Annotated in this window: 48 protein-coding genes and 1 tRNA gene (1 of these 49 running past the window's edge); 34 read left to right on the forward strand and 15 right to left on the reverse strand. The window is 36.9% G+C overall.

Annotated elements, in window-relative coordinates:
• From ACY651_RS04205 to ACY651_RS04215, 3 genes are all read right to left on the reverse strand, one after another.
• The coding region (locus tag ACY651_RS04205; protein ID WP_462250021.1) for a beta-N-acetylhexosaminidase at nucleotides 1–1,689 on the reverse strand (1,689 nt) is incomplete at its 3' end.
• 105 nt (nucleotides 1,690–1,794) lie between these two features.
• Nucleotides 1,795–2,448: a tetratricopeptide repeat protein gene (locus tag ACY651_RS04210; protein WP_462250023.1), complete on the reverse strand. Its 654-nt coding sequence runs from the start codon at nucleotides 2,446–2,448 to the stop codon at nucleotides 1,795–1,797.
• A gap of 52 nt (nucleotides 2,449–2,500) precedes the next feature.
• Nucleotides 2,501–2,953, reverse strand: coding sequence for a VOC family protein (locus ACY651_RS04215; RefSeq protein WP_462250025.1), 453 nt, complete (start codon nucleotides 2,951–2,953; stop codon nucleotides 2,501–2,503).
• A gap of 159 nt (nucleotides 2,954–3,112) precedes the next feature.
• On the opposite strand from ACY651_RS04215, the gene ACY651_RS04220 reads away from it, so the two are divergent.
• From ACY651_RS04220 to ACY651_RS04240, 5 genes are all read left to right on the forward strand, one after another.
• Nucleotides 3,113–3,184 (forward strand) — tRNA-Arg (locus ACY651_RS04220).
• Nucleotides 3,185–3,453: 269 nt separating this feature from the next.
• Nucleotides 3,454–6,738, forward strand: coding sequence for a sensor histidine kinase (locus ACY651_RS04225; protein ID WP_462250027.1), 3,285 nt, complete (start codon nucleotides 3,454–3,456; stop codon nucleotides 6,736–6,738).
• Between the two features lie 27 nt (nucleotides 6,739–6,765).
• Nucleotides 6,766–7,410, forward strand: coding sequence for a response regulator (locus ACY651_RS04230; protein WP_462250029.1), 645 nt, complete (start codon nucleotides 6,766–6,768; stop codon nucleotides 7,408–7,410).
• Nucleotides 7,411–7,559: 149 nt separating this feature from the next.
• A complete protein-coding gene (locus ACY651_RS04235) occupies nucleotides 7,560–7,928 on the forward strand; it encodes a response regulator (RefSeq protein ID WP_462250031.1) in 369 nt (122 codons plus the stop codon).
• Nucleotides 7,929–7,938: 10 nt separating this feature from the next.
• Nucleotides 7,939–9,342: a PAS domain S-box protein gene (locus ACY651_RS04240; protein ID WP_462250033.1), complete on the forward strand. Its 1,404-nt coding sequence runs from the start codon at nucleotides 7,939–7,941 to the stop codon at nucleotides 9,340–9,342.
• A 193-nt stretch (nucleotides 9,343–9,535) separates the two neighbouring features.
• Here the strand turns inward: ACY651_RS04240 and ACY651_RS04245 are convergent, their stop codons facing one another.
• The 6 genes from ACY651_RS04245 to serC all read right to left on the reverse strand — a co-directional run bounded on the left by ACY651_RS04245 (nucleotide 9,536) and on the right by serC (nucleotide 15,733).
• Complete coding sequence (locus ACY651_RS04245; protein ID WP_462250035.1) at nucleotides 9,536–11,323, reverse strand: AMP-dependent synthetase/ligase; 1,788 nt, start codon at nucleotides 11,321–11,323, stop codon at nucleotides 9,536–9,538.
• A gap of 76 nt (nucleotides 11,324–11,399) precedes the next feature.
• On the reverse strand, nucleotides 11,400–11,678 hold the full coding sequence (locus ACY651_RS04250) for a 2TM domain-containing protein (protein WP_462222131.1): 279 nt from the start codon (nucleotides 11,676–11,678) through the stop codon (nucleotides 11,400–11,402).
• A gap of 43 nt (nucleotides 11,679–11,721) precedes the next feature.
• Nucleotides 11,722–12,735 (reverse strand): tetratricopeptide repeat protein, encoded by a 1,014-nt coding sequence (locus tag ACY651_RS04255; protein ID WP_462250037.1) that lies wholly within the window; start codon nucleotides 12,733–12,735, stop codon nucleotides 11,722–11,724.
• Between the two features lie 48 nt (nucleotides 12,736–12,783).
• A complete protein-coding gene (locus tag ACY651_RS04260) occupies nucleotides 12,784–14,025 on the reverse strand; it encodes a DUF1015 domain-containing protein (RefSeq protein WP_462250039.1) in 1,242 nt (413 codons plus the stop codon).
• 67 nt (nucleotides 14,026–14,092) lie between these two features.
• Complete coding sequence (locus ACY651_RS04265) at nucleotides 14,093–14,629, reverse strand: DUF922 domain-containing protein (protein ID WP_462250041.1); 537 nt, start codon at nucleotides 14,627–14,629, stop codon at nucleotides 14,093–14,095.
• Between the two features lie 9 nt (nucleotides 14,630–14,638).
• Nucleotides 14,639–15,733: a 3-phosphoserine/phosphohydroxythreonine transaminase gene (serC, locus tag ACY651_RS04270; protein ID WP_462250043.1), complete on the reverse strand. Its 1,095-nt coding sequence runs from the start codon at nucleotides 15,731–15,733 to the stop codon at nucleotides 14,639–14,641.
• Nucleotides 15,734–15,916: 183 nt separating this feature from the next.
• Here serC and ACY651_RS04275 point away from each other — a divergent pair, with 183 nt between their 5' ends.
• From ACY651_RS04275 to ACY651_RS04295, 5 genes are read left to right on the forward strand one after another with little or no spacing between them, the layout of a single operon-like run.
• Nucleotides 15,917–17,581: a hypothetical protein gene (locus ACY651_RS04275; protein WP_462250045.1), complete on the forward strand. Its 1,665-nt coding sequence runs from the start codon at nucleotides 15,917–15,919 to the stop codon at nucleotides 17,579–17,581.
• 31 nt (nucleotides 17,582–17,612) lie between these two features.
• Nucleotides 17,613–19,319: a multicopper oxidase family protein gene (locus ACY651_RS04280; protein ID WP_462250047.1), complete on the forward strand. Its 1,707-nt coding sequence runs from the start codon at nucleotides 17,613–17,615 to the stop codon at nucleotides 19,317–19,319.
• Between the two features lie 4 nt (nucleotides 19,320–19,323).
• A complete protein-coding gene (locus tag ACY651_RS04285) occupies nucleotides 19,324–19,830 on the forward strand; it encodes a thioredoxin domain-containing protein (protein ID WP_462250049.1) in 507 nt (168 codons plus the stop codon).
• 7 nt (nucleotides 19,831–19,837) lie between these two features.
• Nucleotides 19,838–21,091, forward strand: a complete 1,254-nt coding sequence (locus ACY651_RS04290) for a hypothetical protein (RefSeq protein ID WP_462250051.1) — start codon at nucleotides 19,838–19,840, stop codon at nucleotides 21,089–21,091.
• 33 nt (nucleotides 21,092–21,124) lie between these two features.
• Nucleotides 21,125–22,330: a DNRLRE domain-containing protein gene (locus ACY651_RS04295; protein WP_462250053.1), complete on the forward strand. Its 1,206-nt coding sequence runs from the start codon at nucleotides 21,125–21,127 to the stop codon at nucleotides 22,328–22,330.
• Nucleotides 22,331–22,342: 12 nt separating this feature from the next.
• Here ACY651_RS04295 and ACY651_RS04300 read toward each other — a convergent pair whose 3' ends face one another.
• Nucleotides 22,343–23,308, reverse strand: a complete 966-nt coding sequence (locus ACY651_RS04300; RefSeq protein WP_462250055.1) for a zinc dependent phospholipase C family protein — start codon at nucleotides 23,306–23,308, stop codon at nucleotides 22,343–22,345.
• Between the two features lie 72 nt (nucleotides 23,309–23,380).
• Nucleotides 23,381–23,995 (reverse strand): DUF502 domain-containing protein, encoded by a 615-nt coding sequence (locus ACY651_RS04305; protein ID WP_462250057.1) that lies wholly within the window; start codon nucleotides 23,993–23,995, stop codon nucleotides 23,381–23,383.
• 159 nt (nucleotides 23,996–24,154) lie between these two features.
• On the opposite strand from ACY651_RS04305, the gene ACY651_RS04310 reads away from it, so the two are divergent.
• The 19 genes from ACY651_RS04310 to ACY651_RS04400 all read left to right on the forward strand — a co-directional run bounded on the left by ACY651_RS04310 (nucleotide 24,155) and on the right by ACY651_RS04400 (nucleotide 46,752).
• Nucleotides 24,155–25,489 (forward strand): sigma-54-dependent transcriptional regulator, encoded by a 1,335-nt coding sequence (locus tag ACY651_RS04310; protein ID WP_462250059.1) that lies wholly within the window; start codon nucleotides 24,155–24,157, stop codon nucleotides 25,487–25,489.
• 269 nt (nucleotides 25,490–25,758) lie between these two features.
• The gene (kdpF, locus tag ACY651_RS04315) at nucleotides 25,759–25,836 is read left to right on the forward strand and encodes a K(+)-transporting ATPase subunit F (protein ID WP_462250119.1); all 78 of its coding nucleotides are present in this window, start codon (nucleotides 25,759–25,761) and stop codon (nucleotides 25,834–25,836) included.
• 3 nt (nucleotides 25,837–25,839) lie between these two features.
• Nucleotides 25,840–27,540 (forward strand): potassium-transporting ATPase subunit KdpA, encoded by a 1,701-nt coding sequence (gene kdpA / locus ACY651_RS04320; protein WP_462250061.1) that lies wholly within the window; start codon nucleotides 25,840–25,842, stop codon nucleotides 27,538–27,540.
• 155 nt (nucleotides 27,541–27,695) lie between these two features.
• A complete protein-coding gene (gene kdpB, locus ACY651_RS04325; protein WP_462250063.1) occupies nucleotides 27,696–29,738 on the forward strand; it encodes a potassium-transporting ATPase subunit KdpB in 2,043 nt (680 codons plus the stop codon).
• 36 nt (nucleotides 29,739–29,774) lie between these two features.
• Nucleotides 29,775–30,335: a K(+)-transporting ATPase subunit C gene (locus ACY651_RS04330; RefSeq protein WP_462250065.1), complete on the forward strand. Its 561-nt coding sequence runs from the start codon at nucleotides 29,775–29,777 to the stop codon at nucleotides 30,333–30,335.
• A 5-nt stretch (nucleotides 30,336–30,340) separates the two neighbouring features.
• Nucleotides 30,341–31,417, forward strand: a complete 1,077-nt coding sequence (locus tag ACY651_RS04335) for a porin (protein ID WP_462250067.1) — start codon at nucleotides 30,341–30,343, stop codon at nucleotides 31,415–31,417.
• Complete coding sequence (locus tag ACY651_RS04340) at nucleotides 31,417–32,541, forward strand: sensor protein KdpD (protein ID WP_462250069.1); 1,125 nt, start codon at nucleotides 31,417–31,419, stop codon at nucleotides 32,539–32,541. The genes ACY651_RS04335 and ACY651_RS04340 overlap by 1 nt, the downstream gene beginning before the upstream one ends.
• Before the next feature lie 61 nt (nucleotides 32,542–32,602).
• On the forward strand, nucleotides 32,603–34,342 hold the full coding sequence (locus tag ACY651_RS04345) for an ATP-binding protein (RefSeq protein WP_462250071.1): 1,740 nt from the start codon (nucleotides 32,603–32,605) through the stop codon (nucleotides 34,340–34,342).
• Between the two features lie 153 nt (nucleotides 34,343–34,495).
• Nucleotides 34,496–35,131 carry a TetR/AcrR family transcriptional regulator gene (locus ACY651_RS04350; RefSeq protein ID WP_462250073.1) on the forward strand — a complete coding sequence of 212 codons (636 nt, stop codon included), beginning with the start codon at nucleotides 34,496–34,498 and terminating at the stop codon, nucleotides 35,129–35,131.
• Nucleotides 35,112–36,512: a TolC family protein gene (locus ACY651_RS04355; RefSeq protein WP_462250075.1), complete on the forward strand. Its 1,401-nt coding sequence runs from the start codon at nucleotides 35,112–35,114 to the stop codon at nucleotides 36,510–36,512. The genes ACY651_RS04350 and ACY651_RS04355 overlap by 20 nt, the downstream gene beginning before the upstream one ends.
• 30 nt (nucleotides 36,513–36,542) lie before the next feature.
• The gene (locus ACY651_RS04360) at nucleotides 36,543–37,742 is read left to right on the forward strand and encodes an efflux RND transporter periplasmic adaptor subunit (protein ID WP_462250077.1); all 1,200 of its coding nucleotides are present in this window, start codon (nucleotides 36,543–36,545) and stop codon (nucleotides 37,740–37,742) included.
• 393 nt (nucleotides 37,743–38,135) lie between these two features.
• Entirely contained in the window at nucleotides 38,136–41,699 is a 3,564-nt protein-coding gene (locus ACY651_RS04365; protein ID WP_462250079.1) for an efflux RND transporter permease subunit, read from the forward strand.
• 169 nt (nucleotides 41,700–41,868) lie between these two features.
• Nucleotides 41,869–42,054, forward strand: a complete 186-nt coding sequence (locus ACY651_RS04370; protein WP_462250081.1) for a CsbD family protein — start codon at nucleotides 41,869–41,871, stop codon at nucleotides 42,052–42,054.
• Nucleotides 42,055–42,198: 144 nt separating this feature from the next.
• Nucleotides 42,199–42,990, forward strand: coding sequence for a TIGR00266 family protein (locus tag ACY651_RS04375; RefSeq protein WP_462250083.1), 792 nt, complete (start codon nucleotides 42,199–42,201; stop codon nucleotides 42,988–42,990).
• Nucleotides 42,991–43,111: 121 nt separating this feature from the next.
• A complete protein-coding gene (locus tag ACY651_RS04380) occupies nucleotides 43,112–43,729 on the forward strand; it encodes a class I SAM-dependent methyltransferase (protein WP_462250085.1) in 618 nt (205 codons plus the stop codon).
• 1 nt (nucleotide 43,730) lies between these two features.
• A complete protein-coding gene (locus tag ACY651_RS04385) occupies nucleotides 43,731–44,066 on the forward strand; it encodes an ArsR/SmtB family transcription factor (RefSeq protein ID WP_462250087.1) in 336 nt (111 codons plus the stop codon).
• A gap of 365 nt (nucleotides 44,067–44,431) precedes the next feature.
• Nucleotides 44,432–45,289, forward strand: a complete 858-nt coding sequence (locus tag ACY651_RS04390) for an arsenite methyltransferase (RefSeq protein ID WP_462250089.1) — start codon at nucleotides 44,432–44,434, stop codon at nucleotides 45,287–45,289.
• Nucleotides 45,290–45,326: 37 nt separating this feature from the next.
• Nucleotides 45,327–45,779: an arsenic resistance N-acetyltransferase ArsN2 gene (arsN2, locus tag ACY651_RS04395; RefSeq protein ID WP_462250091.1), complete on the forward strand. Its 453-nt coding sequence runs from the start codon at nucleotides 45,327–45,329 to the stop codon at nucleotides 45,777–45,779.
• 4 nt (nucleotides 45,780–45,783) lie between these two features.
• A complete protein-coding gene (locus ACY651_RS04400; RefSeq protein WP_462250093.1) occupies nucleotides 45,784–46,752 on the forward strand; it encodes a GNAT family N-acetyltransferase in 969 nt (322 codons plus the stop codon).
• 86 nt (nucleotides 46,753–46,838) lie between these two features.
• Here the strand turns inward: ACY651_RS04400 and ACY651_RS04405 are convergent, their stop codons facing one another.
• Together ACY651_RS04405 and ACY651_RS04410 are read right to left on the reverse strand one after the other, a co-directional pair.
• Nucleotides 46,839–47,630, reverse strand: a complete 792-nt coding sequence (locus ACY651_RS04405; protein WP_462250095.1) for a Bax inhibitor-1/YccA family protein — start codon at nucleotides 47,628–47,630, stop codon at nucleotides 46,839–46,841.
• Between the two features lie 60 nt (nucleotides 47,631–47,690).
• Nucleotides 47,691–48,611, reverse strand: coding sequence for a polysaccharide deacetylase family protein (locus tag ACY651_RS04410; protein ID WP_462250097.1), 921 nt, complete (start codon nucleotides 48,609–48,611; stop codon nucleotides 47,691–47,693).
• 231 nt (nucleotides 48,612–48,842) lie between these two features.
• On the opposite strand from ACY651_RS04410, the gene pheS reads away from it, so the two are divergent.
• The 4 genes from pheS to ACY651_RS04430 all read left to right on the forward strand — a co-directional run bounded on the left by pheS (nucleotide 48,843) and on the right by ACY651_RS04430 (nucleotide 53,051).
• Complete coding sequence (gene pheS / locus ACY651_RS04415) at nucleotides 48,843–49,868, forward strand: phenylalanine--tRNA ligase subunit alpha (RefSeq protein ID WP_462250099.1); 1,026 nt, start codon at nucleotides 48,843–48,845, stop codon at nucleotides 49,866–49,868.
• Nucleotides 49,869–49,913: 45 nt separating this feature from the next.
• Nucleotides 49,914–51,632 (forward strand): hypothetical protein, encoded by a 1,719-nt coding sequence (locus ACY651_RS04420; RefSeq protein WP_462250101.1) that lies wholly within the window; start codon nucleotides 49,914–49,916, stop codon nucleotides 51,630–51,632.
• A 180-nt stretch (nucleotides 51,633–51,812) separates the two neighbouring features.
• Complete coding sequence (locus tag ACY651_RS04425) at nucleotides 51,813–52,307, forward strand: hypothetical protein (RefSeq protein WP_462250103.1); 495 nt, start codon at nucleotides 51,813–51,815, stop codon at nucleotides 52,305–52,307.
• Nucleotides 52,308–52,331: 24 nt separating this feature from the next.
• Nucleotides 52,332–53,051, forward strand: coding sequence for an OmpA family protein (locus ACY651_RS04430; protein WP_462250105.1), 720 nt, complete (start codon nucleotides 52,332–52,334; stop codon nucleotides 53,049–53,051).
• A 139-nt stretch (nucleotides 53,052–53,190) separates the two neighbouring features.
• Here ACY651_RS04430 and ACY651_RS04435 read toward each other — a convergent pair whose 3' ends face one another.
• Nucleotides 53,191–56,010, reverse strand: a complete 2,820-nt coding sequence (locus ACY651_RS04435; RefSeq protein WP_462250107.1) for a WD40/YVTN/BNR-like repeat-containing protein — start codon at nucleotides 56,008–56,010, stop codon at nucleotides 53,191–53,193.
• Nucleotides 56,011–56,033: 23 nt separating this feature from the next.
• Nucleotides 56,034–57,116, reverse strand: a complete 1,083-nt coding sequence (locus ACY651_RS04440; protein WP_462250109.1) for a hypothetical protein — start codon at nucleotides 57,114–57,116, stop codon at nucleotides 56,034–56,036.
• A 142-nt stretch (nucleotides 57,117–57,258) separates the two neighbouring features.
• Here ACY651_RS04440 and ACY651_RS04445 point away from each other — a divergent pair, with 142 nt between their 5' ends.
• A protein-coding gene (locus ACY651_RS04445) for a 3-hydroxyacyl-CoA dehydrogenase family protein (RefSeq protein WP_462250111.1) crosses the window boundary here: on the forward strand, nucleotides 57,259–57,671 show its 5' end (the start). 430 nt of this gene lie beyond the right edge of the window; only the first 413 of its 843 coding nucleotides appear in the window; the start codon lies at nucleotides 57,259–57,261; its stop codon lies beyond the right edge, outside the window.

A 57,671-nucleotide genomic window follows, 5' to 3' on the forward strand; every position in this document is an offset into this window, starting at 1 on the left:
ATCTTTTTTACGTACATCAAAAATGGCATCATACATACTGGGTGCATATTTTATAGCAGCCACATCAAATCTTTCCATTTGATTTTCTACACGGCTAACAAAATTATTCCAGTTCCTGTTTTCTTTTGGGCTCCACAAAACTTCTGCAATAGCAAAAGCCCTTGGCCATGTCATGTATTGCAAATGACGCACATTATATACCTGCTCCGTCCATAAATTGGCCTGGCCGCCTTTAATTAATTTTGCATTGGTGCCTTCGGGTACCGGCTCAAACTGGTAAGCTTTTTTTAATCGTAAGGTTGAATACACAGGAGGTTCAATTACACCATCACCCTGCATATAATCAATGTAAGCAAAATCGGTAGGGCTCATTACAACCTCATGTCCCATTTTAGCAGCTTCAATTCCACCCTTCATACCACGCCAGCTCATAACGGCAGCATTAGGCGCTAAACCTCCTTGTAAAATTTCGTCCCAGCCAATCATTTTTTTTCCTTTTGATGCAATTATTTTTTCAACACGTTTTACAAAATAACTTTGCACTTCATCAAGATTTTTTAAATTTTCTTTTTTCATCAATGCTTTTATCTGGGTACTTTTCTCCCAAAAATTACGGGCTGTTTCATCGCCACCCATGTGTATGTATGCAAAAGGAAACAATTGCGCCACTTCGGTAAAAACTTTATCAATAAAATCAAATACTTTTTCGTTGGCGGGGCAAAGTGTATTATCGAGAGTACCATAAAAATGTTGTCCGCCGCCGGGCCAAATCATAAACTGTTCGCCGGAGTTTACGCTGTATGTTCCGGGTGTGCAGGTTAAATCCGGGTAGGCTGCAATAGCCGCTAAACTATGCCCGGGTATATCAATTTCGGGCAAAATATTTATAAATTTTTCTTTGGCGTATTGCACCAATTCTTTAATGTCTTCATGCGTATAAAATCCACCGTATGTTTTAGGTTCGTTTGGCTCTGGTTTAGAAAATCTGCCGAAGGTTCCTGTTTTATCAACTCTCCAGGCGCCTACTTCGGTTAGTTTGGGCAAAGTTTTTATTTGTATGCGCCAGCCCTGGTCATCAGTTAAATGCAGGTGTAACACATTAAATTTATACTTCGCCATCTGATCAATATAATCCTTCACTTGCGCTACTGTAAAAAAATGTCGTGATACATCCAGCATTAAACCTCTCCATCCAAAACGTGGTGCGTCCTCGATCGTAACAAAAGGAATTGCCCATGCATCTGACAATTTATTATTTTGATTGCTTTCCATTTGTGCCGGTAATAATTGTAATAAAGTTTGCACCCCATAAAAAATACCTGCAGGTGCTGAGGCCGAAATAGTAACACCATTGGCGGCTACCTGTAAACGGTAGCCCTCTGCCGAAATTGATTTATCAGCCGAGAGGTTTAAAAAAAATGAATTCGCTACGGCGGTATTACCTTCTGTTACAGCAACAGCATTACCGGCGGTAGTAAGCTGTTTTGCTAATGAACCCGCTATCTTTTTTAGTTCTTCATTTTTTGTAAAGATGATGGACAAATTATTGGGTAGAATAAAACTTCCATCTCCGGCAATTAATGAAACCGGTTTTGGCACGAGTATATTTTGCAGATTAACAGCAGTGTTTTGTGCAGCTGCAATGGTATTTATAAAGATCAGCAGACTGAACAGCAATTTATTTTTCATACTCAAACTTATTTGTAACACAAGTTAATTATTTGAAACTAACCACAAATAAAAAAGGCTGACAAGTTTTCCTTATCAGCCTTTTTAAAATAGATTTATACGATACTATCCCGGCATGCGTCCAATATATTTTTCAATTTGTTTTATCTGATCAACAATTTGTGGTGTGGTGGGTTTAAAACTTTTTGCTTTTCTAAAAAAATCTTTTGCTGCCCGGAATTCTCTTTTGTTCATCATAATAGAACATAATTGTAAATAAGCGGCGGCATTATTTTCATTATCTGGCAAACCGGCACGTATGGCTTGGCGGATATAACTTTCGCCCTGCTTCATATCGCCTTTTTGAATGCACAGCATAGCCAGTTGTAATTTGTTGGGACCCTCGGTTTGCTTGGTCATGGTACCGCCAAGAGAAAGGCTTTTTTTCATCAGTGTTTCTGCGCCATCATAATCTTGCCCCACCATGGCCAAATTACTTTTAACCGCATAATATTGAGAACGCACCGGCTTTATCAACAACTGCGGAAACCAAATAGTATCCAGCACTTTTTTAGCTTTTTCCATATCGCCATTTTCCATTGGCTCCTGCAACAGGCGCAACGGACCAATAATAAAATGGCCCACTATTAATACCACTCCAATTAAATATAAAATAAATGATGGCCAAAAACCTGCCTGGATATTGGTGAAAATGGCCAGGGCTAAAATTACAATGCCCATCCACAACCGGTACTTAATTATTACATTCAACCACTTCATGTGCTATAAAATTTTGGAGGGCAAAGATAAGGCATGTGTTTAAAAAAGACCATTAGTCTTTAGCATCGTTAATTTCCACCCAATAACCGTCGGGATCCTGCAGCCAGATTTGTTTTACCCCATCCACTCTTGTAGTGATGGCATTTTGCTTGCCCTCCCTGTCTTCAAACAAAATATTTTTGGTTGTCAGCATTTTTGTAAACGCTTCTACCGATGGCACACTAAAGCAACTGTGCTGATTTTTATAATACGTTTTTGCTTCGGCAGCGCCCTGTATTATATGCATTTGAATATGTGGCGCAATTTGCAACCAAATGTGTTTGCCATCTTTAAAAGGCTCTGCAATAGTATCTAACCCAACAATATTTATATAAAAATCGCCTGATTTTTTTAGATCTACCACATAAATAGCAGTATGGTTAAGCCGGGCTTTTATTTGTGCAAAGGAAGAAAATTGCAGTAAACACAACACATACAGTGTACCAATTGCTTTAATTTTTTTCATATTTAAGCTGTTAAAGCATAAATGTAATTAAATTAATGGTTGATTTTATAAAGTGGAAGGTATAAATAATTACTTTTGCCATCCTAATTTTTGGTCCCGTAGTTCAATGGATAGCATATCCCGAACGTTCGGGACTAAACTTTAGAGGGCAAAAAAACTGGTCCCGTAGTTCAATGGATAGAATAGAAGTTTCCTAAACTTTAGATGCAAGTTCGATTCTTGCCGGGACCACAATTTTTGTAGTTTTTTCCAATTTTCATATTTGCCTTTTAAATTATTAGGTAAATTCACTGTCCTACCTACTATGTTTGTCATCAGGGTTGTAATTACAAAGAAGATTTAGAAAACATACAATTTCAACCAAATTCAATCCAGCTTTATCTATTAATCATATTTCATATTATTTTTTTTATTAACTTACACAAGGGAGGCACTGTGTTTTATTTTTACGAACCTGTTTACTACCAACACCACTATTTTTTTTAAGCAAATAATTTTTTATGAAGTTCGGTAATACAGGCAATGAACCTAAAAAATTAAAGAATATACCTGAAGAAACATTGGAACGGATAACCGATGCTTTTGTGGGCCTGGATGAAAACTGGTGTTATACATACATGAATAGAAAAGCCGGCGAAATTTTTGGCCGTAACCCTGCGGATATTATTGGTAAACATATCTGGACCGAATTTCCCGAAGGCATTGACCAGCCTTTTTATAAAGCCTATTACAAGGCAATGGCAGAACAGCAATACATTTACCTGGAAGAATATTATGCACCCTATGATCTTTGGTTCGAAAATCATATTTATCCATCGCCTGATGGTTTATCTATTTTTTTCAGGGATATAACAGAAAAGAAGAAAGCAGCAGAAAGACTAAAAGAAAAAAATAATTTTATTGAAAGTATCATAAATGCATCGCCGGATATTATTTACATCTACGATATTGAGGAAAGAAAAAATATTTATGTAAATGATGGGATACAAATAAATCTTGGATATACTGATGATGATATCAAACAAATGGGTGACAAGGTGATACCCATGTTGATGCACCCTGAAGATTTTGATTACTATCTTGCTAACACTTATCCAAAATATGCAACTGCCATAGATAAAGAGAGCATTATACATGAATACAGGATGAGGGATAAAAAAGGGGATTGGCACTGGCTGAATTGCAAAGAGTCGATTTTTTTGCGAAAGCCCGATGGCACACCCAAACAAATATTTGGTATTACAAACGATATTACCGAACGCAAAAAAGCGGAAGAAGAAATTAAAAAAGAAAAAGAATTATCTGATAAGATCATCAACAGCCTGCCCGGTATATTTTATCTTTCCGATCAAACACCAAGGTTGCTGCGATGGAATAAAGCTTTAGAAAATATTTCAGGATATACCAGCAAAGAGTTAGAAAAAATTGTGCCGGGTGATTTATTTGATCAAGAAGATCATTCAGCATTCCGGCAGGCAATTTTTAAAACTTACAGGGAGGGTTTTGCTGACGTTGAAGTGCGGCTGCTTACAAAATACGGACAAAAAATCCCTTTTTATTTTACCGGTGTGGGTATAGAGTACCAGGAAAAACCAGCCATACTTGGAACAGGTATTGATATCAGCGAACGTAAAAAAGCCGAAGAAGGAATAAAAGAAAAATCCACCCAGCTGCAAACACTCAGCAACAATTTACCTGGTACCATGATGTATCAGGTACTTCGTGAAACAGATGGGGAAATGAACTTCACGTATGTAAGTAAAAGTGTAGCACAATTCGCCGGAAAAACTCCCGAAGAAGTAATTGAAAATCATGCATTATTGCATGGTATTATTCGGGAAGAAGATAGAGGGGTAATTGCTGCGGCAGAAGAAGTTTCTTTCGGGAATATGTCGGTATTTAATGCGGAAGTAAGGTACAATAATTTATTGGGAGAGCAAGGTTGGTTGCATATCCGCTCCATACCCCGTAAGCTGGTTGATGGAAGAGTGATATGGGATGGAATAATGACTGATATTACTGAACGCAAAAAAGCAGAACAGGAAGTAACAAAGATTTATAAAGAAATGGATACAGCCCTTAACCGTATAACCGACAGCGTAATATCAGTTGACAGCGAATGGCGGTACACTTTCCTGAATGATGCAGCACTCACTACACATCCTATGAGCAAAGATGAAACCATGGGTAAATTAATATGGGATGTACATCCCGAACTTGGGGCATCTTTATTTGGGGAAAAATTTAAGGAGGCAATGCAAACACAGGTTGCAGTGGAATTTGAAAGCTACTATGCACCTTACAATATTTGGGTAAATATGAAAGTTTATCCTTCAAAGGATGGGTTGACATTATACTATGAAGATATCAGCGAACGTAAAAAAGCAGAGCAGTCAGTAAAAGATAGCGAAGAAAAATATCGCACACTGGTTGAGCAGGCATCCGATGCCATTTTTATAGCCAATGCTGCAGGCCGTTTTATTACAGTAAACACGAGTGCCTGTAAATTATCGCAATGTTCAGCAGAGGAATTATTGCAGATGTCTATTTACGACTTTGCAATAATTGAAGATATTCAAAGAGAACCTTTTCATTTTGATGAACTGAAACAGGGCAAAACAGTAATTACGGAAAGAGTAATGAAAAGGAAAGATGGTTTAGTATTGAATGTAGAGATTACGGCAAAGCTGCTTTCTGATGGCAGGCTGCTTACTTTTTTAAGGGATATTTCCGAACGCATAAAAACCCAAAACGAAGTCATTAAAGAAAAAAACCTTTCCGATTCTATTATCAACAGTTTGCCGGGCATTTTTTATTTGTATAACGAAGAAGGTAAATTTTTAAGATGGAATAAAAATTTTGAAACAGTTTCGGGTTATAATAATGAAGAAATAAGCAAAATGCACCCATTAGATTTTTTTGATGGTAGCGAAAAGGAATTAGTCAGTCAAAAAATCAACAATGTCTTTATTTCAGGAGCCGATAATGTGCTGGCTGATTTTCTGCTTAAAACAAAACAAAAAATCCCATTTTATTTTACAGGGATAGCTATAGCTTATGAAGATAAACCCTGTCTTATGGGAGTGGGTATTGATTTTTCGGAAAGGGTGAAAGCACAAGAGGAGATTAAACAAACTTCTGAAAAATTGCGGCAGCTTACAACCCATCTTCAAAAGATACGTGAAGAGGAGCGTAAAAGAATTGGCCGTGAAATTCATGATGAATTGGGGCAGCAACTTACTGCCATAAAAATGGATGTTGCATGGGTTAATAAAAAAATGCCGCATGGAAACTCAGATATTAAAACCAAATTAAAAAATGTAATAACACTTTTAGATGGCAGCAACCAATCTATACGAAGAATTTTGAGCGAACTGAGGCCGGATATTTTAGATAACAATGGATTATTAGAAGCATTGGAATGGTTGAACAGGCAGTTTACTCTCAGCACAGGTATTCCTGCCGAGTTTACTACAAATGAAACAGCAATAAAAATAACAGAAGAAATTGCCACTTGTATTTTCAGGGTGTATCAGGAGGCGTTAACTAATATTACCAAGTATGCAAATGCAAAAAAAGTAGTTAGTTTATTCTCCATTGCTGATAATACTATTACAGTTGCTATTGAAGATGACGGAAAAAGTTTTGATGCGGAGGCTGTAAAAACCAAAAAATCGTTCGGTATTTTAGGTATGAGGGAAAGGGTACTTTCGCTCAATGGAAAATTTAATATAGTTGCTGTACCCGGAAAAGGAACAAAAATTATTATCCATATTCCTTTTTGAAGTTTAAAAAATTAAACTTGCATGTATATGAAAATTAAGCGAATTATTTTAGCCGATGACCATAGCTTTATACGTTTGGGGCTTATGCAGATATTGAAAGATGAATATCCGGATGCAGCAATAAAAGAAGTAAGCGATGGCGAATCACTCATTAAAGAAGTTATGTTACAGGATTGGGATCTGGTAATATCAGACCTTGATATGCCAGGCCGCAACGGCGTGGAAGCATTAGAACAAATTAAGTTGATAAAACCTGGTTTGCCAGTTTTAATCCTTAGTATTTATACAAATGAATTATATGCACTGAGGGTGCTTAAGGCCGGTGCTTCTGGCTATCTTAATAAAAATTCTGCCCCCGACGAATTAATAACTGCAATTCAACGTATTACTTTAGGGAAAAAATATATTACACCGGATATTGCAGAAAAATTATTATCCGGGCCGGATACTGGGAAAAACCCACATGAATTACTGAGCAACAGAGAATTTGAAATTTTTAAATTATTGGCTCTGGGAAAAACGGTATCCCAAATTGCAAGAGAGCTTTCATTAGCTGTAACAACCGTCAGTACACATCGTGCCCGTATTATGGAAAAGCTCAACTTATCTACCAATCCCCAGCTTACCCGGTATGCCATTGCCCACCACATTATTTCTGATATAACTTTATAAAATACTTATACAACTTTATCCTTTGCCATCACGTATAGTATAACTACTACAGAGCGTTCTCTGCTACTTCTACTAAAATAAGGTTGCTGCTGCTATTTAATATTATTTGGCATTGCAGGTTCTTTGCAGTAAGAAATAAAACAATAAAAATGGTTGTTCTGGTTGTTGATAGCTCTGTACTGATAATTGAAAGGTTACAGCATATACTTTCAGAAGCAACAAAAGCTACAGCCGTGTATGGTGCTGTTTCTTATAAAGATGCCCTAAGGTTTTTAAAGAAAATTAAGATTGATGTGGTATTGCTGGATAGCAGTTTGCCAGGTAATATGGTGGTGAATTTATTGAATGAGATCAATACAACCGGTATAAAAACAACTGTTATCATGTTAACTTACAGTATTGATTATTATACAGAGAAAAAATACAAATTACTTGGTGCGGCATTCTTTTTTGATAAATACCACGATTTTGAAAAACTACCTTCCGTAATTAATAATATTACTGCGTATAAAAAATGAGAATAAACTGATGGAAAACGAAAAGCACTACAGAGATCTAATTCAAAATTTACCCGAAGCAATATATACCTGTGATGAGACCGGGGTTATTAAATTATATAATAAAGCAGCAGTTAATTTATGGGGCAGGGTGCCTGTTGAAGGTAAGGATTTATGGTGTGGCTCATGGAAAATATTTAATGCAAAGGGGGCCCATTTGCCATTTGATAAATACCCGATGGCTATTGCCGTAAAAGAAAGCAGGACTGTTTACGGAACTGAAATAGTAATACAGCGGCCCGATGGAAGCGTCAGGCATGTTAATCCTTACACCACTCCTTTGTTTAATGCAGAGGGGCAGTTAACCGGGGCGGTTAACATACTAAAGGAGGTTACACAAAAAGAAGATATACAAAAACAGGGCGAAGAAAAATATAAAACATTAATTGAGCAGGCAAGCGATGCTATACTTATTTATTCATTTGATGGAACTATTCATGAGTTTAATAAAAGCTGTTATACTTTATTGGGTTATTCACAGCAAGAATATGCCACACTGAAACTCAATGACATTCTTGTAGGTGATATTATTGTTAACCAGGCAAATTATACAGCAATACTTGCAGGGCATACTAAAACCCTTTACAGATATTTAAAAAGAAAAGACGGGACGCTTATAGAAACAGAAGTAACCGTAAAAATACTTGCAGATGGAAAAGCGATAGCTTTTGCCCGGGATATTACAGAACGCAAAAAAGCAGAGAAAGATTTAGAGCAAATGAAGCAGGAGTTAATGGATCAGAAAATACAGGAACAGAAAAAAATTACCAGGGCAATTATAAAAGCTGAAGAGAAAGAGAGAAGGCATATTGGCGAGGAACTGCATGATAATATTAACCAGATGCTGGCTGGTACAAAATTATACCTTTCTGCAGCTGGTAATAATAATAAAGAATTGAAAGAGCTGGTCCAATACCCAATAAGGTTGATCGAGGATACTATGAAGGAAATCAGGTTATTAACAAGTAAAGTTGTTACCCCAATACAAAATATAGATTTAAAAGAATTAGTTCAGTCACTTCTTGAAGCCCTGGATAAAACGACAGTTATAAAAACTCTTTTTACGTATAATGTAATAAATAATTTTAGAGATGATGATTTAAAATTAAATATTTACCGTATTATACAGGAACAGACAAACAATATTATAAAACATGCTGAAGCAGGCAATATTGAAATTTTAATAGAAGTAGATAACCACATTATTAATATCGCTGTAACAGATGATGGCAATGGATTTGATGTTTGTAAAAAGAGAGAGGGTATTGGAATTTCCAACATAATAAACAGGGTGGAATCTTTTAATGGAAAGGCTGTTCTGAAAAGTTCTAAAGGAAAAGGTTGCGTACTGCAAATTAAAATACCCCTGATTTAACTGAAAAAGCTTGTGCATTTATGACGATATACCGCATAAAAGTAATTTAATCAGAATCGAAATTATAAAAAATATAAACCTTGAAAAATCATCTTTTTCAAATTCAAATCCAGGAAAAACCTTTCAGGCAGTTTAATTAATTCCGGTTGTGATTAATTAGCGGGGCATATGCATTGCTGATTATTACGCCGGGTTAATTATAAATTCGCTCAAACGCATCTTTATATTTTTCCATTATCACCTTTCGTTTCAGTTTTAAAGTAGGGGTCAGTTCACCGCTGTCAATGGTCCATTCGTGGGGCAGCAGTTCAAATTTTTTAACCTGTTCTACATGGTTAAAAAATTTATTAAAGGAGTCGATAAGTTCACGGTACAGGTCCAATACTTTAGGATTATGCACTGCATCTTCAATGGTAGTAAACTTTATACCCTTGTGCTGCATCCATTCTTTTAAATTAGGTACAGAGGGTACAATTAAAGCACCTACAAATTTTTGTTCGGCACCCACAATCATCATCTGCTCTACAAAAGGGCTTTCTTTCATTTTATTTTCTATCGGTTGCGGCGCAACATATTTACCGCCGCTTGTTTTAAACAATTCTTTTTTGCGGTCGGTTATTTTAAGATATTTGCCGTCTTCAAAAACACCAATATCACCCGTATGCAGCCAGCCATCAATTATGGTTTCGGAAGTTAAATCGGGGCGTTTATAATAACCCATCATTACGCTTGGCCCCTTTACGCAAATTTCCCCATCAGCTTCTAATTTTACTTCCTGCCCTTCTATTACTAAACCCACAGTGCCAAATTTTGTTCCGCCTTTTCTGCGGCAGTTTACACTTATTACCGGGCTGTTTTCTGTAGGGCCATAACCTTCGTAAATAGGGATTTGAGCCGCATTAAAAACCCTTAACAACCTTACCTGGCATGCAGCACCACCTGTAATAATACATTCAATATTGCCGCCTAGGGCTTCTCTCCATTTACTAAAAATAATTTTATTGGCCATGGCTAATTGCATATTATACCATGCGCCGCCACTTTTTAAATTATCATATTTACTGCCTAAGTCAACTGCCCAGTCGAACAATTTTCTTTTTACACCGGTTAATGCAGCACCTTTCTCCATAATTTTTTCATACACTTTTTCCAGCAGCCTTGGCACAGTGGTGAATAAATTAGGTTTTACTTCTCTTAAATTTTCAGCAATGGTTTCTAAACTTTCGGCATAATAAATAGATATACCGCTGGTGATGTATATATAAGAAACCATCCGCTCAAAAATATGATTGAGCGGTAAAAAACTTAATGCTTTTGCTCCAGGGTTATCTTCAAAAGGGAAAGTATTTTTTGCATGAATAACATTGGTTACAATATTTTTATGGCTCAGCATTACACCTTTGGGTGTGCCTGTAGTGCCCGAAGTGTAAATGATAGTAGCGCAATGCTCTGGTAAAATACCTGCTTTTACATCTTCTAATTTTACTAAATTTTCGGCAGTTACTACGTCGGTAATTTTTGTCCAGTAATCAACACCGGGCAATTCATCAAAACTGAAAATATTTTTAAGCGTGGGTACACGGTTACGGATATTATTTACTTTATCTAAAATATCCTGGCCACTAATGAAAACATATTTAACGGAAGCATCGTTAAAAATAAACTCCAGCTCGTTAATATTTGTGGTAGGGTAAATTGGGCAAAGAGCAGCGCCAATTTGCTGGCAGGCCATATCAAGCATTAACCACTCGGGCCTGTTTTTTGAAACCAGTGCAATTTTATCCTGGTTTTCTATCGTCATATCGTTGCCGCTTACACCCAATTGCAAAAGCCCGGCGCTTAATTTGTTTACTAAATTTTGTACTTCGCCGGTACTGTAAGTTTTCCATGCGCCATTTTGTTTAGCGGCAAACATGTCATTTTTGGGAAACCTGTTCAACTGATAAGAAATGGAATCAAATATCCTGGAGTTATCGTTCATAAGCAATCGTTTAAACTTAAAATTCCTGAAGAAATTTTATTGAAGTATTGTAATAAAAATATTAAGGCAGTAAATTTTATTTACCCTGATTTTTCAATTTTTCATATTCTCTTTCTGCCATAGTATCGTTATCGGTTTTGTACGCTTTAATAAATTTTAAAACTAAAGCAATACCTAAACCAAACATTACCCAAAGTGGCCAGGGTGTTCCCCTGTTAAATCCATGGCGGCCCTGGGTAAAAAACCACACTGCCCAGCAAATAACAGAAATAACTACAAAACTTATAAGACTGTCCTGAAAACCGGCTCTTTGTTTGGCAAGCTTCCAGAGTTTTTCATCTTTTTGTTCTTCCATAAAAAAATATTTTGAAACAAGATAATGAAAAAAAATATTAAAATCACTGTGGTGTTTTATGATAGAACTGCCCGGCGGGGATTTTAAATATCCTTCCTTTTTGAAAACGGTTGAGTTCGTTGTATTCTGCGGCATTAATAGTGATCCAGTTTTGATAGGCCGGTAAATTTTGTGCTGCGGTAAATATCCACTGGTTGTAAGCTTCAAACATACCTTCCTGCAAAAGCTGGCGTTGCAATTCAAAAAGTTTAAAAGGGAATTTATTGCCAAAATCGTTAAACCAGTCTAATATAAAACGGGTTCTTATCATGGTAAGCGATGCAGTATTAATACCGCTTGATGCCAGGGCACTCTGCTTATTCATAGTTTGTAAAAAGGCCTGCACAAAACTATTTTTTTCGGTATTATTTTTCTCAAGATCAGCATCTGCAAATAATTTTTTATAACTCTCTAATAAAATATTTTTTATTTCGGGAGCAGCAGGGCTTGATGGCTCGATGTTTAAAAATATTTCGCCATACAAAATGCCCCAGGTTTTATCAGTAGTAAAATAATAATGTTTACAGGCGTTATAATAATTTTTTGAAAAGCCGGGGTCGGTTTCAATTCCTTTTTCCCATTGTTTAATGGCACTGTAATCTTTTTGTGCCCACAGTAATTTTCCTAATTCATTATATAAAGCGCCGCTGTTAGGAAATTGCTTTAATCCCCTGCGATAAACTTTTTCACATTCTTTAGGATTATCTAATGCCAGGTAAATATCACCGGCAATTTGAAAACACTGGTCATCAGCGTCGGGCCTCTCTAAAATAGGTTTGTAAATTTCCAGCGCTTTATTATACTCTTTGGCAAAATAATAATTGAGGCCGAGGTCTTTTGCAATTTCAATATTTTTTTCATCCAGCTTTACAGCCCTGTTTAAAACTAAAATGGCATTGGCATAGTCTCCCTGGCGCATAAACTCCCTTGCAGTCTGATGCAGCTGTGCAGCATCCTGTGCAGCTGCTGTTAATGCTGTAAATAAAATAACAACAGAAAGAAAAAGGTTCTTCATCATTTATTAAAGTTATGGCTAAAATAAATACACAAAAAGTTAATGAATAAATCAGGCTTCTGCACCATCAATTAAATGTGTAAGCAACCCATCTCTTAATTTAGGTTCAAACCAGGTGCTTTTGGGCGGCATTACATTACCACTGTCTGCAATATCAAACAATTGCTGAATAGTTACCGGGTGCAAACTGAATGCCACAGCCATTTCGCCGCTGTTTACCCTTTTTTCCAGTTCACTTAACCCACGTATGCCGCCAACAAAATCAATTCGTTTATCGGTACGCTGGTCTTTAATATTTAAAATGGGGTCGAGTATATTATTGCTCAATATGCTGATATCTAAAATACCAATAGGATCTTGGGTGTAAGTATTTTCTTTCGCCGTTAATTTATACCATTGATTATCTAAGTACATACCAAACTCATGCAGTTGTGCAGGTGCCAGTGCTTCATTTATTTTTTCTGCAGAGAAAATTACTTTTATTTTTTGTAAAAATTCTTCTTCTGTTAAACCATTTAAATCTTTTACCACACGGTTATAATCCATAATGTGCAGTTGGTTGGAGGGAAACAAAGTAGTTAAAAAATAATCGGCACCTTCCATTGCGGTATGGCCTAAAGCTTTTCGCACTTTGGCCGCCGAAGCAGCACGGTGATGCCCGTCGGCAATATAACTTACCGGTACTTGGGCTTTAAATAATTCGGTAACACGGGTAATAGTGTTAGCATCATTAATCGTCCAGATGCTGTGTTGTATATTATCATCTGCAATAAAATCATACACGGGGCTGCGGTCATTTTTCCAGTCGCTTATTAATGTATCAATTACATCAACATTTTTATACGCTAAAAAAACATTGCCCGTTTGTGCGCCGGTAGTTTTAATATGATTAATTCTGTCCTGTTCTTTTTCGGGCCGGGTAAATTCGTGTTTTTTTATTAGATCATTTTCATAATCATCTACACTGCTGCCACAAACCAAACCTGTTTGGCTTTTACCATTCATTATAAGTTGATAGATATAATAACAGGGTTTACTTTCTCTGAACAAAATATTGCGGCTTGTAAAGGCATCTAAATTTTGCTTTGCTGTATCATAAACTTTTTGAGCATGAATATCCACATCTTCGGGCAAATCAATTTCGCTTTTGGTGATGTGTAAGAAACTGGCAGGGTTACCCTGAGCTTCTATCTTTGCTTCTTTGCTGTTTAATACATCGTAAGGCCGGCTTGCTACCTGCTTTGCAAATTGTGCTTCGGGCCTCAATGCTTTAAATGGCGCTATTGTTATCATTATTATTAACTGTTAGGGAAGAGTAAAATTAGTGTATTTATTATTGATGGGTTTAAAATGCGGTTTGTTAGTTTTGCTGCAATGTTTTAGCAATGCTGTCATTCCATTTCTCCTGGTTTTGCCGGTTTTTGCTGTGGTCGGTTTCCTCATCATATTTTACCTGCATTGCATGATATTTTTTCATGATGCCGGTAAAAATTGATTGTACCTTTTCGTTTAAACCAGCTTTAAAAAAAACGGCATTGTTAATGGCGTTAATAAATTCTTTTTGGCAAATTAAGCCTATATCAAAATGGCCCTGTTCATGTTTTAATAAACTGGCGGTTTGCGTTCCTTTTTTTACCCACGACTTATTTTCATTAAACATAAGCGTTGCCGAAAATCCTTTAAGTTTTATAGTATCACCAATAAAATCAACTCCTTTAAAACTGTAATTTAATCCCCAGTAAGTATTAGCCTGGTACGGAGAATTTTTATCAGGCTTGCCGCTAAAATCATCCCAGCTAAGTAAACGGTATTTATTGCTGCCATTAATAACTACATCCTGGCAAAATATATTTTTAAAAAAGGCAACAGCAAAAAGCAAACAAATAATTTTTTTCATTAATAAATATTATCCATTTTTTGCTGTAAATTCTTTCATTATCTGCACCAAAACTTCCACACTGCTTAATGGTAATGCATTATATAAAGATGCCCTGAAGCCACCGGATAAACGATGGCCTTTAATACCAACAATGCCATTTTGTTTTGCAAAGCTTAAAAATGAATCTTCTAATGCAGGGTTGTTCATCACAAAACAAACATTCATTTTACTTCTGTCATCGGTCGCAATAGTACCTCTGAATAATGGGTTGTTATCAATTTCGTTGTACAGCATGGCGGCTTTTGCATCGTTAATTTTTTCAATTGCGGCCACGCCACCCTGTGCTTTTAACCAGCGTAAAGTAAGCATGCAAACATACACTGCAAAAACCGGCGGCGTGTTTAACATACTACCTTCTTTAATATGGTTGCGGTAATCCATTATGGTAGGAATAGTACGTTTTACTTTACCTAAAATATTTTTATTTACCACCACCACATTTACACCCGCTGCACCAATATTTTTTTGTGCACCTGCATAAATTAATCCAAAGCTGTTAAAATCCATTGTGCGGCTTAAAATATCGCTGCTCATATCGGCTACTAAAACATTACTGGTGTTGGGTATTTTTTGCCACTGGCTGCCGTAAATGGTATTGTTGGTGGTAATATGAAAATATTTTGCATCGTTGGGTACTGCAAAATCTTTTGGTATGCTGGAATAATTATTTTCTTTGCCGCTGCAAACAATTTCTGCCTTACCAAAAAGTTTGGCTTCTTTAATGGCTTTGCTGCTCCATACGCCGGTATCGGAATATGCTGCGGTTTCTTTATCATCCAGCAAATTCATAGGCACCTGCATAAATTGTGTGCTGGCACCACCATGCAAAAACAATACTTCATGGTCGTTATCTAACTGCATTAATGCTGCAAGCAAAGCCCTTGCCTCATCCATCACTGCCTGAAATGCAGGCGTTCTGTGTCCTAATTCTAAAATGGATAAACCGGTATTATTATAATCTAATATTGCCTGAGAAGCTTCTTCAAAAACTGTTTTTGGTAAAATAGACGGGCCTGCGTTAAAATTATAAATCATAAAAGGAGAAGGCATTTTAAATGCCATTAATAATCAAAAAATTTAAGAGGGGCAAAGGTAACAAAAAGCAAGATTGGTTAATAAACAGTTTCTGATTAACCGTTCGATAATTCAAATCAACCGTTGAATAAGTGAGAAAAAATTACCTGAATGGGGTATTGTATTTAGACCCCTTAAAATGTAATTTTATAAAAAACAAACTGCACCACAATGAAAAAAGCCACCTTACTGCCGCTGTTAATTATTATTTGTTTAACCGGTACAGCACAAAGTGTTGGTATAGGAACTACAGCATTTACGCCAGATCTGAGTGCACAGCTGGAAATACAATCTACTACAAAAGGCGTGCTTATCCCCAGGTTGAACACCACACAAATGACTGGTATTACTTCGCCTGCGCAGGGCCTGCTGGTGTATAATTCTGAAAGGGGTCAGTTGTTTTATTATGAAGCAGGAGCCTGGAAGGCAGTGGCATTAACAGATGATGTTGATAATACCTGGACCAGGAATGGCAGCAGTATTTATAAAAATAATTCTGGTTCTGTAGGTGTTGGTACAACAACCCCCAGTTCGCTTTTCCATGTAAGAAGGGGTAGCGGCGCAGGCGGAGTATTGCCCTTTGGAACCGCTGCCGCTACAATTGAAAACAGTGGCGATGTGGCTTTAAGTTTGCTAAGCCCCAATGCCAATACCAGTTCAATACATTTTGGTTTAAACAGCAACAATTTTGCCGGTGCTATTTCTTTTAACAGTGCTTTTGTACCAAAAGGGTTCGATTTCAGGACAAGGGCTGGCGTAGCTAATATGGTTTTAGATTCGCTTGGCAGGGTGGGCATTGGAGATTTATCGCCTACAAGTAAATTGGATGTAAAGTCCAGCGCTAATTTTAATTTAGCCAATTTTAATGGGGGCAATCAAATGTTTGTAGGTATTTATGAAAACGATTTGTACCGTGGCTATTGGGGTTCATATTCCGGCGCAGCCGAAGATGTTGATTTTAGTACAGGAGCCAGCAACGCTACTGGAAAATTGCATCTTGGCACACAGGCAACTCCACGTTTTAGTATAACAGCAGATGGAACATCACAGGTAGTTGGTTTAAACTTAATGGAATTTGGTGCAGGTGTTGCCGGTAAAGAAGCAAATGCCGGCAAAATTGGTTATAATGCTTTTGGTAAAAGTGCACTAACATTTACAGGTGCCGGAACAACCGCTACAAACCGGGCAGTGTATTTTTATGCAGAGGGGGGTAACACTACCAGTGGGCCAATATATGCAGAAAATCCCAGCACGGGGCAAAGAACTATAGCTATGAGACCTACAGAAAGCGGTGTTGATGGTGCTTCGGTATGGTTGTATAATGCTGCCGGGCAGGTAACTATTGAATTAGATGCCGACTTTGGAGATGGCGATGGCAGAATAATTACAAGAGAGCTGCAAATAAATGGCGGCTCCGATTTAGCAGAACATTTTTCTATAAATAAAAATAACAGCCCGGGTATAAAACCAGGTATGCTGGTTTCTATTGATGAAAAAACCGAAGGCAAATTAAAAATCACCGATGCAGTAAATGATAAAAAAATTGTTGGTATAATTAGTGGTGCCAATGGTATTAAAGCTGGTATGCTGATGAGCCAGCAGGGTACTATTGCAGATGGCGAATACCCGGTAGCATTAGCCGGCAGGGTGTACGTATTAACCAATAAAGAAGGTGGAGAAATTAATGCCGGCGATTTTCTTACTTCATCTTCTGAAAAAGGTGTTGCAAAAAAAGTAACCAATTTTGCAGATACACAAGGGGCTATTATTGGTAAAGCCATGGGCAAAGCCAATGATAAAACGGGCTATGTATTAGTACTGGTTAATTTACAATAACAACAATATTCATTTACTTAAATTAATTACAATGAATATTAAACGCATCATATTATTATTCCCCCTTTTTATATTTTGTTCAGCAATATGTTTTGCACAGTTTACACCCTTGCCCATACCACCTGTATTAAACGGGCCGGTATATAATTTAAACATGCAGCATGGTACATATCAGTTTTTTCCGGGAATAAACAGTGCTACAATGGGATTTAACGGAAACCTTTTAGGCCCTACTTTAATAATGAACGCCGGACAGCAGGTGTCCCTTAACGTTACTAATAGTATTGGCGAAGAAACTACTGTACACTGGCATGGTTTTCATGTGGCAGCAGAAAATGATGGCGGTCCACACACCGTAATTCAGCCCAATACTACATGGACACCATCGTTTACTGTACTGGATAAAGCAAGTTCTTACTGGTATCATCCGCATTTGCACGACTCTACCTCTAAACATGTAACGCTGGGGCTTGCAGGGATGATAATTGTAAAAGATGCCGAAGAAGCAGCATTGAATTTACCCCGAACATATGGTGTAGATGATTTCCCTTTAATTCTGCAAACAAAAGAAATATTGTTGAATGGAAAAGTTCAATATTTCAGGGCGGGTAATCCGGCTGGCAACCGGGACAGCACCATGCTTACTAATGGTGTAAGAAATGCCAGGTTAAATGCGCCAAGGCAATATGTACGGTTCAGGATATTAAATGGATCAGCACAGCGGGTCTTCAGGCTTGGGCTTTCCAATAACGCTTCTTTTTATCAAATTGGCAGCGATGGAGGGTTGCTGGCTAACCGCCAATTAGTAACACGACTGCGTTTAGCACCGGGAGAAAGAGCCGAAATTGCCATAAATTTTTCTCCTTATGTGGTGGGTACAAGTTTGAGTTTGGTTAGTTATGCTAATGAATTACCTACCGGTACATGGGGCGCTACCACTGCATGGATTGATATTGGCGGACCCTCCACACCTAATTATACCCCTAATCCATTAAACGGTGCAATTTTTAGTGTATTAAATTTTAATGTAGTGGCTGCAACTACTACGCCGGTGCCAGTTACAACTATACCCGTAACATTAGCAACTGTTACACCAATACCCGAAGCCTCTGCTACCAATACAAGAAATAAATTTCTATTTGCCGGCCAGGCTGGTGGGGCAAAAATAGGTAGTACAAATGTTCCTGCTTCTGCAACAGCTTTTGCGATGGGTACTATTGATGATGTGATTCCCCTGAACAGTATCGAAATATGGACGTTGCACGGCTCAGTAAATATGTATCATCCTTTTCATATACACGATATACAGTTTTATGTATTAGACAGAAGGGACTCTTTAAATAATTTAATTGCCCTTACACCCAGCGAACTGGGGCGTAAAGATGTAGTATATGTAGGCCCTAAAGAAACGGTGAGGTTTATTACCAAGTTTGATGATTTTTGGGGCGATGTGCCTTATATGTATCACTGCCACATAACTGCACACGAAGATGCCGGTATGATGAAACAGTTTATTGTAACAAGGCGCTTGTATGTAGATAAAAGCCATGTGGGGTTAGAATTTGGAAGTGCCATATTTCCTTATAATACACTTGCCGAAGCGGTAAATGCAGCAACAGACGGCACCACCATTTATATTGTAAGCAATGGCACACACGAAGAAATAAACCCCACATCAATTATCACAACAAAAAAAATAACAATTAAAGTAGTAAATGGTGCAGCAATTATCCAATAACAAAATGAAATTTTCAGTAACTATCATATTCTTAATTGTTTTGGCAAACGGTTTTGCACAAACGAAAAATATAAAAGTATATGTATTTGCTGCAGAAGAATGTCCTGTATCTATTTACATGACAAAGTCACTGGCAACCATATCCGACAGCTATAAAAACAATGCTGATTTTTATCTTGTATTTCCTTTAAAAAGCAGTACCGGTAAAACGGCCAATAATTTTAAAACAAAAAATAAACTCACTAATTTTTTTATTACTGTAGATGCAAAACAAACACTGACGAAAAAATTAGGAGCAAAAATTACACCCGAAGTTGTAGTTGCCAATGAAGCAGATAGTGTATTATACAGGGGAAGAATAAATGATGCTTATTTAGCACCGGGCAAACGAAGGCATATTTACAGTAATAATGATTTAGCGGATGCGCTGGCTTTAATTACCGCTCAAAAACAAGTGCCAGTTCCGTGGAAGCCGGCAGTGGGTTGTTATATTACTTTCAATAAAAAATAATAAAGGGTTGAAATTATTTTTACTTTTTTATACCTTATTTACTGTTGTATGTTGTGCGGCACAAACCGCAGCAAATTACAACACTCATATAAAACCTCTCCTGCAAACCCATTGCATGCCCTGCCACAACGGAAATAATATTGGCACCATGCCCTTAACAGATTATAAAAATGTAAGCGCCTACGCTAAAATGATTGGCTACGTTACTCAAAATAATATAATGCCGCCATGGAAAGCTGAGCAGGGCTATAATCATATAAAAAACACCAGCACTTTAAACACTGCCGAAATAAAACTTATAAAAAATTGGATTGACAGCGGATTGATACAGGGCAAAGCCCCAGCTAAACAAAATGTAAATCCACCGGGTAAAACAGCATCAATAAATAAACCCGATTTAGTCTTTGCAATGCAAAAACCCTTTGCACAAAAAGAAAATTTTACCGAAAGGGCACAGGTGTTTGTTATCCCGGTTAATTTAAATGAAGATGTATTTGCGGAGGCCATTGAGTTTATACCCGGCAATAAAAAAATTGTAAAGAGCTGCAGTATTTCTATTGATACCTCAGGCAAAGCAGCACAGTACGACAGCTATGATTTAAATTACGGATATTACAGTCCGGTAGGTTTAAATTTTATACCATATCAGTACAATTGGTACCAATGGACAGCCGATATGCAGGGTGCAACATTTTACAATAAGCCATACTTAAAAAAAATTCCTGCAAACAGTCATATAGTACTGCATATTTTTTATGCTGCATCTGTTGCAGCTCAAAAAGATTCCTCTTATGTAAAAATAAAATTGTGTAAAAAACAGGATATCAGTAGGTTTATTAACTCCAGGGTATTATTCACGCCAAATACAATTACAAATGGCCCGTTTGTTATTAATGCTGATGAAAAAAGAAATTTTTATGCAACAGTTTCTTTACAAAAACCAATAGAAATACACAGTATAATGCCCATGGGACAAAATGCCTGTACCAGCTGGGAAATTTATGCTATTGACAGTGTAACAGGCAGAAGAACTGATATTTTAAGTATCCCAAGATGGGATGCACACTGGCGTAAAAAATATGATTTTTCAATCCCCATTCAGTTAACAAAAGGCAGCAAAATTTTTGCTGTTGCTTCATACAATAACTCCGAAGGAAATGCAAGCCTTATCATTTTACCGGCAAAGAAAATTATATATGGCGAGAGTGAACGTAACGAAATGTTTATAGTACAATACGATGTTGTTGAACTTGCAGAATAATTAAATAAAAAAGTATCTTATAAAATTAAGCAAATGCAAAAAATATTTTTATTTTTTTTAAGTATAGTATTTTTCGGCAGCGCCATGGCCCAGCCTGTTATAGTTAACATTGCTGCCGCCGCCGATAACAGCATTTATCAAATACCGAATGCCAACAGTAATGCACTGGGGCAAAATATTTTTAGCGGAACTAACGGTGGCGGTAGCCCAAGACGTGGTTTAATTAAGTTTGATATTGCAGCTGCTGTTCCTGCAGGCGCAATTATAACGGCAGCATCGCTTACTTTAAACTGTAATGTTAGCAGGCCACAGGCAGATGATGTAAACCTGCATAAACTTACAAGCAACTGGGGCGAAGGTACCTCTAATGCAGGTGGTGGCAGTGGAGATGGAGCAGGTGTTGCCGCAACAACAAACGATGCCACGTGGATAAATAATTTTTTTCCCGGCAGTAACTGGATAAGCCAGGGAGGCGATTTTGTTGCAGGTTCATCCGGCGCTGTTAGTATTGGTGGTACTGGTTTTTATACATGGAACACTGCAACCATGATTACGGATGTACAAAATTGGTTAAACACACCCGCTACAAATTTTGGATGGATATTAATTTGTAATGAAGCAGTGATTTCAACTGCACGAAAATTTGGATCAAGGGAAAATACAATAGTAGCAAACAGGCCGGTTTTATCAGTTACTTATACTGCCACGCTTCCAATTACATTAACATCTTTTAATGCTGTTGCCGCTGCTAATACGGTAACCCTGCACTGGGTTACCGAGCAGGAAATTAATAACAGCCATTTTGAAATTTTGCAAAGTAACGATGGTATTTTATTTAACAATATTGCAAAAGTGAATGGTAATGGTACAACTGCTGTAAGACAAACCTATAACTTTAGCCATACAGTTTCCAGCAGCGGTAATATTTTTTATAAGCTTGCCCAGGTGGATTTTGATGGTAGAAAAACTTACTCTACTGTAGTAAAAGTTAGTGTCATCGCTTTTACACAATTGTATAAACCTTTAAGTAATATTGTTGCCCAAACAATTATTTTAAAAAATAATTTACCGGCTACCAATACATTGTATAAAATTTACAACCAGTCGGGGCAGTTGCTAATAAGTGGTGGTATAACATCCAATAAAATAAATGTTGCAAAGCTTGCTTCGGGGCTTTATTATTTATGCATTTATCCCGAAAATAAAAATCCGGAACAGTATCAGTTTGTAAAATTATAAATCATTAAAAATCTATTCATCTCTGCCAATGATTTTATCACTGGTTTTCCATTTTATATTAAGTTCTTCAAATTCTTTTACATCCTGCTCAGTAAATTTTTGATTAACTAAACTTTTTAAATCGGGCTGGCCGGCATTTACCCAGGCAGAGTACCAAAAACTTGCAATGCAAAAAATTGATTGGCGCATTCTTCTTTCAATCATACCATCTAATTTTTTATTAAAGGCGATCGTAAATGCGGTGGAGTATTGCCTTACCGTTTTTCCATTTCTTTCTTCAAAAGAATATTTTTTATCATTACTAAATTGCCTGGTTAATTCACGTTCAAAATTTAACACACTGTCGCTGGCTTTGGCACTTTCTAAAATACGTTTCCAAATAAAATCTCCGGCATTTTTTATGTATTCGGCTTTGCCAATAAAAAAATCAAATTCTTTTTCTGCCAGCAATTCCGGTACACGGCCTTCCCAAAAACCATGAATGCCACGCTGGTTGGTAAATTGCCCGTTATGATTGCTGTTGGCGTGTAAGGGTACATGTGCATCGCCAATGTAATGGCCAATTTCTGCACTCGCCTTCATTATCTTACTAAAATTTTTTTCTTTAAAAGCAGCAGTTAACCGTGTCAGCATAGTTTGTATATGCCAGGGCACAATACCAAATTTATTTAGTGAGTCTTCACCAAATTTTGCAACTGCATCATTCCACTTTCTTGGTAAACTGTCATAAGGGTAGTTGCCGTAATGATCGATATCAATATAATGCCTTGGGCCTTCTTCTGGTACAGCATATCTTCTTTTATCGGGATCAACAGCATGTTCACTTATAAAATTAATATTGGGTTTGTAAAACACCATCATCTCCGGAGGTAATAAAAAAACAGCGTAGTAATTTATTTTTTGGTGAGCATAAAAGCCCCAGCAAAAACTTTTTAAATGAATAATTAGTAATAATATAATTAATAAACTCTTTTTCATTCAGCGTCTTTTTTTAGAAAAGCACCTTAAAATATTTTCTCTTAAAAATTTTCCGTTAACTAAAGGAGAGATTTAGAGCGGGTGTTCATTATCCACATCGGTAATGCCACCACTCACTGCAAACTTCATGGTTTGTGCAGCACTGATATTTGTAATGGGCTTCACCCTTGTTTTAGGAATTACATAAACATTACCGGCAACCGAATAGGCCATCGGGATATAAACCGTAACATAATCTTTCAGGCCAAATTCTTCCATATCTTCCCTGGTAATAAATCCAAAACGCCACACATCATTATCATCTACATTGGCTAAAACATTTTTAGTAAATTTTTTTTTGTCACCTGCAAAAGCTTCAAAAAAATCACGGGTGGTAGAATAAATGTATTTTATACCGGGGGTTTTCTCTAATATTTTATCTACAAAACTTACCACCCTGCCGGTAATAAAAAAAGAACTGAAATATCCAATTATTACAAGCGCACCTATTATGATTAAAAAACCAATGCCATAGTTTTGCACTTTTACATTGCCCTGTACATCTTTGTAGGTAAAAATGGGCAGTAAATTATCTATTGAAGTAACCACCCAAAAAATAGCATAAGCCGTAATGGCAATTGGCGCCAGTATTAATAAACCCTGTAAAAAATATTGTAAAAGCTTGCGGTAATTAAAACGCTTTTTCATTTTGTAATAATTTATTTATCAAAGATACTTTAAATAAAAATTGATTAGATAAAGCTGCAGTAAACTATTCTCTAAAATCTTGCAAGGGTTCTCTTTTTAAATACATATTACCCATCTTTAAATTTACTACATTTGAACCCTACTAATTTATGCTGATAAATGAATAAAATTTTAATTGTTGACGACGAAGAAAAACTAAGAACCCTTTTAGCAAGGATAATTAGTTTGGAAGGATTTGAAGTGCTGCAGGCTGCAGATATTAATAGTGCTTTTAAAAAATTAGAGCAGGCAGATATTGATGTTATATTATGTGATGTAAAACTCCCTGATGGCAACGGTGTGGATTTTTCAAAAAAGGTAAAAGAGAAATTCCCTTTTGCAGAAATTATTTTGTTGACGGCGTATGGTAATATTTCCGATGGTGTGCAGGCTATAAAAAATGGCGCTTTCGATTATATTACCAAGGGTGATGATAATAATAAAATAATTCCTTTGCTTTACCGTGCGGTTGAAAAAGTAGCATTGGCAAAACGGGTACACCATTTAGAAAATCAATTATCAAAAAAATATTCTTTTGAAAGTATTATTGGTAAATCTAAAAATATTTTAGCTGCAATAGACATGGCAAAAAAAGTTGCCGTTACCGACGCCTCCGTTTTATTAACCGGAGAAACTGGTACCGGTAAAGAAGTGTTTGCACAGGCCATTCACCAAGCCAGTACCAGAAACAATAAAAATTTTATAGCCATTAATTGTGCTGCCATCAGTAAAGATTTATTAGAAAGTGAATTGTTTGGCCACAAAGCTGGAGCATTTACCGGCGCCATAAAAGATACCAAAGGTTTAATGGAAGAAGCAAATAATGGTACTGTTTTTTTAGACGAGATTGGAGAAATGCCATTGGAATTGCAGGCAAAACTGCTTCGTGTTTTAGAAACCGGAGAATTAATAAAAGTAGGCGAAAATAAATCTGTAAAAATAAATATCAGGTTAATTGCAGCCACTAACAGAGACCTGCAAAAAGAAATTGAAGCAGGAAATTTTCGGGAAGATCTTTTTTACCGCATTGCTGTTTTTCAAATTGCATTACCTGCTTTAAGAGAAAGAGTAATTGATATGGAAGAACTGGCCAATCATTTTATAAAAATTGTATCCTCAAAAACCAATAAAAAAATTAAACCGGTTACAAAAGAATTTTTAGAAGTTTTAAAAAAACACCATTGGAATGGTAATATAAGAGAACTAAAAAATGTAATAGAGCGGAGTGTAATATTAATTGATAAAGATGAGCTAACCATTGAAAACCTGCCAATGGAATTACAAAGAGCAAGTAACGGTACAAAACAACTTTCTGCCTTTGACCTGGCCAGTGCTGAAAAAATTCATATTCAAAAAGTATTGAACTATACTAACGGTAATAAAACTGAAACTGCTAAACTGCTTAATATTGCGTTAACTACATTATACCGTAAGCTGGATGAATATAAATTGTAAGAACAGGCCTTCAGGCGTGTTCTTACTATCAAAACGATAGCCTCACCCTTTCATTTTGAAAGGGTTTTTTATGTCCACTTTTCGGCCATTCTTATAAAATCCTTACTGACAAAGGGTTTGCTATTTTTTACGTTACAGGCATGGCAATTGACAATGGTATGGCATAACTAAATTAAATAACCATGCTTTTAGCAATTTTAATCACTGGCGGCATAATATTATTTGCCCTCTTTTTTCAAGCCATTAAATTCTTCGAAAAAATATAAACCATGATAGTATTATTCATCATTTCGCTGGCCGTGTTTGCATACATGTGCTACGTACTCATTAAACCCGAAAAATTTTAAACCATGAATGCAGAAATTACAGGCCTCGTTTTTATGTATGCGCTGCTGTTGCTAATGGCTATTCCATTGGGCAGGTATATAGGCAAAGTATTTACCAGCGATAAAACCTGGCTGGATAAAATTTTTAATCCGCTGGATAAAGTGTTTTACAAATTAAGCGGCATCGACCCCACAAAGCAAATGACCTGGAAACAGCATTTGCTGGCATTGCTAACCATTAACCTGTTTTGGTTTTTGTTATGCATGTTTGTACTCACCAGCATGAGCTGGCTGCCACTCAATCCCGATGGTAATCCATCCATGAGCGCCGATCTTGCTTTTAATACCACCATCAGTTTTATATCCAACACTAACCTGCAGCATTATTCAGGCGAATCCGGTTTGTCTTATTTAGGACAATTAACCGTGATGTTGTTTCAATTTATAAGTGCCGGTTGTGGTATAGCAATTTGTGCGGTGGTGTTTTTTGCAATGAAAGAAAAGTCAACCGAAAAGCTGGGTAATTTTTATTTTCTTTTTGTAAGAACTTGCACCAGGATATTGTTACCACTTTCGTTAGTAGTAGCCGTTATATTATTGTTCAACGGCACACCTATGACTTTTGAAGGTAAAGACACTATTACTACCATGCAAGGCGATACAGTGCAGGTAAGTCGTGGCCCTGTAGCAGCATTTGTTGCTATAAAACAAATGGGTACAAACGGTGGTGGCTTTTACGGCCCTAACTCTGCACACCCTTTAGAAAATCCTAACTACATCACCAATATTGCAGAAACTATTTCGATTATCTTAATCCCAATGGCAATGATTTTTGCATTGGGTTATGTGTTGAAAAGAAAAAAATTAGGCTGGGTAATTTTTGGCGTGATGACGGTAGGATTTTTTCTCTTACTCATTCCTTCTGTAATAAGCGAAATGAAGGGCAACCCTGCCATTACAAAAATGGGTATTGCACAAAACATGGGCAGCATGGAGGGTAAGGAAGTTCGCTTTGGTTCCGCAGCATCTGCATATTGGGCAGTTACCACTACTTGTACCAGTAATGGTTCGGTAAATGCTATGCATGATAGCATGACCGCACCAACTGGTATGTTTGCTTTATTGGGTATGATGATCAATTCATTTTTTGGCGGTGTGGGTGTAGGCTTTTTAAATTTTTACATCTTCATCATTCTTGCTGTTTTTATCAGTGGATTAATGGTGGGCCGTACACCAGAATTTCTCGGTAAAAAAATTGAAGCTAAAGAAATGAAAATTGCAATGATGATCGCATTACTGCACCCGTTATTGATTTTAGCAGGTACTGCCATTGCAAGTTATATCTATGCACATAACCCCACGGCGTATGCATCATGGCTGGCCAACCCCGGCTATCACGGCTTTAGCGAAATGCTGTATGAGTTTACATCTTCCAGTGCCAACAATGGCAGCGGTTTTGAAGGCCTGGGCGATAACACCCCCTTTTGGAATATTGGTTGCGGTATTGTGATGTTACTGGCAAGGTATTTACCCATCATTGGCCCTGTTGCCATTGCAGGTATTTTGGCCAGTAAAAAATATATTCCCGAAAGTGCAGGTACATTAAAAACCGACACCGGCACCTTTGGACTAATGGTGTTTGCAGTAATAGCAATTGTTGCAGCACTATCATTTTTTCCTGCACTAACACTGGGACCAATAGCCGAATATTTTGGAATGAAATAAATACAATTATGAACCGGGCTTTAAAATAATCATTAAGCTTCAGTGGCGCCTGTGCCGAGAAAGATTCGTGTGCTGCTTCGGCATCGCACTCTTGTACGACATATCATTACTGAACTTTTTATAAGACCAGCAAAAGCCGACAACAAAACAAAAAAATGTCAAACTCAAAAAATACCTCCTTATTTCAAAAGGACTTATTGAAAGAAGCATTAAAGCAATCTTTCATTAAACTCAATCCTAAAACCATGTTTCGCAACCCGGTAATGTTTACCGTGTGGGTGGGTACTGTGGTAATGGCCGGCGTGTGTATATGGATAGCCATCGGCGAACAAAACCAGGGCAGTCTTATTTACAACATTATTGTTACGGCTGTTTTATTACTCACTTTATTGTTTGCCAATTTTGCAGAAGCCATTGCAGAAGCAAGAGGTAAAGCACAGGCAGATAGCTTAAGAAAAACAAGAGAAGAAACACCAGCAAAATTGTTGCAGATCATTGGAGAGATGTATGTGAACGAAGTAAAAATAGTTCCATCTTCTCAATTAGTTAAAGGTGATGTTTTTTTATGCGAAGCAGGAGATACCATACCTATGGATGGCGAAATAATTGAAGGCTTGGCTACCATTGATGAAAGCGCCATCACCGGAGAAAGTGCACCAGTGATAAGAGAAGCAGGTGGTGATAAATCTTCTGTAACCGGTGGTACAAAAGTATTATCCGATAAAATAAAAGTAAAAGTTACCACCGAAGCAGGAGAAAGTTTTTTAGATAAAATGATTGCATTAGTAGAAGGTGCATCAAGACAAAAAACACCTAACGAAATTGCATTAACAATTTTATTAGCAGGTTTTACTTTGGTGTTCATCATTGTAACGGTTACGCTAAAGCCATTTGCTGATTACGCTAATACGCCAATAACCATTGCCGCATTTATTTCTTTATTCGTTTGTTTAATACCTACTACCATCGGCGGTTTATTATCTGCCATTGGCATTGCCGGTATGGACAGGGCTTTACGTGCCAACGTAATTACAAAAAGCGGTAAAGCTGTAGAAACGGCTGGTGATATTGATGTTTTATTGTTAGATAAAACCGGAACTATAACCATTGGTAACAGAAAGGCCACTAATTTTTATGCTGCCAATGGTATTGATGAAAAACATTTCATCAAATCAACAGTACTTAGTTCAATGGCCGACGATACACCAGAAGGGAAATCAATTATTGAATTGGCTGGTATCAATCCATCTACTTACCAAATTAATAACCCAAGGTTTATAAAATTTACTGCAGAAACCAGGAGCTCGGGTATTGAATTTGAAAATACAAGAATTAGAAAAGGCGCTTCTGATGCCATAAGAAACCTAACAGAAAAAACAGGCAATATTTTTCCTGCCGAAACTGCCGAAAGGGTAAAAATAATTTCAAGCAATGGCGGTACACCATTAGTTGTGAGTGAAAACGAAAAAGTATTGGGTGTAATCGAACTGCAGGATATTATTAAGCCCGGCATCAGCGAACGTTTTGAACGCCTGAGAAGAATGGGTATTAAAACCGTAATGGTAACAGGTGATAATCCGCTTACAGCAAAATTCATTGCAGAAAAAGCAGGTGTAGATGATTTTATTGCAGAGGCAAAGCCAGAAGATAAAATGAACTACATAAAAAAAGAACAAGCCAGCGGAAGGTTAGTAGCAATGATGGGTGATGGTACTAATGATGCACCGGCATTAGCGCAGGCTGATGTGGGTGTAGCAATGAACAGTGGTACAGCAGCAGCTAAAGAAGCCGGTAATATGGTTGATTTAGATAACGACCCAACCAAACTAATTGAAGTAGTAGAAATTGGTAAACAGTTGTTAATGACCAGGGGAACACTCACCACTTTTAGTATTGCCAATGATGTGGCTAAATATTTTGCTATTGTTCCGGCCTTGTTTATTACCTCTATACCAGTGTTGCAGGGTTTAAATATTATGCAACTGCACAGTCCCGAAAGTGCCATTCTTTCTGCAGTAATTTTTAATGCTATCATTATTCCGCTGCTGATTCCATTAGCATTGAAAGGTGTGGCATATAAAGCCATCGGTGCCTCTGCTTTGTTAAGGAGAAATTTATTTATCTACGGATTGGGTGGTGTAATAATTCCATTTATCGGTATAAAACTAATTGACCTTTTGGTAAGTATTTGGTTTTAAAACTTACAACAATTAATTAAACATAAAATTTTAAAAATGAAGCAATATATCCTTCCAGCCATCCGCCTCACTTTAGTTTGCCTGGTATTTTTTATGGTGATCTATCCTGCTTTTATATGGGGTATTGCCAGGCTTACGCCCAATAAAGGCCAGGCCGAAACCATAACAGTAAATGGTAAAAAATATTACAGCAATATTGCTCAAAATTTTACTGATGATAAATATTTTTCATCAAGGCCATCAGCGGTTGGTTATAATGCAGCCGGAAGCGGTGGTAGCAACAAAGGCCCCAGCAATCCCGATTACTTAGCCCAAGTACAGGCAAGGATAGATACATTTTTAGTACATAACCCCGGCGTGCAAAAAAGCGAAATCCCTTCTGATTTAGTTACTGCAAGTGGTGCCGGCCTCGACCCAAATATTTCTGTACAAGCGGCTAAAGTGCAGGTAAAACGTATAGCAAAAACAAGGGGTATTGCGGAAGAAAAAGTAAAGCAAATTATTACCGACAATACCGAAAAACCATTGCTGGGCATGTTAGGTACCGAAAAAATAAATGTGCTTAAAATTAATATAGCTTTAGATAATTTAAAATAGAAATGATGAAAAAATTAATAGTATTAACCTTGTTTTTTATGGCAGCCAAGGTGGTAGCTCAAACAGACAGCACATATACACCACTAACTTTTAGCGGGTATATAGAAACCTACTACACATACGATTTTGGACAGCCTTCCAATCATAACCGTCCTGCATTTGTATATTCGCACAACAGGCACAACGAAGTAAATATAAATTTGGCATTTGTAAAAGCTGTGTACCAAAAAGATGTGATAAGGGCTAATGTGGCGCTTATGGCAGGTACATACGCCAATACCAATCTATCAGCAGAACCCGGCGTGTTAAAAAATATTTTTGAAGCAAATGCAGGTATAAAAATTTCAAAACAAAAAGAACTTTGGGTAGATGCAGGAATTTTTGCAGCTCATATTGGTTTTGAAAGTGCCATTGGCAAAGATTGCTGGAACCTAACAAGAAGCATACTGGCCGATAACTCACCCTACTTTGAAACTGGGGCAAAAATTTCTTATGCCAGCAATAATGGTCAATGGTTTGTAAGTGGGTTATTGCTGAATGGCTGGCAACGCATACAAAGAACAGATGGTAACAATACGCCAGCATTCGGGCACCAGCTCACTTTTAAGCCCACTTCTAAAATTATTTTAAACAGCAGTTCGTTTGTTGGCAACGATAAGCCCGACAGTGTAAGGCAGATGCGGTATTTTCATAACTTTTATGGCATATTCCAGTTAAGCCAAAAATTGGCGGTAACAGCAGGTTTTGATATAGGCGCAGAACAGAAAGCAAAGCGCAGCAGCAATTACAATACATGGTATGCACCCGTTGTAATTTTAAAAATAAGCCCTGATAGCAAAAATAATATTGCAGCAAGAGTAGAATATTACAGCGATGAAAATGGCGTGATCATTGCTACGGGCACACCCAATGGTTTTAAAACATGGGGTTATTCTCTCAATTATGATTACCTTATTCGTAACAATGTTATGTGGCGCATTGAAGGCCGGGGCTATTCTGGTAAAGACAAAACGTTTGAAAAAGCCGGCAAGCCGGTGAATAATAATTTTTTCTTAACAACATCCTTAGCCATATCTTTTTAATGTTAGATAAAGAAAATAATGTACAGCACTTTCTCGACCTGATTAAAAAATCAAGGCGTGGAAAATTTAAAATTTACATTGGCATGAGTCCTGGAGTTGGCAAAACGTACCGCATGCTGCAGGAAGCCCGTTCTTTATTAAAAAATGGCATTGATGTAAAAATTGGATACATTGAAACACACAACAGAAAAGAAACCCACGAACTTTTAGAAGGCTTACCGGTTGTACCAAGAAGAAAATTATTTTATAAAGGTAAAGAACTGGAAGAATTAGATGTACAGGCTGTAATTAGCCTGCGGCCCGAAGTGGTAATTATTGATGAACTGGCGCATACTAATATTGAAGGCAGTAAAAATGAAAAACGATGGCAGGATGTAATTGAAATTATTGAAGCCGGTATAAATGTAATAAGTGCAGTAAATATTCAGCATATAGAAAGCCTTAATGAAGAAGTAAAAGAAATAACCGGTGTAGAAGTAAAAGAAAGAATTCCTGACAGCATTGTGGCTCAGGCCGATGAAGTGGTAAATATTGATCTTACTGCCGATGAATTAATTGTAAGGTTAAAAGAAGGAAAGATTTATAAAGCAGAAAAAATTGAAACAGCACTTAAAAACTTTTTTCAGCCTTCGCATATTTTGCAGTTGAGAGAGCTGGCATTAAAAGAGGTAGCATCGCAGGTAGAAAGAAAAGTAGAAACAGAAGTTACTAAAGTGTATGCGATGAAGCATGAACGATTTTTAGCCTGCATCAGCAGTAATGAAATTACAGCGAAAACCGTAATTAGAAAAACAGCAAGGCTGGCTAATTATTACAACAGCAAATGGTATGTGCTGTATGTGCAAACACCATCCGAAAGCGCCGATAAAATTGCACTGGATAAACAACGTCACCTAATCAATCATTTTAAACTGGCTACCGAACTGGGTGCCGAAATTATTAAAGTTGAAAATAAGCAGGTGGCAAAAGCAATTATTGAGCAATGCGAACAAAGAAATATAACTACCATCTGCATTGGAAAACCGCATTTAAGTTTGTTAAAAGTAATTGCAGCCACCAACGTATTTAATGAGCTGTTAAAAAAATTATCTGCTAATAATATCGATCTGGTAATTTTAAGTTGATAAAATCCTTATTTTCTATGTTGCCAATGTGGTAATTTTTACATCGCTTAATAGTAAAAAAATGAAAATAAAAGCAAAATTAGTTTTAGGTATAGGGTTATTATTTGCCATGGTTGTTTTGTTAACAGCTATAGGAAGTATATACATTAATAAACTTTCTGCCGATACAAAAAATATTTTAGTGGCTAATTATAATACACTCGATTATTCCAGGCAAATGCTTATTGCATTAAATGATGATGGATTTAGCAATGCAAGTATTTTAAAATTTGAAAGCAATTTAAAAAAACAGCAGCATAATATTACTGAAAATGGTGAGCAGCAATTAACCGATCAGCTTGCTGCTAATTTTTCTAAATTAAAAAATAATCCTTCCGATACTTTATTGCTCTCAACAATACACAATAACCTTACCGATATTATGCTGCTGAATATGCAGGCTATTGAACGTAAAAGTGATGTTGCAAAAAAAACTGCTGGTAATGCCACACTGTGGATTGCACTGGTAGGTACTTTTTGTTTTTTAATTGCTTTTGTTTTACTGGTTAATTTACCCGGTAATATTGCCAACCCATTAAAAGAGCTAACCGAAAGTATAAAAGAAATTGCGGCACAAAATTATTCTAAACGGGTGCATTTTGAAGAGCATAACGAGTTTGGCGATTTGGCCAACGCATTTAACACTATGGCGCAAAAATTAGAAGAATATAAAACCAGCAACATAGAAAAACTGATGATGGAAAAAAAGCGTATTGAAACGCTTATCAATAATATTAACGATCCGGTTATTGGCCTTGATGCTAAAAAGCATATTTTATTTATGAATGATGTGGCATTAAAAATTTCGGGGTTAAAAGCCGATGCTACTATTGGAAAATTAATACAGGATGTGGCAGTAAACAACGATTTGATCCGTTCGCTTATACAGGATCTGTTTCATCCTGCATCCGAAACAATTAATACAAAGCACGAGCCTATTAAAATTTATGCCGATAATAAAGAAAGTTATTTTGAAAAACAGGTTATTGCAATCAAGATAACCCCAACAGGCGAGCAGGAAGAAAAATTTATAGGCAATGTAATTTTATTGCAAAACATTACGCCATTTAAAGAACTTGACTTTGCAAAAACAAATTTCATTGCAACCGTCTCACACGAATTAAAAACACCCATATCTTCCATTAAAATGAGTTTGCAATTATTAGAGAATGCACAAATAGGAGATATTAACGAAGAACAAAAAAATTTACTCAGCAGTATTAAAGACGATGCCAACCGCCTGTTAAAAATTACCGGCGAGTTATTAAACATGTCGCAGGTAGAAAGTGGTAATATACAAATTGCCGTAGTATCAGCAAACCCCAAAGAAATTTTGCAATATGCCATTAACGCAAACAAAGCCTCGGCCGATCAAAAAAATATTAAGCTGGAAGTATTGCTGCCGGCAACAATACCCAATGTACTGGCCGATGAAGAAAAAACTGCCTGGGTTTTAAATAATCTTATTTCCAATGCCATCAGGTATTCCTACGATAATTCTACAGTTTTTATTGCTGCAAAAAACAAGAATAATAAAATTGAGTTTTCTGTAACCGATACTGGCCAGGGTATTGCACCGGAGTACAAGCAAAAAATATTCGACCGTTATTTTCGTGTGCCGGGTACAAAAAAAGAAGGAACCGGGTTAGGTTTATCCATCAGTAAAGAATTTATTGACGCACAGGGCGGCGAAATTAAAGTAGAAAGTGATTTTGGCGCAGGCAGCACTTTCACCATTATTTTAAATGTTTTTGCAGCTTAAAAAGACTGTCTTTCAGCAAAAAATTTATTAAAACAGCCTGCAGGGCTGCTTTTTCTGTATGAATTTTGTGTTAAGTGGTAAAAAAAAGTGATGGAAACTTTGGCAACTAAAAAAGTTTCCATAGTTTTGCCCTCGATTTAACACAAAAGAAAAGTGAAAGACAGAATTAAACAAAAAGCCCATGACCTGTTTATGCAATTTGGCGTAAGATCCGTTACTATGGATGAAATTGCTGTGCAAATGGGGGCTTCAAAAAAAACAATTTACCAGTATTACGCCGATAAGGATGAGCTGGTGGATGCAGTAATGGTGGACATCATCAACCACAATCAGGATTGCTGCATGAAAGACAAATCATCAGCCAAAGATGCCATTCATGAAGTTTTTTTAGCAATGGATATGATGCAGGAAATGTTTCAAAACATGAACCCCGGCATTTTGTTTGAGCTGGAAAAATACTATCCCAAATCGTTTGAAAAATTTAAGCAGCATAAATATACTTTTCTGTTTAAAGTGTTGAAAGAAAATCTGGAATGGGGCATTACAGATGAATTATACCGCAATGACATCAATATAGATATATTAATTAAAGCAAGGCTTGAAACTATAATGCTGCCGTTTAACCAACTGCTATTTCCTAAAAACAAATACAATATGGTAACGGTGCAAACCACATTAACCATCCATTTTTTATTTAGTTTGGCTACAATAAAAGGACATAAGCTAATTACAAAATATCAACAGGACAGAACAAAAAATACGAACACTAATGAAAAAATTTTGGCTTAATAATACCGCTGTAATAAGTTTGGTGTTATTATCTGCCGGTGCAAATGCACAGCAGAAAAATGAATTTAGCGTAAAACAGGCGATAGACTACGCCATGAAAAATGCCACACAGGTTAAAAATGCTTTACTGGATGTGAAGGTGCAGGAGCAAGTAAACAGGCAAATAACTTCGGCTGCATATCCGCAGGTAAACGCAAGTACCGGATTTACTCACTATCCAAATATTGCGGTACAATCTTTACCCAACTTTATTAGCCCTGCTACTTACCAGGTATTGGTAGATGAAGCGGTAAAAAACGGCTCAGGTAACACTATTACTTTTCCAGCCGGTGGTTTTGGTAATATACAGGCACAGTTTGGTGTGCCGTGGGTAGCAAATGCCGGGGTGGATGTAAGTCAGTTGTTGTTTGACGGGCAGGTTTTTGTGGGTTTAATAGCGAGAGAAGTTGTATTGGATTTTTATAAAAAAACAGCAGAAGTTACGCAGGAACAAATTAAAGCTAACGTGATGAAAATTTATTACCAGCTGGTAGTAGGTAAAAGCCAATTAGCCTCGTTAGATGCAAACATAGAACGGTTTGAAAAACTGCTGAATGATACCAGAGAAATTTATAAAAATGGTTTTGCCGAAAAACTAGACGTGGATAAAGTAACTGTGCAGTTAAATAATATTAAAACAGAGAAAGAAAAAATTATAAACTCACTTACAGCAGGTAATAGCGGTTTAAAATTTTTGCTGGGCATGCCGCAAAAAGAAGAGTTGGTTTTAGCGGATACATTAAGCGAAGCAGAATTAAAAGATAATATTCTTAACGGAGCGTATGATTATAAAGACAGGAAAGAATTTCAGTTGTTAAGTGTAGCCGAAAAATTGGGCACTTATAATATACGCCGTTATAAATTAAGCAAGTTGCCTACCGTTGCTGCATTTGGCAGTTACAGCAAAAATGCACAACGCAGTAAATTTAATTTTTTTAATAACGATGAATGGTTTACTACATCTTTAGTTGGCGTTAAAATTTCTTTACCGCTTTTTGATGGTTTCAAAAAAAATGCCCTTATACAGCAAAGCAGGTACGAACTGCAAAAAACACAAAATAACATTGAACAGTTAAAACAAAATATTGATTACGATGTAGAGCAGAGCCGTATTAAAATGACCAGCGCATTGCTTACCATGGATAATCAAAAACAAAATATTACACTGGCCGAAAATGTATATAACACCACCAAGAAGAAATACGAACAGGGCCTGGGCAGCAACCAGGAAATATACAATGCACAAACAGAATTAAAAGTGGCACAAACCAATTATTACAGTAGTTTGTACGATGCCATTACTGCAAAAATTGATTGGCTAAAAGCCGTAGGAAAATTATAAACAACAAACATTAAGTATCAAAACTAATATATGAAACAGGTAAAAACATTTGGATTAATTATTACAGCAGCAGTCATTTTAGCAAGTTGCGGTGGCAGTAAAAAAGATGGCGAAGCTTCAATAAATGATAAAAAAGCAGCTATAGAAAAATTAAAAACTGATAAATCTAAAACTGATGCAGAACTAAAAAAGCTGCAGGATGAGTTGCTGAAAATTGATACCAATTCGGCCAATGCTGCAAAAATTAAACTGGTTACAGTTGCACCGGTTACCACACAAAATTTTCAGCACTTTATTGATTTAATGGGAAGAGTAGATGCGGATAATATTTCCTACATAACACCTCGTGGAATGGGAGGCCAGGTAAAAGCGATTTATATAAACGAGGGAGATTTTGTTAAAAAAGGTCAACTAATTTTAAAAATTGATGATGTTATAATGCGCCAACAGGTAGCAGCTGTTAAGGAGCAAATGGAAGGCTACAAGACACAATTAAATTATGCTAAAAATATTTATCAGCGTCAGAAAAATCTATGGGATCAGGGCATTGGTACCGAAGTGCAATTAATCTCTGCTAAAACAAATGTAACTGGATTAGAAAATCAGATAGCAGCAATTGGCGAGCAGGTTAAAGTGGCGCAGGCGCAATTAAATACCGCTAATGTATATAGTGATGTAAGCGGTATTGCAGATGTGGTTAACGTAAAAGTTGGTGAAGTGTTTGGCGGGCCAGGACAAATAAAAATTGTAAATACCTCATCATTAAAAGTAGTTACTAATGTGCCCGAAAATTATTTAACCAGGATGCGTAAAGGTTCTCCTGTGCAAATAACCATACCAGATGCCGGTAAAAAAATTAACTCTACTATATCTTTAATCAGCCAGTCTATTGACCCATCGCAAAGGGGTTTTATTGCCGAAGCAAAAATACCTTATGATGGTAGTTTAAAACCAAGCCAATCGGCTGTGGTAAAAATATTAGATTATACTGCGGCTAATGCAGTTGTAATTCCGGTTAATGTAGTACAGAGCGACGAAACCGGTAAGTATGTTTATGTATTAAGTAAAAGCAGCAATGGCAAAACTACGGCACACCGTGTTATTGTAACTATTGGTGAAGTGTATGGCGAAAATGTAGAAATAAAAGCGGGCCTTAAAGCAGGTGATCAATTGGTAACAGAAGGGTTTCAAAATTTGTACGAAGGGCAAACGATAACGACGACGTTGTAAAAACCCCTATCCCCTGGAGGAAAAAAGCCCATCCTATCCTTCCCAAAGGGAAGGGAAATGGAGCAGATCATTGCGAAGAACAAAAAAGAAGATTATGATTTATGATAGCTCCGTAGGAGCTTAAGGTGGGTAGAAAATTGAATAATGTTTTTCAAAATCCCGAAGGGATGAAATTAATATAGCATTGTAAAGTGATTATCGCTAACCCCGAAGGGGTGACATTAGGAAAATAAAAATTCTGTAATGCTGAATAAAGATTTGCTGTACAAGAGTGCGACGCCAATGAAGACCAGTAAAGTTTATTAGCCCGGTACAAAATAAAAAATTGCGTAAGCAATAAAAATAAAACGTAATCAACTTTTTCGTTTGTAAGAAAAGGTTAAAACAATTTTTATGAATTTTATAGAAGGAATAAAAGAAAAATTTAAAGAGTTTAAACCAACCAGTTGGGCTGTAGATAACCGTACGGCAGTGTATATTATTGCAGTGCTGATATCGGCATACGGATTATACACTTTTAATACCATGCCCAAAGAGCAGTTTCCGGATATTGTAGTGCCAACTATTTCGGTAGTAACAGTGTATGCCGGTAACTCACCAAAAGATATTGAGAACCTTGTTACAAGACCAATTGAAAAACAATTAAAAGGAATCAGCGGCGCTAAGGTTAAAAAAATTACCAGCACCTCCCAGGCCGATTACAGTTTGATTGTGACCGAGTTTGATACCGATGTAAAAACAGAAGTAGCCAAACAAAAAGTAAAAGATGCTATTGATAAAGCAAAAACAGATCTGCCTACCGATTTAACATCGGAGCCCGATGTAGCAGAGTTTGCCTTTAGCGAAATGCCCATCATGTTTGTAAACGTAAGCGGCGATTATGATGGAATAAAACTAAAACAGTATGCCGATAAAATGCAGGATAAGTTTGAAGAACTTACCGAAATTACCCGTGCAGAAATTGTGGGTGCGCCTGAACGTGAGATACAGGTAAATGTTGATCCGTATAAAATGAGCCAGGCACGGATAAGTTTTATGGATATTGAAAATGCCATAAGCAGAGAGAACAGGGATATTACAGGTGGTATGATTGAAGTGGGAGATATGCGCCGCACTATAAAAGTAAAAGGACAATTTACCAGCGCCTTAAACCTTAATAATATTGTAGTACGAAGCAGCGCACAAGGGGCTACGGTATATTTAAAAGATATTGCACAACTGGTAGATACCATTAAAGAAAAAGACAGTTATGCCCGGTTAGATGGAAAAAATGTGGTAACACTTAATATTGTAAAACGTGCCGGCGAAAATTTAATAAATGCAGCTGATAAAATAAAAGATATTGTTACCGAGATGAAGGCAAAAGAAGAATTGCCTAAAGATTTAAATGTAGTAATTACCGGCGATTTAAGTAAAGCCACCAAAACATCATTTAACGAACTGGTAAACACTATCATTATTGGTTTTGTTTTGGTGTTAATTATCCTCATGTTTTTTATGGGAGTAACCAATGCATTTTTTGTGGCATTGAGTGTGCCGTTGAGTGTGTTTGTGGCTTTTATGTTTTTGCCTTTGGCAGATGGTATTATTGGTACCACGGTTACACTAAATTTTATTGTACTGTTTGCACTGCTGCTGGGGCTGGGTATAATTGTGGATGATGCTATTGTAGTTATAGAAAATACACACCGTATTTATAACAATGGAAAAATACCTATTGTACGCAGTGCTAAAGAAGCTGCCGGAGAAGTTTTTATTCCGGTGTTAGCAGGTACGGCAACTACATTAGCACCTTTCTTTCCATTACTGTTATGGAAAGGATTAATTGGTAAGTTTATGATTTACCTGCCCACCATGCTCATACTTACTTTGGCAGCGTCGTTAATAGTAGCGTTTATTTTTAACCCGGTTTTTGCGGTAAGCTTTATGAAGCCCGAGGGCAAAGAATATGAAAAACCAAAAAGTGCTATCTGGAAAAATAAATGGTTTATCATTTTTGCAGTAGCAGGTGTTTTTTTGCATATTTCCGGCAACCACGGCATGGCTAATTTTTTATTAATGATGGCGTTGCTGATGGTATTTAATGCTTATGTTTTAAACGATGCCATACATGCTTTTCAAAAAAGAGTATTACCCAGTTTAATGAACCGTTACGAAAAATTATTAAAATGGATATTGGTGGGCTGGAGGCCGGTGTGGGCATTTGCATCTTTGTTTGGTTTGTTTATTATTTCAGTATTGCTCTTAATGGTTCGTGGTAACAAATCCACTTTCTTCCCAAGCGGCGATCCTAATTTTGTTTATGTGTACGTTAAATTACCTGTGGGTACCGATATTAAATACACCGACAGTGTTACACATTTATTAGAAGGCAGGGTGCAAAAAATTTTAGAAAAAGAATTGCCCACGCAACCTGGTGGTATTGTAGAAAGTATAATTACTAACGTAGCCGTTAGTGCCAATAATCCACGGGATAATAACAGAAGTGTGCAACCCAACTTAGGCCGCATACAGGTATCGTTTGTGGAGTACGATAAAAGAGAAGGTAAAAAAACATTGCCTTTTAAAGAAGAAATACGCAGGCAGATGGTGGGCATACCCGGTGCCAGCATTGAAGTGGCACAGGAAGATGGCGGGCCGCCTACTGACCCTCCGGTAAATATTGAAGTGCAGGGAGATAATTTTGAAAGCATTTCAAAAGTAGCCACCGACTTATCAAATTATATGGATACCAACCAGATTGATGGTATTGAAAACCTGCAGATGGATGTGGATTTAAACAGTCCGGAAATAAGTATAAATGTAGATAGAGAAAAAGCCATGATGGAAGGACTAAGCACCGGGCAGATTGGTATGGAAATTCGTACTGCTTTATTTGGTAAAGAAGTAAGTAAATTAAAAGATGGTGAAGATGAATATAAAATTCAGGTACGTACTATAGATTTGGTACGGCATAATATTACCGACCTGATGAACATGCGGATTACATTTATGGATATGAATACCATGAGGGTAAAAAGTATCCCAATAAGTTCTGTTGCCACTATTGATTATACTACTGCAACGGGAGCCGTAAAACGTAAAAATGTAAAACGCACCATACAATTGCAAAGTAATGTGCTGGATCCTACCATGGTGGGTAAAGTAAACGAAGAGTTGCAAATAAAACTGGATGATTTTAAAACCAAAAATAAAATACCGGCAGATGTTACTCTAAAATTAAGTGGCCAAAGCGAACAGGAAAAAGAAACTCAATCTTTTTTATTAAAAGCTTTGATAATTGCATTGGGTATAATATTTCTGATACTTGTGCTGCAGTTCAACAGTATCAGCAAACCATTTATTGTAATTACCGAAATATTCTTTAGTGTAATTGGCGTGTTGCTGGGCTATGCTTTAACCGGTATGACGATAGCTACCATTATGCTGGGTGTGGGTGTAATTGCACTGGCCGGTATTGTAATTAAAAACGGTATTTTATTAATAGAATTTACAGATGAATTGCGTGGCAGAGGTATGCGTACAAAAGCTGCTGCAATTGAAGCTGGTAAAATTCGTATTATACCGGTATTACTAACTGCCGTGGCTACCATATTAGGTTTGTTGCCTTTGGCCGTTGGTTTTAACATCGATTTTGTTTCGTTCTTCCAGCACCTTAATCCGCATATTTTCTTTGGTGGCGATAGTGTGGTTTTTTGGGGTCCATTAAGCTGGACGATGATATTTGGTTTAATCTTCGCCTTCTTTCTTACGCTGATAATGGTACCGAGCATGTATATTATTTCGGAAAGGTTACGAAGGCCAATGGAAAAATTTTATGGCACCAAGTTTATTGGCTTGTTAGGTTTTGCTGGTCCTTTCTTCTTTATATTTGTAGGTATTATGTATTTGGTAAGAAGGATGCAGGGCAAAAAAGTTTGGAACGGACAGTTGAAAGAAATTAAAAGGAAAGCATAAACATATTCCTGATATGAAAAATCTGCTATTAACAACTTCACCAAAGTTTTAAACGTTGGTAAAGTTTGCTTACTTAAATGCCGCACATTAAAATGGGCGGCATTTTTTTTGGCATGAAAATAGTGTTCAGTTATTTGTAACCTCATTGTATCATTTAAAAATAAAAATTATGGATAAGTTAGAATTTAAAGGCACCTGGAATGAAGTAAAGGGAAAAATAAAACAGGCTTATGCCGACCTTACAGATGATGACCTGAAATACGAAGAAGGAAAAGACGATGAGTTTTTGGGAAACCTTCAAAAAAAAGTTGGTAAGGGCCGTGATGAGTTAGTAAAGTGGATAAAATCATTGTAACAGTTTGTTTATAAAACAACATTCTAAAAGTTGTTTTATAATGCCGCCAAGCCATAGGCTTGACGGCATTGTTTTTTGCCAGTCATCATAATTTTATAGTTTCTTTTTTTTAATTGATATTATCTTCACAAAAAAATTACAGCCATGCGTACAAACCACGAAATTGATTACAAAATTTATGGAGAAGAATTACAGTTTGTAGAAATTGAATTGGATCCCAATGAAACAGCCATTGCAGAAAGTGGGGCTTTTATGATGATGGATAATGGTATTGAAATGCAAACTATTTTTGGCGATGGCAGTCAGCAGCAAAGCGGCGGGATACTGAACAAATTATTCAGTGCCGGTAAAAGATTGCTTGTAGGCGAAAGTTTATTTATGACTGCTTTTACCAACACCGGGCAGGGCAAAAAGAAAGTAAGTTTTGCATCGCCTTACACCGGTAAAATAATTGTGTTTGATTTGGCAGCCTTAGGCGGAAAGATCATTGCACAAAAAGATGCTTTTTTATGTGCAGCCAAAGGTGTTAGTATTGGTATTGAATTTCAAAGAAGATTGGGCACAGGTATTTTTGGTGGCGAAGGTTTTATAATGGAAAAATTAGAAGGCGATGGTTTGGCATTTGCACATGCAGGTGGTTATGTGGTAGAAAGAGAATTAAAAGCCGGAGAAATTTTAAAAGTAGATACCGGTTGTGTGGTGGCTTATACAGCCAATGTTGATTTTGATATTGAAATGGTGAGGGGTATTAAAAACTGGATGTTTGGCGGCGAAGGTTTATTTTTTGCAAAGTTGCAGGGCCCCGGTAAAGTGTGGTTACAAAGTTTACCCATCAGCCGTTTAGCCGGAAGGATAATGCAATACGGTTCTTATAAACGTAAAGAAGAAGGAAGTATTTTGGGTGGTTTGGGTAATTTACTGGATGGCAGGGAATAAGAAAGTATAAATAGTATAGTAAACGAAAAAGTTGGCAATTTTTAAAAATTGCCAACTTTTTAATAAAATAAATTTGGTGGCGCATTTTTATTAATCGTATATTTGCGATATAAGATTAAATATGAGTTTAAAACAACACTGGGAAAATGTTTTTACCACCAAGCAGGTAAACGAAGTAAGCTGGTACCAGCAAACACCACAGGAGTCTATCAACTTTATAACACAGCTTGCCTTGCCCAAAAATGCAGCAATAATTGATATTGGTGGTGGCGATAGTTTTTTGGTTGATCATTTGTTAAACATGGGTTATACCAATATTACTGTCTTGGATATTTCTCAGGCGGCAATCGATAAAGTAAAAAATAGGCTGGGTAAAAAAGCAACTACGGTTACATGGATTGTATCTAACATTTTAGATTTTAAAACTACTGTGCAATACGATTGCTGGCACGACAGAGCTGCTTTTCATTTTTTAACTACCCCAACAGAAGTAGAATCTTATCTGTCGATTGCACAAAAAAATGTAAAGCCTGCAGGTAAAATGATCATTGGTACTTTTTCTGATAACGGGCCGGAAAAGTGCAGCGGTTTACCCATAAAGCAGTACGATGAAAAATTACTCAGCAGTACATTGCAAAAATGGTTTACAAAAATAAAATGCATTACCACCAACCATATTACACCTTTTAAAACAGTTCAAAATTTTTTATTCTGCAGCTTTCAAAAATTAAGTATATAAAATGGCCATCCACAAAAAAGAAGCTTTTACTCAAAAGGAACAGGACCTGGCAGAATTTGCCAAAGCACTGGCACACCCTGCCCGTATTTCAATTTTAAAAATTCTGGCGCAGCACAACGAATGTATTTGCGGCGAGATAGTAGAAATATTACCATTGGCACAAAGCACGGTAAGCCAGCATTTAAAAGAATTAAAAAACGCAGGGTTAATTAATGGAACTGTAGATGGCCCACGCAGTTGCTACTGCATTAACTGGAAAGCTTTTGAAAAATTTATGGGAGAATTTAGTTTTCTGTTTAATAAATTAAAAATGCAGAACGAAAAGGCGTGTTGTTAAAAGCCCTGAAGCCCCTATCCCCTAAAGGTGGAAATGGAGTAGATCGAAGTGAAGATTAGCTTAGGGTGAGTCACTCCTTAAAGAGTGGCTCACCCGGCTAAGAAAAAAAGAGGTTTGCAATTTAAAATAGCTCCATAGGAGCTTAAGGTGGGTAGAATAAATAATGCAAGTTTCAAATCGTTCCGTAGGAACGACAGGTGCTAAAGCAAAACATAATTATAGCCCAGTAAAATTATTTTGTTGAAGAGTGTCTCGCCTTAGGCCAGACCAATGAAGATGAAAAAAAAATATTGCCGGGCTCAAAAAAAATTATTTTTTAACCTCCTCATTTTATAAAGTACGGATGAGGAACAAATAGTATAGCCATGAACAATGAATTAGAAATTAAAGACCTCGTAAGAGAAAAGTATGCCGCCATTGCGGAACAAAGTAAAGATCAGAATGCAACATCCTGTTGCGGTGCTACCTCCAGCTGCTGCGGCGATGAAGTATACAACATTATGGCAGATGATTACACCAAACTGGAAGGTTACAATGCTGATGCAGATTTAGGATTGGGTTGCGGTTTGCCCACTGAGTTTGCAAAAATAAAAACCGGTGATACCGTAATTGATTTAGGCAGCGGTGCCGGCAACGATGCGTTTATAGCCCGCCGTTTTGTGGGTGAAAATGGTAAAGTGCTGGGTATTGATTTTACAGCAGCCATGATTAAAAGAGCAAGAGAAAATGCCGATAAATTAAAACTGAATAATGTGGAGTTCAGGTTAGGCGATATTGATGATATGCCGGTTACCTGTAATTATGCCGACGTAATTGTAAGTAATTGTGTATTAAATTTAGTGCCCAACAAACATAAAGTTATAAGCGAAATTTACAGGGTATTAAAACCCGGCGGCCATTTTTCTATCAGTGATATTGTGCTGGAAGGCGAATTGCCGGCTAAATGGAAACAAGTGGCAGAGTTGTACGCAGGTTGTGTTAGCGGTGCTATACAAAGAGAAGTGTATCTGGAAATAATTGCATCGCTTGGTTTTAAAAATATTACCCTGCAAAAAGATAAGCCCATAATTATACCCGATAATATTTTAGCTAATTATTTAACTGCAGAAGAAATTGCAACTTATAAAAATGGTAAAACAAAAATTACAAGTATAACTGTATATGCAGAAAAACCTGCAAAGGATGAAAGAAATTGTTGTGAACCCGGAAGCGGATGTTGCTAAAGGAATTTTGTAATACTTTAATTAAAAAATAAAAAGTATGATAAGTGAAATAACAAAATCGCTTAATTTACAAGTTGCAATAGCTGAGCATGAGCGCCAGCAGGCAATAACTTTACTGCAGCAACATAAATTGCCTGTGGCAGATATTGACGAAGAAAAAATTCTTTATTTGTTGAAAGATGCTGAAAGAATAATCGGCACTGTTGGGGTAGAAATATTTGAAGATTGCGCCTTACTACGAAGTGTAAGTGTTGTAAAAGAAGAACAGAGTAAAGGCTACGGAAAATATATTAATGAAGAGATAGAAAAGTATGTAAAAGATGCAGGCATCAACTGTTTGTATTTATTAACCACAACAGCAAAAGATTTTTTTAGTAAACAGGGCTATTGTGTTATTAGCAGGGAAGAAGCACCGGCAGGTGTAAAACAAACTGCAGAGTTTACTTCCTTATGCCCTTCATCGGCAGTTGTTATGAAAAAGAAAATTTAAATACATGCTGATAAAAGCAACAGAAGCTGATTTTGATTTTTTTTACGGCCTGTATATGCACCCGCAGGTAAATCCATATTTGCTGTACGAAATAATGGATAAAAAAATGTTTAAACCCATTTTTGAGGAATTACTGCAGCAACAGGTATTGTATAAATTTACAGATGGGGTAACCGACGCCGGTATGTGCAAACTTGTGCTGCACCGCTTTAGAGACAGTCATAAAATGTACGTAGGCGGGTTGGCAGTGCATCCGGCACACTCAGGTAAAGGCTATGGTTTTTTGCTGATGCAGGATATTATTGCATTTGCAAAAGCCAATAACCGCAGCAGGGTCGACTTATCAGTTTCTACCGAAAATGAAAAAGCAATAACCCTTTATAAAAAATGTGGTTTTGTAATTGAGGGGACATTGAAAAATTTTACTTATTTTATTAAAGAAAACAGGTTTGGCGATGAGTATATGATGAGCTTATTAATTGCAAAAAAGGAAAATAATATGAAAAGTGAAATCACAAACAGCAACTCCATTCGCTACGATAACTCTCCCCTTCCCGGGGAGTTGGAGGGGGCTAAGAAACTGCTTTTTGTTTGTATAGAAAACAGCAACCGCAGCCAAATGAGCCAGGCGTTTGCAAAAATTATTGGTGGCGAAAATGTAGAAGCGTATAGCGCCGGCAGTAAACCCAGCGGCATTGTAAACCCCAAAGCAATTGCAGCAATGAAAGAGCTGGGCTACGATTTAAGTACACACGACAGTAAAAGTTTGGATGAAGTAAAAGCATTTGCACCTTTTGATGCCGTGGTAACCATGGGCTGCGGTGATGCCTGCCCCTGGATGCCCGCCCAAAAGTTTATCGACTGGGTGATACCTGATCCTAAACATATGGAACCGAAAGAGTTTAATGAGGTTAGGGATTTTATAAAGGAGAAAGTGGAAGAATTGATAAAAGAATTGGGTGTAAAAATTTAGTTAATAGTATAAAAGAGAAAAGGAGAAAAAAGATAAGTATTGCTTAACTCTTTTTTCTCCTTTTACCTCTTAGTAAATAATATTTTTTAATTTCTGCTGTTAAGTTTCGAAAGTAATCTTAGTATTTCAAGATATAACCAAACAATAGTTACGAGCAAACCAAAAGCACCATACCATTCCATATATTTCGGCGCTCCTAATTCAACCCCTTGTTCTATTCTGTCAAAATCTAAAATTAAATTTAATGCAGCCAGAGCAACAACAAAAACTGAAAAACCAATTCCTAATGCACTACCCTGAAAAAGAAATGAGGGAAGTGTTGCATCAAATCCCCAGCTCATTACCATGCAAACCAAATAAAATATAGCAATGCCTGCAGTTGCTACCATTACGATTGATTTAAATTTTTGTGTTGCCTTTATAATATTAAATTTATACAAAAGGTACATTCCTGCTACAACAGAAAAAGTTAAACCCACTGCCTGAAAAACTATACCTGAGTATCCACCGGCATAACCATCCTGTTTGCTGGAAAACCGGTATTCAAAATACGCAGACACAGCTCCTAAAAATAAACCTTCGCACAATGCAAATAAAGGCGTCAACCAGGGACTCCATTGCTGCTTAAACATCAGTATAATTGAAATCACTAAACCACTTACCGCACCCCCAATCATTAATGCATTGGAATTGCCGCCTTCCGCAGCTTCCTTCCACGAATAAAAAGCGGTAGCCATCGTCATCAAAAATAAAAAACCAAATTTTTGCATCGTACCTTTTACGGTCATTGCATTTTCATGTGTTACTACTTCATCCAGTATTGTATCTCTGAATCTTTTTTCAGATAAAGCCGGATTGCCAGATTCAAATAAAGCCATAGTTATAAATTTTAGATATTAAAAGTAAAGATTTTTTTATTAAACGTTTAAAAAACCATTTTAGTTTTTTAGCCCCGGATATTTACTCACCGTTTCAAAATTATATTCATCTTTTAACTTTAGTTTAATAATAAAATGCTTCAGCTCTGTGGAGTCGCTGGCATCTTCATACACCTGGTCGTGTGCCAGCAGTACCAAATGATTAGGTGTTTTATTTTTATTGTGGATAAACATACTGTCAATTTGCTGCAGCATTTCATCTCCGGTATTTTTAAGTTTAAGGCTGTCGTTATAATGCCATTCTAAATCCCAGCCTACTTCGGTAAATCCGTTGGCATATAAACTGTCGGCAGTGGCAGTGCTTGTTTTAATATCGGTTTTATTAATAGTTGCAGTGCGCCAAATATTTCGGCCGGGTGTACGAATAATGTTTGCAGATAAATGCAAACTGTCGGCACAGCGTATAAAATCTTTTATGGCACTGTCGGGCAGTGTGTAAAATTTTGCAAATTTATTTTGAAAAGCATGCGTATAACTGTGGTTGGCAATTTCAAAATATTTGCAGGCAATAAGGCTGTCGAAAATTGCCGTCTGCTCTTTACTGCCATATACATGCTGCCCCACAATAAATAATGTAACCGGAATTTTTTCTTCCTTAACAATATGCATCATTTTTTTGGTGCCCCTGTTTGGCCCATCATCAAAAGTGAGGTAAATAGTTTTTGTTTTCTTTTTTGGTAAAGAAGTGGTTACCGTTTTGCTGGTGCTGTCGGGTAAAGAAAATTGAATGGTAGCTACCGAGGCTGTTGTTTCGGTTTTGTAATAATTGCAGGCGGTAAAAACAACAGTAATAAAAGTGGTTCTTAAAATTTGTGAAGCGGCTTGCTCCGCTTCGGGGTCAGGGTCCATAATGGTTTTGGTTATAAATTTTATTTGTTTAGTGAAGATATTAGTACGGTAGATGTGTTTCCAAATTTGCATTGTTAAATAAAGTATAATCCTAAATGCAGAGAAAATATTCAATGATCAATATGCAATGTTCAACGCTCAATAAAAATGCACAGATAGACAATCTTAAACGGCTTTATTATTTACCAGTTCTTCATTGAAAATTTAATATTGAAAATTGAGTGTTAAATATTTCTCGTAATACGATAACTGGAAAATACCTAAACCCCTCAACCATTCCCCTCAACTTTGTATATTTGCGGCATGGAACAATTGCTCAATCAAATAACAGCACTTAAAGAAGAAATTACTGCATTTAATGGCGGCGATGCTGAAACATTCAGAATTAAATACCTTGGTACAAAAGGGTTGGTAAAAACCATTATGGGAGAAATGAAAAATGTAGCTCCTGAAAATAAAAAAGAAGCCGGCCAGTTATTAAACGAATTCAAACTTTTTACCGAAGCAAAATATAGCGAACTTAATGAGGCTTCTTCTAAATCCGAAATCGGAAATCCGAAATCGGAAATTGATCTTACGCTTCCCGGAGACAACCTGCCTCTCGGCAGCCGCCACCCGATTAGTTTAGTAAAGAACAGAATTATTTCCATCTTTCAGCGCCTTGGTTTTGCAGTGGCAGAAGGGCCGGAAATTGAAGATGACTTTCATAATTTTTCTGCACTTAATCTTCCCGAAAATCATCCGGCACGTGACATGCAGGATACATTTTATATATCCCAAAATCCTGATTGGTTATTGCGTACACATACATCGAGTGTACAGGTACGTGAAATGCAAAAAGGAAAATTACCCATCAGAATTATTTGCCCGGGCAGGGTGTACCGTAACGAAACGATTAGTGCAAGGGCACATTGTTTTTTTCACCAGGTAGAAGGTTTATACATTGCAGATAATGTAAGCTTTGCCGATCTTAAACAAACGCTGTATTTTTTTGTACAGGAAATGTTTGGTGCCGATGTTAAGGTTCGTTTTCGCCCCAGTTATTTTCCTTTTACCGAACCGAGTGCAGAGATGGATATCAGCTGTTTAATTTGTGGCGGCACTGGTTGTAATGTTTGTAAACACACCGGCTGGGTAGAAATTTTAGGTTGTGGAATGGTGCACCCTAATGTTTTAGATAATTGCGGTATCGACAGTAATAAATACACCGGCTTTGCCTTTGGTATGGGTATAGAAAGAATAACCATGTTGAAATATCAAATAAAAGATTTGCGTTTGTTCAGCGAAAATGATTTGCGCTTTTTAAAACAATTTACCAGTGCGGTGTAAAAGCTTTTTAATTTAATTCACCATTTCCCCATAAAAAAATCTGCAATGAAAATTCTTATTTTTCTAACCCTGCTTACATTTTCAATTACTTTAAATGCCCAAAACGCCAACATAACCTGGGGCGATGAATTTAAACTTAAAAAAGGAAGTACCGATTTAGAAGTAATGCATACCGATAATACCGGTGTGTATGTAAAAGAATCGCACTTTGCTTTAAAAAGTTATTTTGTAATTGCTGCTTCAGTAAGAGAGTCGGCAACTTTAACCAAATTAAACAAAGATTTGAAAGAAGAATACAGCAATAATTTTAATAAAGAATTAAAGGGTAAAGAATATGAAAGTTTTTTCTTCTTAAAAAATAAATTGTTTTTACTGGCTACAGATTACAGTAAAAAAGAAAAAACACTTACACTTTTTGCAGCAGAAATTGATAAAGCATCGGGTGAGCTTTCAGGCGAATTTACAGAAGTAACCAGTTGGCAAAAGGATGATAAAAAAGAAGACATTAGTTTTAAAGCAACTTACAATGCCGACAGTACTAAAATGGTTTTAGTAAGTACCATTGAAGGAAGAGAAAAAAATAATTACGAGGTGCGGCAGTTTGATGATAACATGAAAGCATTGGGAAAACCAGTTGCGATAAGCAACGAATTTGATCCTAAAACTTTTCAGTTAGAAGATGTGGTTTATACATCAGCCGGCAATGTGGTATTAATTGGCAGAGAGTATGAATACCAGGAAGGCAAAAAGAAAAGAAATAAGTTTTTAGATTTTAAAAATTACAGTGTTCGTATTTACAATAATGATGGTAAACAAATAAAAGAAATTAATACCGCCATTAACGCCAAATGGTTGGTAAGCACAAAAGTAATGCAACTGCCTGCAAAGGATCTGGTGCTGGCTGCATTTTACAGCGATGAAAAAAGAGGGCGTGAAATTAATGGTATGCTGGTGCAAAGAATTAATCCGCTAACAGGAGATATAATATCCACCAGCCAAAAAGATATTAATACCGCAATGATAAGTGCAGTGGAAGATGATAACGCAGACGATGATGATGACGAAAGCAGGAAAGAAAGAAAAGAGCGTGAAAAACTGGAAAAAATTCAAAATGAAGAAGATGGGTTTTCTAAATACATGCGCTTTCGCAATTTTATTTATACAGAAGATAAAGGCCTGATTATTCTTGCAGAAAAATATAACAGTTATACTTACACCACCACCACTTACCAGCCGGGATCGGGCACTATGCCGGGCAGAACGACTACCACAACTTACCGGGTATTTGAGTGTGGCGATATTATGATGAGTAAAATAGATGCCGCAGGAAATATTGGCTGGCTGAACATAGCACCAAAGCAACAACGGGAGGTAATTCAAACAAGTTCCGGTGGCTCAACAGGTTTAAATTTTAGCTTTTTCAGAGGTGGATTTAACTGGCCATTTTATGCAGGCTATGGCGTATTGCCTGGCACCCATTCGCTCAACATTATTTTTAATGATCATAAAAAAAATGATAATGTTTTGCAGCTTGGCCAAAAAGTAAAAAAGATAAGTTATTTTAGAAAATCGGAATGCTTTGCCATTAATTTAAATACCACAACAGGAAAGTACACCCGCAGTAATTTATTCAGTAACAGGGAAGTACCCACTGCAATGCCACGGCTTAGTTCTGTTTTAGGAAGAGATATGTATTTGATTGGAAAAGAAGACAGGATTTTAGGCAAAACAAAAATTGCAGTTGCCCGTTTAACTATAAAATAATTGTGTAAGCAATTTAATTTTTATATGGGGAAAAAAGTCCTCAATTAAATGTTTGGAAAAACGAAAATTGATTTAAACAGGCTTAGGCCTGTTTTTTTATGCTTAAAAATTTAAAAAGTGTTGTTTGGCATTATAATTGAAAATTTGGGATTGCACAATGTTGCATCAAAATTTAATATTATGAAGAACAGTATTTTTAAAACAACTTTAGTTGCTATTTTAATTGCGGCAGGTTTTGCCGCCTGCTCGGTTTCAAAAGAAGCCAGAACTACTAAAAGAACAATTAATGGTAACTGGATATTACAAACTATTACCACAGAAGGAATTACCGGTATTGCAAAAACTACAATTTTTAACGAGGCAGAATTCAGCTGTTTTATTGGCAGCGAATGGAATTTTATTGCCAACAACAGTATGGGCAGTTATACTATTGTAGATAATAAAAAGGGCTGCCCTGCAATTAAAAGATTTATCCGCTGGAGCATTTACGAACCGAAAGATTCTGCCAATGAATTTCAGTTTAAAAGACTGGACGATAAAAAAAATGCGATGGATGATGGCGCTGGTTACAGGCTAAGTTTTACTGAATTGGAAAAAGACAAGATGAAATTAAAAACAACCATCACTTTTAACGGAAACCCGGCAGCACTCATTTATAATTTTGTAAGAAAATAAATTTTAAATTTAAAAATAACTTTTATGAAAAAAATATACGGTAAAACAATTTTAGTGTCGGCAGCAATAGCTTTGATTATATCAGGCTGCAGCACAGTAAAAAAGACAAATAAGGCCGAACGTGGTGCTGTAATTGGTGCTGCAGGCGGTGCAGTAATTGGCGGTGTTATTGGTAATAATGTGGGTAATAAAAACAATACTGTTTTGGGTGCTGTTATTGGCGGTGTTATTGGCGGTGTTGCAGGCGGTATTATTGGTAATAAAATGGATAAGCAGGCAGAAAAAATAAAAACTGAAATTCCGGGTGCCGAAGTAGAAAGAGTGGGTGAAGGTATTATTGTTTCTTTTCCCGATAAAAATCCTGATGGCTCTAAAATGGGCGTGTATTTCGATTTTAATAAAGCCAGCATCACTTCCAATTCTAAATTGGCTTTAGATAAATTGGTTAAGATATTTAACGAATATCCTGAGACAAATATTTTGGTAGAAGGGCATACTGATGATAAAGGAACAGACAGTTATAATCTTGCCTTATCACAAAAAAGAGCAGATGCGGTGGGAGATTATTTAAAAAATCAGGGTATTGCTTCATCAAGGTTATCCATAAAATGGTATGGCGAAGCACAGCCAAAAGTAGAAAATGAAACTGAAGCCGGCAGGGCCGAAAACCGAAGAGTGGAATTTGGTATTACAGCTAACGAAAAAATGAAAGCAGAAGCTCAAAAAGAAGCAGGAAATAATTAAAGCCCTATCGTAAATTAAAAAAATGCATTGCTGTATTTCAGTAATGCATTTTATTTTTCAACCACAACGTTATTAATTTTAATTAATGCGTTGGCAGTAATGACGGCTCATAAAAAATTTCTCCTGGTAATATTTTTATTTATAAATTAATTTTTGCTGTTAATATCCCATCAATAAAAAGACATGCAGTACCTTTTATTTTTTCCAATTCGCTAACTGCAATTTTATTTTTTCCTTTTTGGTAAATTTCATTGTCTGCAATTCTGCCACTTATTTCTCCTTTTTCATTTAAAATAATTACAGATGCTTTTCCATCAAAAGGCATTATAAACTCAAAGCCTTTATCATTGGTGTTAACAGCATTTTGCCCTTGTGTAATTACAGAAAATACCGGTATGCCGCCGGAGTTGCAATTGGCAATCCAGGCTTTAAATTTTTCGCCGGTTGATGCATTTGCCCTGAAGTTTTCGGTAAGTGTTACATAATCCTGCGCTTTGTAAAATACTTCGGTATTAAATCCACCTGTAAGGGTTACGGATGAACTTATGGTGAGTGCTTCATAAAATTTATAACCTGAAGTATTACCTGCAAGACCAAGCCCTGCTAAACAGGCAGTATGCGTATCGCTGCGCCATATACCACGGCCAAATGTGCTGGCATAAATACTGGTACCTCTTATATGCAATTCCGTTATAGGAATACGGGGTAAAAAATTAGTGTAGGGCTGCCAGTCATTCATGGTGGAGCTTTTAAAAAATACCCCAATATCAGTACCGATGTAAGCATCTAAATTATCATCAATGGCAATACAATTTACAGGCACATCGGGCAATGTGCCGGAAAGATTACTCCAGCTGTCGCCGGCATTATTACTGTAATAAACTTTTTGTCCATCAGTAAAACCACCCATAGTTACCCAAACCCTGTTGGAATTAGCAGGATCAACTGCAATGCCGGTTATTTTTGTTATGGTTTCTGGAAAGCCGGGTTTTTCCTGCAAGTCTGTCCAGTTATCACCTTCATCATCGCTGCGCTGTAACTTTTTGTTTAACTGGGCACCTGCATCGTTCCATTCGTCGCCACCGGATGCATAAATTCTGTTGCTGTTACTGGGGCATGTAATTAGTGCCCAGCGGCCGCTGCCCCCCATATTTGTCCAGGTAATGCCGCCATTAGTGGTTTTATAAATACTGCCGCTGCTGGTGTAAGCAATGTTGTTGTTAAAATAAGAAATGGCAATTGTTTTGTACCAGTCGTCAGGAATGTTTGCAGCACCTGTTTGTGCGTAAGTGGTAAATCCGGCATCGGTTTTATATACTCTTTTGTTAATTGCAAAGTATGCAGGCCCGGTAGTGTTATGATTAAAACGGCAGGAATAACCATCTCCGTTAGCTACATGATTAAAAATGGTAGTAAAACCACTGCGCCGGTTAATGCCATTATCCTGTGCACCAGCAAGCATAATATCGTTGTCGGATTCCGATACATCAAAATGATAAAACTGGGTGTTGGAAAAACCGCTGTATCCAAACTGAATGGTAGTGCCGTCATCAGTACTTTTATGTACGCCGCCATCTGTACCTAAATATAAATCCCCGTCTAACGGATTAAAGGTTACTTCATGCACATCGGCATGGGTGTAATTGCTGAGGTTTGCATCGCTGCGCTGATTAATTTGTGCAAATGTTGAAGCCCCGTTAGTGCTTCTAAAAATATCTAACGAACCTATTATAACCAAATTGGCATTAGTGGGTGATACTGCAATATTGTGCATATACGCAGTGCTGGCCACCAGCGAAACACTGGTTGTTCTTTGTGTAAAATTATCACCACTGTTAGTGCTGCGGTAAACACCTTTATTAAAATCGTTGCCATTACCATCGGTGTAGCCTGCAAACACATATACATAACTGGAATTGGCAGGCGTTACTGCAATGGCTATCCTTGTGCAGGAGCCAATGGCAACATCAAAATTATTATTTTGATTGGTAAACGAAAAACCGCCATTGGTGGAAATAAAAAAAGTATTGCCGCTTGCTGCATACACAACCGTGCTGCTGCCGGGCTTAAACTCCACATCATAATATTTTGCTGTATCATTCGAAACCAACTCCCAGGTTATACCGCCATTTGTAGTTCTGTATAAACCTTCGCTTGTTGCGGCAATAAGCAAATTAGCGTTATTAGGATTTTGTACTAATTTATAACACACATAAAAACCTGTAATACCAAAGTCGCCCGTTTTATTCCAGGTTACTCCGCCATCGGTAGATTTTAAAACGCCAATTGATGGCCGTATATAATCAAAGCCCTGCACAAAACCAAAGTCGCCTAAATTACTGTCGCCATCGCCAGTTAAAATATAAATATCATTAGCATCGGCCCAGCTTACCACTACACCAGAAATGCCTACATTAGAAATATTGTTAGAAACAATTGACCAGGTTAATCCACCAGTAGTGCTTTTCCATAAACCCGAGCATGGTGTACCTGCATAAATAATATCGGGGTCAGATGGATGAAAAGCCATACGGTCAACCCTGCCCTGACCACGGGCATCGTTTGTTACGCTGGTAACATTGTTAGTAGGGCCAACCAGCGACCAGCTTCCATAAGAATTTTCTACCGCATTGGGTTGTAGCGGTGCCTGATACTTGTTGGCTTCTTCAAAAGTTTTTTCAGCGTAATTAAAAATATTGCCATCTTTATCCTGCCTGTTTTCCAGGTATAATAAATTACGGGCTAAAAATTTTTCCTGCCGTTCGTAATAGCGTTTTGTAATGGCATCGTTGGCAAAAACATCCTGTTTTTGTTTTACATAGCTCATCATTTCATAAGCATAACGGCTGAAGGATCTGTCATTCCCTAATTTTTGTATTACGGCTGCCGGCTGATTAAACTGTGCAAAACCTGTTATGGCTATTAATAAAAATAATATTGATTGAAATAACTTTTTCATTGTAACACTTTTTAATAATTATGTTATTTCGATTTTAGCAGATCAATTTCTTTTTTCAATTCTAAAATGTATAAAGTGAGCTCTTCAATTTTTTCCATCATGCGTTTGTTTGTATCACCCAGTTCAATGCCATTTGCTTTTACTTCTGCAGCGGGTAAAATACCGGGCAGGTGTTTATTTTCATTTATAAATTTTTGCAGATCGGATAATGGCATCAGTTTATATTCTTTTGCAAAAACATAATCGGGCCAGTCGGCATCAAGCTGCACCCTCACTTCTTCGCACATTAATTTTCCATTTAAACTCATTCGGTAACCATTGGCTACTTTATACGATGAACCAATGGCAACATTGCCGGCACTGTCAATAAAAAAACGGTCACCGCCGTTGGTGCGGATAATAAATTTTCCATTGTTATTACTTGCTAATGTTCCCAGCTTCATATCATTGCCGGTTATGTTGATGAAATTTTTATTGACACCAGTTTCATCTTCAAAATTTATTTGGGCACCAGTTGAGGTAGAGGACCGCAAGCCCATATCGTCATATACGTGCAGCTTATAAGCAGGGCTGCTAACTTGAATGCCTACGTTACCCGTACTTTCAAAAAGCCCCGGCGGCGGTACCAACACAAGGTTGGTAGCCGGGCATGGGTTGGGGAAGCACAAAGAACTTCCGGGATCAGGTTTAATGGTCATGGTTGTTGAAGAAGTTGATATTTCTCCTTTTAAAGAAGTGGCATTATAAAAACCCATTGTGCCATTTAAAGAAAGCAATTTTGGCGAAAAAGCACTCAGTCCAAAACCAATACCTGCATTTCCAAATGAGTCAATGGTCATACGCCGGATTCCTCCGCCGGTGTACAGGCTTATCATTCCATTTATTTCCTGGTTATAAATAAGAAAATCTTTATTGAATGCACCTATAAAAGTGCCATCACTGCTGCTGCTGCCGGTTTCATTATTAGTAAAACGGGCATAGCCAAAACCAACCGGGTCGTGAATATGCAGTTTACTGTGCGGCGAGGCTGTACCAATACCTACGTTATTTTGCGCTGACAGCTGAAAATAAATGAGTGTAAAAAATAGTATTAATAGTTTTTTCATTTTTATTATTTTTAAAATGAACAACTAAAATATATTGGTTTAACTGCCCTTGCAAGAATGATTTATTTTACGGTTTAAAACAATTATTTTACGGTAAGTATCCGTTTGTAAAAACGTATTTTAGCGCTTTAATTTAAAAAGGATGATTAACACCATTTGCGTTATTGGCGCCGGCACCATGGGTAGCGGCATTGCTCAGGTTGCTGCACAAAACGGTTTTTATACGTTGCTGTTTGATATTAATAGCGAAGTGCTGGATAAAGCAAAATTATCTTTGCAAAAAAACTTGCTGTATTTATTTGATAAACAAAAAATTACTGCAGCAGAAAAAGAAAATATTTTCAACCGCATTAAATTTATAAACGATACCAACGATTGCATTGCCGATGTTTTTATTGAAGCTATTGTAGAAAAAGTAGCAGCTAAAGTTGCCATCTTTAATCAACTGGCAGAGATCAATCACAGCGAAGTAATTTTTGCTACCAATACTTCTTCATTATCTGTTTCGGATATACAGGCCAAAGTAATTCATCCGCAAAGAGTGGTGGGTATGCA

The sequence above is a fragment of the Ferruginibacter sp. genome (assembly GCF_031391665.1).
Classification (GTDB): domain Bacteria; phylum Bacteroidota; class Bacteroidia; order Chitinophagales; family Chitinophagaceae; genus Ferruginibacter.

What these genes read in the sequence shown, in the direction of transcription:
- ACY651_RS04440 (WP_462250109.1), bottom strand. Translation starts at nt 57,116, where the DNA reads ATGAAAAAACTATTAATACTATTTTTTACACTCATTTATTTTCAGCTG.
- ACY651_RS04405 (WP_462250095.1), bottom strand. Translation starts at nt 47,630, where the DNA reads ATGGCTTTATTTGAATCTGGCAATCCGGCTTTATCTGAAAAAAGATTC.
- ACY651_RS04260 (WP_462250039.1), bottom strand. Translation starts at nt 14,025, where the DNA reads ATGATAACAATAGCGCCATTTAAAGCATTGAGGCCCGAAGCACAATTT.
- ACY651_RS04430 (WP_462250105.1), top strand. Translation starts at nt 52,332, where the DNA reads ATGAAAAAAATATACGGTAAAACAATTTTAGTGTCGGCAGCAATAGCT.
- ACY651_RS04215 (WP_462250025.1), bottom strand. Translation starts at nt 2,953, where the DNA reads ATGAAAAAAATTAAAGCAATTGGTACACTGTATGTGTTGTGTTTACTG.
- ACY651_RS04380 (WP_462250085.1), top strand. Translation starts at nt 43,112, where the DNA reads ATGAGTTTAAAACAACACTGGGAAAATGTTTTTACCACCAAGCAGGTA.
- ACY651_RS04385 (WP_462250087.1), top strand. Translation starts at nt 43,731, where the DNA reads ATGGCCATCCACAAAAAAGAAGCTTTTACTCAAAAGGAACAGGACCTG.
- ACY651_RS04410 (WP_462250097.1), bottom strand. Translation starts at nt 48,611, where the DNA reads ATGCAAATTTGGAAACACATCTACCGTACTAATATCTTCACTAAACAA.
- ACY651_RS04305 (WP_462250057.1), bottom strand. Translation starts at nt 23,995, where the DNA reads ATGAAAAAGCGTTTTAATTACCGCAAGCTTTTACAATATTTTTTACAG.
- ACY651_RS04230 (WP_462250029.1), top strand. Translation starts at nt 6,766, where the DNA reads ATGAAAATTAAGCGAATTATTTTAGCCGATGACCATAGCTTTATACGT.
- ACY651_RS04335 (WP_462250067.1), top strand. Translation starts at nt 30,341, where the DNA reads ATGAAAAAATTAATAGTATTAACCTTGTTTTTTATGGCAGCCAAGGTG.
- arsN2 (WP_462250091.1), top strand. Translation starts at nt 45,327, where the DNA reads ATGATAAGTGAAATAACAAAATCGCTTAATTTACAAGTTGCAATAGCT.
- ACY651_RS04240 (WP_462250033.1), top strand. Translation starts at nt 7,939, where the DNA reads ATGGAAAACGAAAAGCACTACAGAGATCTAATTCAAAATTTACCCGAA.
- ACY651_RS04295 (WP_462250053.1), top strand. Translation starts at nt 21,125, where the DNA reads ATGCAAAAAATATTTTTATTTTTTTTAAGTATAGTATTTTTCGGCAGC.
- ACY651_RS04365 (WP_462250079.1), top strand. Translation starts at nt 38,136, where the DNA reads ATGAATTTTATAGAAGGAATAAAAGAAAAATTTAAAGAGTTTAAACCA.
- ACY651_RS04420 (WP_462250101.1), top strand. Translation starts at nt 49,914, where the DNA reads ATGAAAATTCTTATTTTTCTAACCCTGCTTACATTTTCAATTACTTTA.
- ACY651_RS04355 (WP_462250075.1), top strand. Translation starts at nt 35,112, where the DNA reads ATGAAAAAATTTTGGCTTAATAATACCGCTGTAATAAGTTTGGTGTTA.
- ACY651_RS04360 (WP_462250077.1), top strand. Translation starts at nt 36,543, where the DNA reads ATGAAACAGGTAAAAACATTTGGATTAATTATTACAGCAGCAGTCATT.
- ACY651_RS04275 (WP_462250045.1), top strand. Translation starts at nt 15,917, where the DNA reads ATGAAAAAAGCCACCTTACTGCCGCTGTTAATTATTATTTGTTTAACC.
- ACY651_RS04225 (WP_462250027.1), top strand. Translation starts at nt 3,454, where the DNA reads ATGAAGTTCGGTAATACAGGCAATGAACCTAAAAAATTAAAGAATATA.
- kdpF (WP_462250119.1), top strand. Translation starts at nt 25,759, where the DNA reads ATGATAGTATTATTCATCATTTCGCTGGCCGTGTTTGCATACATGTGC.
- ACY651_RS04265 (WP_462250041.1), bottom strand. Translation starts at nt 14,629, where the DNA reads ATGAAAAAAATTATTTGTTTGCTTTTTGCTGTTGCCTTTTTTAAAAAT.
- ACY651_RS04435 (WP_462250107.1), bottom strand. Translation starts at nt 56,010, where the DNA reads ATGAAAAAGTTATTTCAATCAATATTATTTTTATTAATAGCCATAACA.
- ACY651_RS04340 (WP_462250069.1), top strand. Translation starts at nt 31,417, where the DNA reads ATGTTAGATAAAGAAAATAATGTACAGCACTTTCTCGACCTGATTAAA.
- ACY651_RS04330 (WP_462250065.1), top strand. Translation starts at nt 29,775, where the DNA reads ATGAAGCAATATATCCTTCCAGCCATCCGCCTCACTTTAGTTTGCCTG.
- ACY651_RS04390 (WP_462250089.1), top strand. Translation starts at nt 44,432, where the DNA reads ATGAACAATGAATTAGAAATTAAAGACCTCGTAAGAGAAAAGTATGCC.
- ACY651_RS04255 (WP_462250037.1), bottom strand. Translation starts at nt 12,735, where the DNA reads ATGATGAAGAACCTTTTTCTTTCTGTTGTTATTTTATTTACAGCATTA.
- ACY651_RS04300 (WP_462250055.1), bottom strand. Translation starts at nt 23,308, where the DNA reads ATGAAAAAGAGTTTATTAATTATATTATTACTAATTATTCATTTAAAA.
- kdpB (WP_462250063.1), top strand. Translation starts at nt 27,696, where the DNA reads ATGTCAAACTCAAAAAATACCTCCTTATTTCAAAAGGACTTATTGAAA.
- ACY651_RS04370 (WP_462250081.1), top strand. Translation starts at nt 41,869, where the DNA reads ATGGATAAGTTAGAATTTAAAGGCACCTGGAATGAAGTAAAGGGAAAA.
- ACY651_RS04280 (WP_462250047.1), top strand. Translation starts at nt 17,613, where the DNA reads ATGAATATTAAACGCATCATATTATTATTCCCCCTTTTTATATTTTGT.
- ACY651_RS04250 (WP_462222131.1), bottom strand. Translation starts at nt 11,678, where the DNA reads ATGGAAGAACAAAAAGATGAAAAACTCTGGAAGCTTGCCAAACAAAGA.
- ACY651_RS04375 (WP_462250083.1), top strand. Translation starts at nt 42,199, where the DNA reads ATGCGTACAAACCACGAAATTGATTACAAAATTTATGGAGAAGAATTA.
- ACY651_RS04310 (WP_462250059.1), top strand. Translation starts at nt 24,155, where the DNA reads ATGAATAAAATTTTAATTGTTGACGACGAAGAAAAACTAAGAACCCTT.
- pheS (WP_462250099.1), top strand. Translation starts at nt 48,843, where the DNA reads ATGGAACAATTGCTCAATCAAATAACAGCACTTAAAGAAGAAATTACT.
- ACY651_RS04285 (WP_462250049.1), top strand. Translation starts at nt 19,324, where the DNA reads ATGAAATTTTCAGTAACTATCATATTCTTAATTGTTTTGGCAAACGGT.
- kdpA (WP_462250061.1), top strand. Translation starts at nt 25,840, where the DNA reads ATGAATGCAGAAATTACAGGCCTCGTTTTTATGTATGCGCTGCTGTTG.
- ACY651_RS04210 (WP_462250023.1), bottom strand. Translation starts at nt 2,448, where the DNA reads ATGAAGTGGTTGAATGTAATAATTAAGTACCGGTTGTGGATGGGCATT.
- ACY651_RS04425 (WP_462250103.1), top strand. Translation starts at nt 51,813, where the DNA reads ATGAAGAACAGTATTTTTAAAACAACTTTAGTTGCTATTTTAATTGCG.
- ACY651_RS04235 (WP_462250031.1), top strand. Translation starts at nt 7,560, where the DNA reads ATGGTTGTTCTGGTTGTTGATAGCTCTGTACTGATAATTGAAAGGTTA.
- serC (WP_462250043.1), bottom strand. Translation starts at nt 15,733, where the DNA reads ATGGCATTTAAAATGCCTTCTCCTTTTATGATTTATAATTTTAACGCA.
- ACY651_RS04400 (WP_462250093.1), top strand. Translation starts at nt 45,784, where the DNA reads ATGCTGATAAAAGCAACAGAAGCTGATTTTGATTTTTTTTACGGCCTG.
- ACY651_RS04245 (WP_462250035.1), bottom strand. Translation starts at nt 11,323, where the DNA reads ATGAACGATAACTCCAGGATATTTGATTCCATTTCTTATCAGTTGAAC.
- ACY651_RS04345 (WP_462250071.1), top strand. Translation starts at nt 32,603, where the DNA reads ATGAAAATAAAAGCAAAATTAGTTTTAGGTATAGGGTTATTATTTGCC.